Source organism: Aeromonas sp. A04, assembly GCF_047780465.1.
Classification (GTDB): Bacteria; Pseudomonadota; Gammaproteobacteria; order Enterobacterales; family Aeromonadaceae; genus Aeromonas; species Aeromonas bestiarum.
In genome coordinates this window covers 103,582-160,604 of the sequence record NZ_JBLNHP010000007.1, presented here as the reverse complement: position 1 = coordinate 160,604, position 57,023 = coordinate 103,582, and the positions used below count along the sequence as shown (strand labels likewise).

55 protein-coding genes and 1 tRNA gene (1 of these 56 running past the window's edge) are annotated in these 57,023 nt (G+C 56.0%); 36 read left to right on the top strand and 20 right to left on the bottom strand.

Annotated features, from left to right (window positions below; genetic code table 11):
- The 3 genes from rstB to trmA form a co-directional block, all read right to left on the bottom strand.
- Positions 1-63 carry the 5' end (the start) of a two-component system sensor histidine kinase RstB gene (gene rstB, locus ACM3N8_RS18550; protein WP_416016484.1) on the bottom strand. 1,263 nt of this gene lie to the left of the window's left edge, so 63 of the gene's 1,326 nt are visible here — the first part of the coding sequence; the start codon lies at positions 61-63; its stop codon lies off the left edge, out of view.
- Between the two features lie 85 nt (positions 64-148).
- Positions 149-856: a two-component system response regulator RstA gene (gene rstA / locus ACM3N8_RS18545; RefSeq protein ID WP_172955244.1), complete on the bottom strand. Its 708-nt coding sequence runs from the start codon at positions 854-856 to the stop codon at positions 149-151.
- Positions 857-1,125: 269 nt separating this feature from the next.
- The gene (gene trmA / locus ACM3N8_RS18540) at positions 1,126-2,259 is read right to left on the bottom strand and encodes a tRNA (uridine(54)-C5)-methyltransferase TrmA (protein WP_098981472.1); all 1,134 of its coding nucleotides are present in this window, start codon (positions 2,257-2,259) and stop codon (positions 1,126-1,128) included.
- A 171-nt stretch (positions 2,260-2,430) separates the two neighbouring features.
- On the opposite strand from trmA, the gene ACM3N8_RS18535 reads away from it, so the two are divergent.
- The 6 genes from ACM3N8_RS18535 (at position 2,431) to ACM3N8_RS18510 (ending at position 8,365) form a co-directional block, all read left to right on the top strand.
- Positions 2,431-3,573, top strand: a complete 1,143-nt coding sequence (locus ACM3N8_RS18535; protein ID WP_290018770.1) for a DUF5610 domain-containing protein — start codon at positions 2,431-2,433, stop codon at positions 3,571-3,573.
- 90 nt (positions 3,574-3,663) lie between these two features.
- On the top strand, positions 3,664-4,197 hold the full coding sequence (locus ACM3N8_RS18530; RefSeq protein ID WP_098981476.1) for an ATP--cob(I)alamin adenosyltransferase: 534 nt from the start codon (positions 3,664-3,666) through the stop codon (positions 4,195-4,197).
- A gap of 99 nt (positions 4,198-4,296) precedes the next feature.
- Positions 4,297-5,979, top strand: coding sequence for an HAD-IIIC family phosphatase (locus tag ACM3N8_RS18525; protein WP_290018768.1), 1,683 nt, complete (start codon positions 4,297-4,299; stop codon positions 5,977-5,979).
- Positions 5,972-6,202, top strand: a complete 231-nt coding sequence (locus tag ACM3N8_RS18520; RefSeq protein ID WP_043142890.1) for an acyl carrier protein — start codon at positions 5,972-5,974, stop codon at positions 6,200-6,202. The genes ACM3N8_RS18525 and ACM3N8_RS18520 overlap by 8 nt, the downstream gene beginning before the upstream one ends.
- Positions 6,199-6,948, top strand: coding sequence for an AAC(3) family N-acetyltransferase (locus ACM3N8_RS18515; protein ID WP_290018767.1), 750 nt, complete (start codon positions 6,199-6,201; stop codon positions 6,946-6,948). The genes ACM3N8_RS18520 and ACM3N8_RS18515 overlap by 4 nt, the downstream gene beginning before the upstream one ends.
- A 61-nt stretch (positions 6,949-7,009) precedes the next feature.
- On the top strand, positions 7,010-8,365 hold the full coding sequence (locus ACM3N8_RS18510; RefSeq protein ID WP_290018766.1) for a DUF4910 domain-containing protein: 1,356 nt from the start codon (positions 7,010-7,012) through the stop codon (positions 8,363-8,365).
- On the opposite strand, the gene ACM3N8_RS18505 is transcribed toward ACM3N8_RS18510, so the two are convergent.
- From ACM3N8_RS18505 to pseF, 6 genes are read right to left on the bottom strand one after another with little or no spacing between them, the layout of a single operon-like run.
- The gene (locus ACM3N8_RS18505; protein ID WP_098981488.1) at positions 8,347-9,093 is read right to left on the bottom strand and encodes a class I SAM-dependent methyltransferase; all 747 of its coding nucleotides are present in this window, start codon (positions 9,091-9,093) and stop codon (positions 8,347-8,349) included. The genes ACM3N8_RS18510 and ACM3N8_RS18505 overlap by 19 nt on opposite strands.
- On the bottom strand, positions 9,090-9,353 hold the full coding sequence (locus tag ACM3N8_RS18500; RefSeq protein WP_043142876.1) for a hypothetical protein: 264 nt from the start codon (positions 9,351-9,353) through the stop codon (positions 9,090-9,092). The genes ACM3N8_RS18505 and ACM3N8_RS18500 overlap by 4 nt, the downstream gene beginning before the upstream one ends.
- Positions 9,350-10,645 (bottom strand): motility associated factor glycosyltransferase family protein, encoded by a 1,296-nt coding sequence (locus ACM3N8_RS18495; RefSeq protein WP_098981490.1) that lies wholly within the window; start codon positions 10,643-10,645, stop codon positions 9,350-9,352. Before ACM3N8_RS18495 ends, ACM3N8_RS18500 begins: the two co-directional genes overlap by 4 nt.
- A complete protein-coding gene (gene pseI, locus ACM3N8_RS18490; RefSeq protein ID WP_098981492.1) occupies positions 10,638-11,684 on the bottom strand; it encodes a pseudaminic acid synthase in 1,047 nt (348 codons plus the stop codon). The genes ACM3N8_RS18495 and pseI overlap by 8 nt, the downstream gene beginning before the upstream one ends.
- Positions 11,685-11,690: 6 nt before the next feature.
- Complete coding sequence (pseG, locus tag ACM3N8_RS18485) at positions 11,691-12,947, bottom strand: UDP-2,4-diacetamido-2,4,6-trideoxy-beta-L-altropyranose hydrolase (protein ID WP_416016483.1); 1,257 nt, start codon at positions 12,945-12,947, stop codon at positions 11,691-11,693.
- The gene (pseF, locus tag ACM3N8_RS18480; protein WP_416016482.1) at positions 12,937-13,632 is read right to left on the bottom strand and encodes a pseudaminic acid cytidylyltransferase; all 696 of its coding nucleotides are present in this window, start codon (positions 13,630-13,632) and stop codon (positions 12,937-12,939) included. Before pseF ends, pseG begins: the two co-directional genes overlap by 11 nt.
- Before the next feature lie 165 nt (positions 13,633-13,797).
- Between pseF and ACM3N8_RS18475 the strand changes: the two genes are divergently transcribed.
- From ACM3N8_RS18475 to ACM3N8_RS18375, 21 genes are all read left to right on the top strand, one after another.
- Positions 13,798-14,334, top strand: coding sequence for a GNAT family N-acetyltransferase (locus tag ACM3N8_RS18475; protein WP_416016481.1), 537 nt, complete (start codon positions 13,798-13,800; stop codon positions 14,332-14,334).
- The gene (locus tag ACM3N8_RS18470; RefSeq protein ID WP_416016480.1) at positions 14,331-14,564 is read left to right on the top strand and encodes an acyl carrier protein; all 234 of its coding nucleotides are present in this window, start codon (positions 14,331-14,333) and stop codon (positions 14,562-14,564) included. Before ACM3N8_RS18475 ends, ACM3N8_RS18470 begins: the two co-directional genes overlap by 4 nt.
- Positions 14,564-15,313 carry an SDR family NAD(P)-dependent oxidoreductase gene (locus tag ACM3N8_RS18465; protein ID WP_416016479.1) on the top strand — a complete coding sequence of 250 codons (750 nt, stop codon included), beginning with the start codon at positions 14,564-14,566 and terminating at the stop codon, positions 15,311-15,313. Before ACM3N8_RS18470 ends, ACM3N8_RS18465 begins: the two co-directional genes overlap by 1 nt.
- Entirely contained in the window at positions 15,313-16,683 is a 1,371-nt protein-coding gene (locus ACM3N8_RS18460; protein ID WP_416016478.1) for an AMP-binding protein, read from the top strand. The genes ACM3N8_RS18465 and ACM3N8_RS18460 overlap by 1 nt, the downstream gene beginning before the upstream one ends.
- Positions 16,683-17,741 (top strand): acyl-protein synthetase, encoded by a 1,059-nt coding sequence (locus tag ACM3N8_RS18455; RefSeq protein ID WP_416016477.1) that lies wholly within the window; start codon positions 16,683-16,685, stop codon positions 17,739-17,741. Before ACM3N8_RS18460 ends, ACM3N8_RS18455 begins: the two co-directional genes overlap by 1 nt.
- Entirely contained in the window at positions 17,720-18,925 is a 1,206-nt protein-coding gene (locus ACM3N8_RS18450) for an acyl-CoA reductase (protein WP_416016476.1), read from the top strand. Before ACM3N8_RS18455 ends, ACM3N8_RS18450 begins: the two co-directional genes overlap by 22 nt.
- A gap of 171 nt (positions 18,926-19,096) precedes the next feature.
- Positions 19,097-20,068, top strand: a complete 972-nt coding sequence (locus tag ACM3N8_RS18445) for a glycosyltransferase family 2 protein (protein WP_241279356.1) — start codon at positions 19,097-19,099, stop codon at positions 20,066-20,068.
- On the top strand, positions 20,065-21,240 hold the full coding sequence (gene glf, locus ACM3N8_RS18440; RefSeq protein WP_416016475.1) for a UDP-galactopyranose mutase: 1,176 nt from the start codon (positions 20,065-20,067) through the stop codon (positions 21,238-21,240). The genes ACM3N8_RS18445 and glf overlap by 4 nt, the downstream gene beginning before the upstream one ends.
- A complete protein-coding gene (locus ACM3N8_RS18435) occupies positions 21,237-23,522 on the top strand; it encodes an HAD family hydrolase (RefSeq protein WP_290018748.1) in 2,286 nt (761 codons plus the stop codon). The genes glf and ACM3N8_RS18435 overlap by 4 nt, the downstream gene beginning before the upstream one ends.
- Positions 23,523-24,842, top strand: a complete 1,320-nt coding sequence (locus tag ACM3N8_RS18430; RefSeq protein ID WP_290018746.1) for a glycosyltransferase family 2 protein — start codon at positions 23,523-23,525, stop codon at positions 24,840-24,842. It abuts the gene before it with no gap.
- Positions 24,843-24,876: 34 nt separating this feature from the next.
- A complete protein-coding gene (locus ACM3N8_RS18425) occupies positions 24,877-25,608 on the top strand; it encodes a hypothetical protein (protein ID WP_290066122.1) in 732 nt (243 codons plus the stop codon).
- The gene (locus ACM3N8_RS18420; protein WP_416016474.1) at positions 25,601-26,392 is read left to right on the top strand and encodes a class I SAM-dependent methyltransferase; all 792 of its coding nucleotides are present in this window, start codon (positions 25,601-25,603) and stop codon (positions 26,390-26,392) included. Before ACM3N8_RS18425 ends, ACM3N8_RS18420 begins: the two co-directional genes overlap by 8 nt.
- Positions 26,382-27,554 (top strand): hypothetical protein, encoded by a 1,173-nt coding sequence (locus ACM3N8_RS18415; RefSeq protein WP_290018742.1) that lies wholly within the window; start codon positions 26,382-26,384, stop codon positions 27,552-27,554. The genes ACM3N8_RS18420 and ACM3N8_RS18415 overlap by 11 nt, the downstream gene beginning before the upstream one ends.
- 18 nt (positions 27,555-27,572) lie before the next feature.
- Complete coding sequence (locus ACM3N8_RS18410; protein WP_416016473.1) at positions 27,573-29,588, top strand: hypothetical protein; 2,016 nt, start codon at positions 27,573-27,575, stop codon at positions 29,586-29,588.
- A 14-nt stretch (positions 29,589-29,602) separates the two neighbouring features.
- A complete protein-coding gene (locus ACM3N8_RS18405; protein WP_290018738.1) occupies positions 29,603-30,547 on the top strand; it encodes a hypothetical protein in 945 nt (314 codons plus the stop codon).
- A gap of 11 nt (positions 30,548-30,558) precedes the next feature.
- Positions 30,559-31,074, top strand: coding sequence for an adenylyl-sulfate kinase (locus ACM3N8_RS18400; RefSeq protein WP_290018737.1), 516 nt, complete (start codon positions 30,559-30,561; stop codon positions 31,072-31,074).
- A 3-nt stretch (positions 31,075-31,077) separates the two neighbouring features.
- Positions 31,078-31,647, top strand: a complete 570-nt coding sequence (locus tag ACM3N8_RS18395) for a hypothetical protein (RefSeq protein WP_290018735.1) — start codon at positions 31,078-31,080, stop codon at positions 31,645-31,647.
- Between the two features lie 25 nt (positions 31,648-31,672).
- Positions 31,673-32,383 carry a formyltransferase family protein gene (locus ACM3N8_RS18390; protein WP_290018734.1) on the top strand — a complete coding sequence of 237 codons (711 nt, stop codon included), beginning with the start codon at positions 31,673-31,675 and terminating at the stop codon, positions 32,381-32,383.
- Complete coding sequence (locus ACM3N8_RS18385) at positions 32,376-34,775, top strand: PEP-utilizing enzyme (RefSeq protein WP_290018733.1); 2,400 nt, start codon at positions 32,376-32,378, stop codon at positions 34,773-34,775. The genes ACM3N8_RS18390 and ACM3N8_RS18385 overlap by 8 nt, the downstream gene beginning before the upstream one ends.
- 5 nt (positions 34,776-34,780) lie before the next feature.
- Positions 34,781-35,404, top strand: coding sequence for a gamma-glutamyl-gamma-aminobutyrate hydrolase family protein (locus ACM3N8_RS18380; RefSeq protein ID WP_290018732.1), 624 nt, complete (start codon positions 34,781-34,783; stop codon positions 35,402-35,404).
- A gap of 6 nt (positions 35,405-35,410) precedes the next feature.
- On the top strand, positions 35,411-36,160 hold the full coding sequence (locus ACM3N8_RS18375; protein ID WP_290018731.1) for a phosphocholine cytidylyltransferase family protein: 750 nt from the start codon (positions 35,411-35,413) through the stop codon (positions 36,158-36,160).
- A 44-nt stretch (positions 36,161-36,204) separates the two neighbouring features.
- Here the strand turns inward: ACM3N8_RS18375 and pseC are convergent, their stop codons facing one another.
- The 11 genes from pseC to ACM3N8_RS18320 form a co-directional block, all read right to left on the bottom strand.
- Positions 36,205-37,347 carry a UDP-4-amino-4,6-dideoxy-N-acetyl-beta-L-altrosamine transaminase gene (pseC, locus tag ACM3N8_RS18370; protein WP_416016472.1) on the bottom strand — a complete coding sequence of 381 codons (1,143 nt, stop codon included), beginning with the start codon at positions 37,345-37,347 and terminating at the stop codon, positions 36,205-36,207.
- On the bottom strand, positions 37,344-38,348 hold the full coding sequence (pseB, locus tag ACM3N8_RS18365; protein WP_290018726.1) for a UDP-N-acetylglucosamine 4,6-dehydratase (inverting): 1,005 nt from the start codon (positions 38,346-38,348) through the stop codon (positions 37,344-37,346). The genes pseC and pseB overlap by 4 nt, the downstream gene beginning before the upstream one ends.
- A gap of 221 nt (positions 38,349-38,569) precedes the next feature.
- Entirely contained in the window at positions 38,570-40,399 is a 1,830-nt protein-coding gene (gene malZ / locus ACM3N8_RS18360) for a maltodextrin glucosidase (protein ID WP_290018724.1), read from the bottom strand.
- A 5-nt stretch (positions 40,400-40,404) separates the two neighbouring features.
- A complete protein-coding gene (locus ACM3N8_RS18355; RefSeq protein WP_103472311.1) occupies positions 40,405-41,253 on the bottom strand; it encodes an HDOD domain-containing protein in 849 nt (282 codons plus the stop codon).
- Between the two features lie 70 nt (positions 41,254-41,323).
- The gene (locus ACM3N8_RS18350) at positions 41,324-41,743 is read right to left on the bottom strand and encodes an META domain-containing protein (protein ID WP_241326175.1); all 420 of its coding nucleotides are present in this window, start codon (positions 41,741-41,743) and stop codon (positions 41,324-41,326) included.
- Between the two features lie 293 nt (positions 41,744-42,036).
- On the bottom strand, positions 42,037-43,398 hold the full coding sequence (gene yegD, locus ACM3N8_RS18345; protein ID WP_290018721.1) for a molecular chaperone: 1,362 nt from the start codon (positions 43,396-43,398) through the stop codon (positions 42,037-42,039).
- A 178-nt stretch (positions 43,399-43,576) separates the two neighbouring features.
- Positions 43,577-44,566, bottom strand: coding sequence for a 2-hydroxyacid dehydrogenase (locus tag ACM3N8_RS18340; RefSeq protein ID WP_241279333.1), 990 nt, complete (start codon positions 44,564-44,566; stop codon positions 43,577-43,579).
- 77 nt (positions 44,567-44,643) lie between these two features.
- Positions 44,644-45,135 carry a CreA family protein gene (locus ACM3N8_RS18335; RefSeq protein WP_290018719.1) on the bottom strand — a complete coding sequence of 164 codons (492 nt, stop codon included), beginning with the start codon at positions 45,133-45,135 and terminating at the stop codon, positions 44,644-44,646.
- Positions 45,136-45,156: 21 nt separating this feature from the next.
- The gene (locus tag ACM3N8_RS18330) at positions 45,157-45,603 is read right to left on the bottom strand and encodes a DUF962 domain-containing protein (RefSeq protein WP_290018717.1); all 447 of its coding nucleotides are present in this window, start codon (positions 45,601-45,603) and stop codon (positions 45,157-45,159) included.
- Positions 45,604-45,784: 181 nt separating this feature from the next.
- Positions 45,785-46,639, bottom strand: coding sequence for a hypothetical protein (locus ACM3N8_RS18325; RefSeq protein ID WP_290018716.1), 855 nt, complete (start codon positions 46,637-46,639; stop codon positions 45,785-45,787).
- 185 nt (positions 46,640-46,824) lie between these two features.
- Complete coding sequence (locus ACM3N8_RS18320; RefSeq protein ID WP_042870327.1) at positions 46,825-47,211, bottom strand: TraR/DksA family transcriptional regulator; 387 nt, start codon at positions 47,209-47,211, stop codon at positions 46,825-46,827.
- Between the two features lie 467 nt (positions 47,212-47,678).
- Here ACM3N8_RS18320 and ACM3N8_RS18315 point away from each other — a divergent pair, with 467 nt between their 5' ends.
- The 9 genes from ACM3N8_RS18315 to ACM3N8_RS18275 all read left to right on the top strand — a co-directional run bounded on the left by ACM3N8_RS18315 (position 47,679) and on the right by ACM3N8_RS18275 (position 56,909).
- Positions 47,679-49,010 (top strand): glutamine synthetase family protein, encoded by a 1,332-nt coding sequence (locus ACM3N8_RS18315; protein ID WP_043142823.1) that lies wholly within the window; start codon positions 47,679-47,681, stop codon positions 49,008-49,010.
- A gap of 174 nt (positions 49,011-49,184) precedes the next feature.
- Positions 49,185-50,546 carry an aspartate aminotransferase family protein gene (locus tag ACM3N8_RS18310; RefSeq protein WP_241326179.1) on the top strand — a complete coding sequence of 454 codons (1,362 nt, stop codon included), beginning with the start codon at positions 49,185-49,187 and terminating at the stop codon, positions 50,544-50,546.
- Between the two features lie 54 nt (positions 50,547-50,600).
- The gene (locus ACM3N8_RS18305) at positions 50,601-51,698 is read left to right on the top strand and encodes a polyamine ABC transporter substrate-binding protein (RefSeq protein ID WP_043142817.1); all 1,098 of its coding nucleotides are present in this window, start codon (positions 50,601-50,603) and stop codon (positions 51,696-51,698) included.
- Positions 51,699-51,839: 141 nt separating this feature from the next.
- Complete coding sequence (locus ACM3N8_RS18300) at positions 51,840-52,901, top strand: polyamine ABC transporter substrate-binding protein (RefSeq protein WP_241279475.1); 1,062 nt, start codon at positions 51,840-51,842, stop codon at positions 52,899-52,901.
- 75 nt (positions 52,902-52,976) lie between these two features.
- Complete coding sequence (gene potA / locus ACM3N8_RS18295; protein ID WP_042870317.1) at positions 52,977-54,131, top strand: polyamine ABC transporter ATP-binding protein; 1,155 nt, start codon at positions 52,977-52,979, stop codon at positions 54,129-54,131.
- Positions 54,128-55,033, top strand: coding sequence for an ABC transporter permease subunit (locus ACM3N8_RS18290; protein WP_290018713.1), 906 nt, complete (start codon positions 54,128-54,130; stop codon positions 55,031-55,033). The genes potA and ACM3N8_RS18290 overlap by 4 nt, the downstream gene beginning before the upstream one ends.
- Entirely contained in the window at positions 55,030-55,872 is an 843-nt protein-coding gene (locus ACM3N8_RS18285; protein ID WP_290018712.1) for an ABC transporter permease subunit, read from the top strand. Before ACM3N8_RS18290 ends, ACM3N8_RS18285 begins: the two co-directional genes overlap by 4 nt.
- A gap of 89 nt (positions 55,873-55,961) precedes the next feature.
- Positions 55,962-56,678: an MOSC domain-containing protein gene (locus ACM3N8_RS18280; RefSeq protein WP_043554204.1), complete on the top strand. Its 717-nt coding sequence runs from the start codon at positions 55,962-55,964 to the stop codon at positions 56,676-56,678.
- A gap of 154 nt (positions 56,679-56,832) precedes the next feature.
- A tRNA-Pro gene (locus ACM3N8_RS18275) sits at positions 56,833-56,909 on the top strand.
- The last annotated feature ends 114 nt before the right edge of the window (positions 56,910-57,023 follow it).

The window sequence follows — 57,023 nt, the reverse complement described above, 5'->3', positions numbered from 1 at the left end:
CAGTATGGCCAGGGTGAAACAGCCGATCAGCAGCAGGTAGAACTGGATAAACAGGCGGCGCATGGGATCTTTCCTCTTTCCTGGATTGCGTCCGGGCGTTGCGTCTTTGCCCCCTCATCCCCCGCATGGAGAGAAGGGAGCATCAACCTCATTCCCAGGCGTGGGGCACCAGCAGATACCCCTTCTGGCGCACCGTCTTGATGCGGGTCGGGTTGTTGCTGTCATCTCCCAGCTTGCGGCGCAGGCGGGAGATGGCCACATCCATGCTGCGGTCCTGGCCATCGTAGTCGCGGCCACGCAGGCTGCGAAACAGCGCCTCCCGTCCCAGGATCTGGCCCGCATGGCAGGCCAGCTCCCACAAGAGGTCAAAATCGGCGGTGGAGAGGGGGATGCTGTCGCCATCGAGGCGCACATCCCGACCCGGCCCGTCGATCTGCAGGCGGCCGAACTGCAGGCGCTGGGGCGGCGTACTGGCCACGGCTGCTTGCGGTGCCTGTCCCTGCTGGCGGAACTGGACCCGCAACCTGGCCAGCAGCACGGGGGGCGGCGTTGTCTTGAGGATGTAGTCGTTGGCACCCAGCTCCAGGCTGAGGATCTGGTTCATGTCGCTGTCGAGTGAGGTGAGCATGACGATGGGGCCCTTGAAGCGCGGACGCAGATCCCGGCACAGGGAGAGGCCGTCCTGCCCCGGCAGCATGATGTCGAGCAGCACCAGGTCGGGCTGCTCGGCCAGGGCCCTGGCCAGCGCCAGGTCGCCTCTGGGTTCCAGCAGCACCTCCATGTCGTGGCGGGCAAGCCAGCTGCTGATGAGTTGGCCTATTTCGGGATCATCTTCAACAAAAAGAATGCGTTGCATTGTGGCATGACACCCAGGCTGTGGCGCGGATGCGCGTGCCGCCAGCATAACGGCTCCCGGCCCGGCATGCACTGGGATAAATAATCAAACAGGGCCCGCGGGCCCTGTCGTCATTCTGGTTGTGGAGACGGCTCGAATTCAGCCTGCTTGACGTCTCAAATAACCCCACCGGTTTCCATGTGATGGGCCCGGGGAGCTGGCCGGATTAGCCAGCCTTGCGCTTGAGATAGACCCCGGCTTCCATGTGATGGACCGGGGAGCTGGTCGGATTAGCCAGCCTTGCGCTTGAGATAGACGCCGGCTTCCATATGGTGGGTCCAGGGGAACTGATCGAACAGGGCGAAGCGGGCGATCTCGTGGGTTTCGCCCAGTACGGCCATGTTGGCCTGCAGTGTCTCTGGGTTGCAGGAGATGTAGAGGATGTTGTCGTACTCCTGTACCAGCCGGACTGTGGCGTCGTCGAGACCGGCGCGGGGCGGGTCGACGAAGATGGTGTTGCACTGGTAGGCGCCCAGATCGACCCCCTTGAGGCGGTTGAACTCCCGCTCGCCGCGCATCGCCATGGTGAACTCCTCGGCTGACATGCGCAGTATGATCAGGTTGTCGACGCCGTTGGCGGCGATGTTGAACTGGGCTGAGTCCACGCTCGGCTTGGCGATCTCGGTGGCCAGCACCTTGCGGAAATTCTGGGCCAGGGCGATGGAGAAGTTGCCGTTGCCGCAGTAGAGCTCCAGCAGGTCACCCTCGCTGCCTTTGGTCACGTCCAGCGCCCAGCCCAGCATCTGCTCGTTGATGGCGGCGTTGGGCTGGGTGAAGCTGTTCTCCACCTGCTTGTAGAGCAGCTCGCGGCCCTGGACCGTCAGCCGCTCGATGACGAACTCCTCCCCCAGGCAGATCTTCTGCTTGTGGGCGCGGCCAATCAGTTGCAGCTCGAACCCCTGGGCCCGCAGGTCGGCCTGCAGTGCCTCGGCGGCTTGCTGCCACTCGCTTTCGAGCTTGCGATGGTAGAGCAGGCTGACACAGATCTGGCCGGACTGGGTAGAGAGGTAGTCTATCTGGAACAGCTTGCGACGCAGCACCGGGTGCGGGCGCAGCCCCTCCAGCAGCACCGGCATCAGCTGGTTGATGAGGCGGCTGGCGGTGGGGAACTGGTCGACCCGGATGATCTCCTTGGTGGCCGGCGCATACATGCAGTGGAACAGGTCATCCCCTTCATGCCAGATGCGGAACTCGGCGCGCATCCGGTAGTGTTCGGCGGGGGAGGCGTGCACTTCCAGCGCAGGCAGGGTGAAGTCGGCGAACAGCCCGTTGAGGCGCTCGCGCTTCGCGTCGAGCTGGGCCTGGTAGTCGGCGGGAGTCCGCAGGGCCTGGGAGTCGGCGCCAGCTTGCTGGATTTGGGTCATGATATACCTCACATGCACACCGGCAGGGCCGGGTCGAAATCGGGGGAAGGCAACGGGCCACCCAAAGGGTGTGGATTTTAAAAGGCCGTTGCAGATTGTCCAGTATTTTGTGGTCAAGAAGTGTTCAGTCAGGCCGATACCTGATCTACAGGCATGGTGGGAGGACACATTATGCAAATCGACGGCGTGGGCTCAGCCCAATCCAAGGGAGTGGGTGTTTCGCCCAAGGCACCCCAACAGGCACAAGAGAAGCAGATCAGCAACGCAGAGGAAGTCTCTCTGCACAAGCCGCCCAAGTGGGCTCAGGTGCTGGTGCAGCAGGCGTTGCAGTTTGCGCTGGAGATAAACGGTCAGGGTTATCAGGCACCCAAGGCACAGGAACCCGAGGAGATAACCCCGGAGACCCTGTTCGACTTCCAGTCGGTAGCCGACAACGTGCTGCAGTTCGTCACCGGACGGCTGGGCGCCGCCCGTGCGGACGGCAAGTCCGACGACGACCTGACCGGCATGATGGAGCAGGCCCGCAAGGGGGTGGACAAGGGCTTCGGCGACGCCAGGAAGCAGCTGGGCAAGTGGGCCACCGATAACGAAGACATCAAGACCGGTATCGATCAGAGCTACAAGCTGATCCAGAAGGGGCTCGACGAGTTCGAGAAGGAGTTCTTCGGCAAGATCTCCTCCACCGACATGGGGCAGGCCGAGATGGCCAGTCGCCAGCAGGGCTCGCTGGAGATCCAGACCAAGGATGGCGACAAGGTGGTGCTGCGCTTCAATGACAGCTGGCAGACCAAGTCCCAGAAAGATGACAGCGGCAGCCAGTTCAGCCTCAAGTCGAGCCAGAGCTTCAGCTTCTCGCTGGAGGGGGATCTCAGCAGCGAGGAGATGGACTCCATCGGCAAGCTGGTCAAGGGGATCGACGATCTGGCGGGGAATTTCTTCTCCGGCAACTTCGAGGATCTGCTGAAGAAGGCGGGCGACCTGCAACTGGATGACAGCCAGCTCGCCTCCTACTCCCTCAAGCTCAAGCAGAGCGTCAAGCTGAGCCAGACCTACCAGGGAGCCCACTCGCTGCAGGATCTCCTCAAGCCGCTGGCGGACTATCTGCCCAAGCTCGATCAGGTGCAGCAACAGGCGGATGTCCTGCTGCCGGAATCGCAGCAGCAGGCGCTGACCCCTGCGGTGTTGGCGGCCCGCGGCCAGAGCGAACCGGCTCAGGTCAACAGCTTCACCAGCTTCAATCAGCGGATGCTGGAGGCGCTGCGAATGATAGGCCAGTTCCAGCCTGCGACCGAGCCTGCCAGCAAGAGCGTCTGAGTAGGCATCGCCCGGCTCAAGCCATAAGCTGCCGTTTGCCAGCTCCCCCGGGGGCTGGCAAACTGGCTCTTTTCCCAATCCGGCTACCTTATGAACCCCAAGAAGCCCAGAGACAAGCGCGAGCTCTGCTACCCCTTCATCTTCGAAACCCAGTTCCAGTGTGATTACGAGATCGCCACCGATGAGCTTTGCTGTCAGGTGGGGGCCGTACTCGCCCAGTTGCCAGTGGCAGAGGGAACCCGGGAGGTGGTGGCCGATCTGGGGGCCTTGCAGCGGCTCATCTACAACCTCAACGGTTCGGTACGGGGCAAGCTGGGTATTTTTGAAGAGGATCTGGCGTGGTTGAAAACGCGGTATGACCACTACAACGAGGCGAGCCGCGGCCGGGTCACGGGTTTTGTCTTGCCCCAGGGGCCCCAGCCCATTCCCACCCTGCATCTGTGCCGCTGCGGCAGCAAGAAGGTGGTGCGGCTGCTGGTGCGCCTCGAGGAGAGCGGGGTGCGCTTCGATCCCATCCTCTATCGCTTCGCCAACCTGCTTGCCAACTTCTTCTTCGTGCTGACCGTCTACCTCAAGCAGTTGTGGCAGGTGGAAGAGGTGCCCTACGTCAGCATCAATTACTGACCAAGTGGCTGAAAATACTTTTATTTTTCTGAAAGATAAAAGACGATCCAGCCATGCCGTTGCAATATGAATGGCGCCGATAGCGGAGCGGGGGAAGTCATGACGACGATTCATCTCAGTGGCAGTGCATTCTTGATGCCGGGCAACCTGGCCTGGCGGTCGCTGGCTGCCCATGGCGAGGTGCAGGTCGCACCACATGGGCAGTGGCTGCAAACCCTGATGACTCCAGCCGAAGAGAGCGCAGCCCAGACTCACATCATCATCTGGTTGTGGGAAGATCTGGTGCCGGCACGGACGCTGATCGGGTGGAGCGGTTTGGCAGAAGAGGCGCAGCAGCTGGCCGTGGCCGCCTTCATCGCATCACTCTGCCAGCCCCTGCAACAGCGTCTGCAGCGTCGGCCGCAGGACCATCTGCTGGTCGGGGTCTGCAGCCGTTCCCCTGCCTCCGTATTTGGCGCGGCGCCCTCCGCGCTTGCCTGTCTGGCCGGTGAATTTGAGGGTCAGCTTGCCCATTTGCGGCAGTTGCATCCCGGCTTGGATGACCTGCACCTGCCGCTCTGGTTGCAACAGCAGGGTCGCCACTACTGTTTCGACAACCGCAATCACTACCTGATGTCCTGCCCCTTCTCCATGGCCGGGTTGGCCTGTCTGGCGCAGTGGATTGCCCCCTTGCTGCAGCGGCTGCACAGGCCAGCTCACAAGGTGCTGGTGCTCGATTGCGACAATACCCTCTGGGGTGGCGTGGTCGGTGAAGATGGCGTGGGGGGCGTCCTGCTGGGGCAGGATGGGGTGGGGCGTCTCTATCAGGCTTTCCAGCAGGCCGCCTGCTACTGGCACGGGCAGGGCGTCATATTGGCGCTCTGTTCCAAGAATCTGGCCGACGATGTGTGGCGGCTGTTCGATCAGCACCAGGGCATGGTGCTTGAGCGCCGGCACATAGCCGCGGCCGAGATTGGCTGGGAGCCCAAGTCCGCCGGCCTGCGGCGCCTGGCTGCGCGGCTCAATGTGGGGCTGGACAGCCTGGTGTTCTGGGATGACAGCGAGCTGGAGCGTGCCGAGGTGCGTGCCAATTGCCCCGAGGTTACCGTCATCACGCCCCCTGCCGAGCTTTGGGGCTGGCCTGATGCATTGATGACGCTCGCCGAGCTGCAGAGCCGCCACCAGAGCCATGATGACAGCTTGCGCCAGGGCTCCTATCTGGCACAGGCAGAGGCGAATGCGGTGCGCCAGCAACTGGGCGACGAACACGCCTTCTTGCAACAGTTGGGGCTACGAGCGAGCTGGCAACCGCTCACCCAGAGCAATCAGCTGCGGGCCGAGCAGCTGAGCCAGAAGACCAACCAGTTCAATCTCTCCGCCCGGCGTTATCAGGCGGGGGAACTGGCACAGCTTGCCAGTACGCAGGGCGAGGTCTGGCTGGCATCACTGCAAGACAAGTTTGCCGATCACGGCATGACGGCCCTGTTGGTGGTGCGCCCACTCGATGACGGAAAGGCGCTGCTGGATACCCTGGCCATCAGCTGTCGGGTGCTGGGGCGAGGTTTCGAATACTGGCTGCTCGCGCAACTGGCTGCCCGACTGATGGCAAAAGGCGTTGACCAACTGGTGATAAGCCTGGTGCCCACGGATCGCAACCAGCCGGCGCGGGATTTTCTGGCGACCCTGCCGACCCGGCCGATAACCACTCCAGCGGGATTGACGCCGCTGGTGGACGAGATGTTCCTCTGCCTGGATCTCCCCTCTCTTTCTCTCCCGTTTCTGGAGTTTTATGCCAATGAATGATCTCATCGCGCTGGTACGCCAGCAATTTCCACAGGCCAGCATCAACGAGCAGGCCGCCCTCGGTCTCGGCAGTTTTCCCGAGTGGGACTCCCTGGGGCACTTCAATCTGCTGCTGCTCATCGAACAGCACTTTGCCGTGCGGTTCGAGCCGCAGGAGCTGGCCGAGCTGAAGAGCCTGGCCGATATCCGACAGGCTCTGCTGCGCAAAGGGGTTGCCGAGTGAAACAGGCCATCGAACAGGCGCTGAGCGAGCTGGGGATCCCCAAGGGGAGTGCCCTTATGGTGCACTCGGACGCCATGGTCGTGGCCCAGTTTCCCGGTATGGGCAATGCCCAGGGGATAGCCGCCTTCTGGATGCACCTGGAGCAGTGGCTGGCGGGTGATCTGCTGGTGCCAACCTTCACCTACAGTCCCATGGCGGGCGAGTGCTTCGACCCGGCCCTCACCCCGAGCAAGGTGGGGCTGATGACGGAGGTGTTCAGGCAGCGTGACGGCGTGACCCGCACGCGGGATCCCATCTTCAGCGTGGCGATCAGCGGCCCCCACGGGGCCGAGCTGGCGGCTCGGGAGTGTCACGACTGCTTCGGTCAGGAGAGCCCGTTTGGCTGGCTGGCGGAGCAGGATGGCTGGTTGCTGGGATTGGGCTGTTACCCTGTTCGAGTAACGTTCGCCCATTATCTCGAGCAGCAGTTGGGCGTAAAATATAGATATTTCAAGGAATTTGAAGGAGATATCGTCATTGGCTCATCAATTGAACGATGGTCTGGCCGATATTTTGTCCGCGACTTGGCAATAAGAAGCGACATTGATTTGACCCGTTTGGTCACTCTGTTGGAGACGCGGGGCCAGTGGCATCAGACGCTGTGTGGCCGGATGCCAGTCTGGGCTATGTCATGTAAAGACTTCATGGCTGCAGCCAGTGACCTGCTGGCCCATGATGCCTATGCATTAATAACTGCTGGCAAGTAATACTCACTTGGTTATTTCAAGGGGTGTCTGGGAAACCAGAAATCCTTCAGTCTGGAAAATTATGACAGCATCATGTTTTGAGTTACCAGAAGACTGGCACAATAGCCCGCTTGTTGGGACGTGTATCTATCGATTGATGGAGATGTTGTACCCCCTCAACCGCAGCCTGACCGGTGATGGCGTGCGCCAGACTCTGGCCCTGATTCGCCAGCACTGTCTGCCTGATCTGCAGATCCGGGAGGTGGCCAGCGGCACCGAATGTTTCGACTGGACTGTGCCCGATGAGTGGAACGTACAGCAGGCCTACATAGTGGGGCCAGACGGTCGCAAGGTGGTGGATTTCAAGGATCACAACCTGCATCTGGTGGGCTATTCGGAGCCGGTGCGCTGCACCCTCTCGCTGGCCGAACTGCAGCCCCATCTGCACTCCCTGCCCGACATGCCGGATGCCATTCCCTATGTCACCTCCTATTACAAGCGTCGCTGGGGCTTCTGCCTGCCACACAAGGTGCGCGAGGCGCTGCCGGAGGGGGATTATGAGGTGGTGATCGATGCCAGCCTGGCGCCCGGCTCGCTCACCTATGGCGACTGGGTGCTGCCGGGAGAGAGCGAGCAGGAGATACTGCTGTCCAGCTACACCTGCCACCCCTCCATGGCCAACAACGAGCTGTCAGGCCCCTGTGTCGGTGTCTTCCTGATGGCCTGGCTCGCCTCCCTGCCAAAGCGCCGTTACAGCTATCGATTGATGCTGGTGCCCGAAACCCTGGGGGCCATCGTCTATCTCTCCCGCCATCTGGCTCACCTCAAGCGGCACACCCTGGCCGGCTTCAATCTGACCTGCCTGGGAGATGAGCGCAGCTACTCCTTCCTGCCCTCACGCCAGGGCAACAGTCTGGCCGATCGCATCGGCCGTCATGTACTTGGCCACCTGGCGCCGGGTTACAAGGCTTACAGCTTCCTGGAGCGAGGCTCCAACGAGCGTCAGCTGTGCGCCCCCGGCATAGATCTGCCGGTCACTACCCTGATGCGCAGCAAATATGGCTGCTATGCCGAATACCACACCTCGCTGGATGATCTCTCGCTGGTGACCCCGGCTGGTCTGGCGGGCGGCTTCCTGGCGTTGCGCCGGGCCATCGAGTGTCTGGAGCTGGACGAGCGCTGCGAGGTCACAGTGCTGGGCGAGCCCCAGCTGGGCAAGCGGGGCCTCTATCCGGATCTGTCGACCCGCTATTCGGGTTGGCAGGTGAGGGAGATGATGAATCTGCTGGCCTACAGCGATGGCCAGCTGACCCTTTTCGAGATCGCCGAGACCATAAAGGTGCCTTTCTGGCGGGTGGCCCCACTGGCCAGCATGCTGCTGGAAGCCGGGCTGCTGCGTCGCCTCAGCCAGCGACCGGATTACTCTATCACCAGATAGGCCGGCCCCGGGTTGTGCGGGGTGCGGCGGATGGCGTAGCGATCCAGTCCCAGCACCTCCTTGAGGGCCAGGGTCTCCCCCGGAAAGGCGGGCCAGTTCAGCTCATCGAATGCCAGCACGGATCCCTTGGTCAGATGTGGCTTGATGAGCTCGAGGCAGCGGCGGGTCGGTTCGTAGAGGTCAAAGTCAAAATAGGCCAGCGCTATCATGGTCTCCGGCTGACGGGCCAGATAGGCGGGCAGCGTCTCGGTCACATCCCCCTTCACCAGCTCGTGCTTGACGATGTGACCCAGCGGACTCTCGGCCTCATGGGCGGCGAGCAGCTGCGCCAGGTGCTGTTCATAGTCGGGGGTGACGCCATAGGCGCCCGGCTGGATGGCCGCATCGGATCCATCCTGCGGAGCGTGGGAGGGAAAGCCGCTAAAGGTGTCGAATCCCACCAGCTTGCGATTGTAGTTGTAGGGCTCGTACATGCCGCGAAACGAGGAGAAGAGCGCCAGGTTCTGACCCCAGCGGGTACCGAAATCCATGATGACGCCGTGTACCGGAATGATCTTCTGGTAGAGCTCGTGCATGAACAGGATGCGGGAGAGCGACTGGCGCTTGAGGTAGAGGCCCAGATTGTTCTGCAGCTCGGCCGGGGGCAGCGGGCTGGCGCGCAATAGCTCGCTGAACGTCTGGCGACGAGACAGCTCCTCGTCTGAGGCATTGGAAATAGCCTTTATCATGAAACGTCTCCTGCTGTGGTGGGGGCGGAAGGGGTCGTCAGGGTATGTACCAGCTCATACTCGAGGTAATCGGCCAGCCCGAGCCAGTCTTGTCGCTCCTGGCTGCGGAGCAGGGCGGCTATCAACTCGGGGGGCAGGCTGCCCCGTGCGGTGAGGGCCTCCTGCAGCAAACCGGGCAGGGTCTGGCTCGCGGCAAGCGACTGCCCCAGCCTGAATTGGTGTGCCAGCGCCCTGATGCGGGTTGTCAGGCTATCACTCATGACAGGTACTCCGGGTGGTAGCTGCAGCCCGCGATCTCGGCCCCTTCCCGGCTGCTGTTCCAGAAATGCACCTCGGGATGGCGCGCTATGTATCGCTCAAGTTCGGTGCGATAGGCGGAGAAGTTAGGGTTGGTCTTGACCCGGCGCCCGTGCCCGTCGAGGGCCCAGCTGAGCGCCTGACTGGCAGTGGGGCCGAGCGCTCCATCCGCCCATCCTGAGTGGGTGAGCTCGCCGGGGAAGGCAAAATCCGTCCCCAGCAGTATGACCTGCTGGCAGCCCATCTGTACGGCAAGATCCACGGCGGGATGAATGACGCTGCCGCCCGAGTGCAGGGTTCCCTTGGGGATCTCCTGCCTCAGTGTCTGGTACATGGGACTGCGGGAATAGGCTGCCTTGCGCGGCCCCTGCCAGGCCAGCAGAGCTGCCGTCGGGACTGTGGGGTAGTAGACCAGGGTGGTCTGGGCCGATTGGTCGGCCGGCAACCGGCTGCCGTGGATGGCGTCATCTATGGTGACCACTATGTCTGGCCGGATGCCGTGGCGCAGCAAAAAAGCGAGCGCTGTGTCGACGCTGATCAGCAGATAGTCCTGACGCCGGGTCTGCAACTGGGCCTGCAAGGTGGCCAGATTGGTTTGCAGGGTCGGGCCGCTGGCGACGATCAGGGCATGTTTGCCTCGCGCCAGCCCGAACAGGCTGGCCACGTCGCCATCGCTTGCCAGCAGTGGCCGGTTCTCGGCCAGCCGGCGGGTCACCGCCGGATGCTCGGCATCGAACCTGGCGCTGGCAAACGGCAGCTCTATCTCGCTCACCAGCCTGTCCCGGATGCGGGCGGCGGCGTCTTCCACCAGCAGCAACTCGGGCGGCAGGGCGAAGAAGGGCAGACGGATCTCGCTCTCGTCCCCCGCCATCATCAGTTCGACCCTGGGGTCTGCCAGCCAGTCCTGCTGGTCCAGCAGCCGCAGCACCAGCGCAAACAGGGCGCCATTCATGATCTTCACTTCCAGCCGCTTGAGGCCGCTGCGGCCCAGCAGGGCGCGCGGCAGATCGCCGAGCCCGGTACCGTAGAGGTGCAGCACGGCCACCTCGGGCAGGCTGGCAGCCTGCAGCTCGGCCTCTTGCACCCTGTCATGACGACTGGTGAGCTGGATGCCGTCGATGCTGAGGGTCGAGCCCAGTCCTTCGGTCAGCTCGGCCTGGATGCTCTCCACGTCCTGCGCCAGCAGGCGGGGCCAGAGGGCTGGCCAGCGCAGGCTGATAAGCCTGCCGTGCTGGGCGAACAGTTCATCACTCATCTTTGTCTATCCACTCCCAGCTCAGCGGCTGATTGGCTGTCATGTCGTGGCTGACCCGCTTGCCGATGAGTCGATCGTAATCGGCGGGAGGCAGGCCGAGGGCGGGGCGCACCGACTTGATGTGGGCGGCGGTGAGCGCCTCTCCGGCCGCAATATCTTTGACCAGATAGAGGGAGCGGCGAAAGGCGCGGTTGCCCTGCTCGCTCTGGGTGAGCCGGTAGTCGGCCACCCCGAGCGCCGCATGGGCGGTGTTGACCGAGGCAATGAGCTCGGTGAGCTCGGCCGGCTCCATGGAGAAGGCGCAATCCGGTCCGCCGTCGGCGCGGGCCAGGGTGAAGTGCTTCTCGATGAGGGTCGCCCCGAGCGCTGTGGCGGCGATGGCGGTCGCCGCACCCAGGGTGTGATCGGAGAGCCCGACCTCGACACCAAAGCGCTGGCGCAGCATGGGGATGGTGCGCAGGTTGTATTCGGCCGCCGGCGCCGGATAGCCGCTGACGCAGTGCAGCAGCGCCAGCTGGCCGCTGCCGTGCTTGAGCGCCATCTCGACGGCGGCGGCGATCTCGGCCTCGTTCGCCATGCCGGTGGACATGATGAGCGGCTTGCCGGTCTGGGCGGCGTAGCGGATCAGGGGCAGGTCCACCAGCTCGAAGGAGGCAATCTTGTAGGCCGGGCAGTCGAGGGATTCCAGCAGATCCACGGCGCTGAAATCGAACGGGCTGCTGAACACCGTCAACCCCAGCTCGCGTCCCTTGGCAAACAGGGCCTGATGCCACTCCCACGGCGTGTGCGCCCACTCGTAGAGGTCGTACAGGCTGTGACCATCCCACAGGCCGCCGTGGATCTGGAACTCGGGCCTGTCGCTTTTGAGGGTGATGGTATCGGGTCTGTAGGTCTGCAGTTTGACCGCACTGGCTCCGGCCGCCTTGGCGGCGGTCATGATGGCCAGCGCGCGTTCCAGGTTGCCGTTGTGGTTGGCCGAGAGCTCGGCGATCACGTAGGGCGCCTGCGCCGGGCCTATGGATTGATGGGCGATCTGCATCTGTGGTCAGGCTCCTGTGTCAAGTTGCCAGCCTTGCGGCGCCGGCTGCCAGGGGGCAGGGGGCGCTATCTGCGGTGGCTCGGCAAGATAGAGGGGAAATTGGGAGAAAATGCTTTGCAAGCGATGTGCCAGCTCTTGCCACTCCGCTGGTTGAAGTGGCCGGGCGGCTTGCCATGTCAGCTGCTGACCGCTCAGAGTCAGGGTGAGCAGTGGCTGGTCATCGCAAAGGAGGTGCCACCGCGGGCCATCGGGCTGCAGCCGGTTACCGGCTTGAGGCAACAGCCAGGCGGCGAGGCGATCCAGCCCCAGGCCATCTACCTGTTGCTGGCCGCGCTGGCGATAGTCATCGGCCTGTCGCTCCAGCCGCTGCAGGGCCTGCAGGAGCCGCGCCGGCTCGGCCAGCTCGCTCAGTGTCAGCCGCTCGGCCAGCTGGAAGCGGGCTATCACTTGATCGTTGAACTGCTGGTTGTCGACTATGGGCACCGCCAGGGTCGGCAGGCCGAGGCAGGCTCGCTCCCAGGTCATGCCGCCGGCGGCGCCGATGGCGAAGTCGTGCTGATTCATCAACTGCGCCATCTGATCGCTCTGGCGCAGCAGCACGATCTTGAGCTCGGACAGCTCGGCCACCCTCTGCTCCAGCTCGGGCCAGAAGGGGTTGGCACCGCCTGCCACCAGGGTCCAGCGGATGGTTCGCGCCCAGGGCAAGCGGGCCAGACTGTTGAGGGTAGTGAGGCAGGCACCGGCCGGGTCGGCGCCGCCGAAGCAGATGAGCCCTCGCTGCCACTGGCTGGTTTGTTGACGTGCCAGCTGGCGATAGGCGGGCCTCAGCAGGGCATAGTCGGTGCCAAGCAATAGTCGGCAATCGGCCGGGATCAGCGGTTGGTAATCGGCGGCTGTGCGCAGTGGTCCCTGATCCAGCAGCAACTGGCAGTGGTGCGGGCGATCGGCCAGATCGTCGATCACCAGCAAGCGGCCACAGTGGATCGCCAGTTTTTGTTCGACCATGTGGTCAATTTGGTAGTGATCGAACACCAGCCAATCGGGCCGCAAGCCAGGCAGCGGGCCGGCGTCGTCCAGCGCGCTCAGGGAATGATGGTGATGGGGCTGCAGCAGCGGCAGCAGATGTGCGGGCAAGTCGTGGCAGAGAAAGTGGCACTCGGCCCCCGCCGCCCGCAGCCGATCGGCGATGGCCAGGCAGCGCATCAGGTGGCCCAGCCCTATTTCGGCGCCGGCATCGAGCCGGAAGGCGACGTTAAACGCCATCCTGGCTCAGCACCCGATAGAGCAGTTCGGCCAGGTGCCAGTCTTCCGGCGTATCTATGTCGACTACCCTGTGCCTCGGTAGAATATGGCCGATCCCTTCCCCGCCCACTGGGCTGATACCCCCCAGCCAGGCCGCGCGGTTGCCCCAGTAGAACTGGCCGGCATCCTGGTAGGCGGGCTCCAGATCCTGGGATCGTTTCGCCATCTGCTCCGGCCAGAAGGGGCTGACTCTGCCCTGTGCGTCCATGCGCACCGCCCGCTGGATGGGGAAGCCGAATTCGGCCACCGTGTAGACGAAGGGCGCCTGGCTGGCGAGCAGGCGGTCGTGGGCGGCGCTCAGATCGCTGGCCTGAATGAGAGGCACAGTGGCATAGATGCAGCAGTAGTATTCCGCCTGCATGCCGAGATCGTCGAGTCGCCGGATGGCATCGATCACCACCGGGGTGGTGCCGGTATGATCATCGGCCAGGCTGGCGGGGCGCAGGAAGGGCACTTCGGCGCCGAGTTGGCGGGCAACGTCGGCGACCTCCTCATCATCGGTGGAGACCACAATTCGGCTGAAGCAGCCTGCCGCTCTGGCCGCCTGAATGGCGTAGGCGAGCATGGGCTGGCCGCAGAAGGGGCGGATATTCTTGCGGGGAATGCGCTTGCTGCCGCCCCGGGCCGGAATGATGGCGATGGCCATGGTGCTCTCTCCCTGAGGGACGGGATCTGGCATCCCCGTCCGGATAATTGCTGACAACTCTTTGATTATTTTTGAGATTATACCGAGTTTTCATCTTATATTATTGAGCTTTGCTACGGAATCGCCCTGCTATGGTCGATAACATGGGCAAGTGATGGGAAGTGGGTGGTATTGAGCATGAGTTATGGTGTCGAGCTGCGCCCGGTTCAGCCGTGGGACTTGCCCACTCTGAGGCGCTGGCGCAATCAGGATGAGGTACGGCTGCAGATGGTCGAACAGGCGCTCATCTCCCCCCGCCAGCAACGGCAGTGGTTTGCCAGCAGCCGTGAGCGGCCGGATCAGCAGCACTGGGTGCTCTGGTGTCGGGGTCAGCGGGCAGGCTACGTCAATCTGAAGGGGGAAGCGCGCCAGCCGTTGCAAGGTCAGTCGGTGGCCGATGCGGGCCTCTATCTGGGCACCTCCAGCGTGCGCCATCCCATGCTGGCCGTTGCCGCCGCCCTGTCCCAGCTCGATCAGGGTTTCGATACCTTCGAGCTCGGCTGCATCCGTACCCTGGTGCGCGCGGGCAACTGCGCCGCCCTGCGCCTGAACGAGCAGCTGGGTTATCGCCAACATGGGCAGGAGGGCGACTTTCTCGCCCTTGAACTGCAACCCGCCGATTATTATGCCGCCCGTGAACGGCTACGGAGATTTTTCAGATGATTACAGCGTTGGAACAGGTTTTCGCCGATGCCCTCGGCATAGACGTCGGCACCGTCAGTGACGGACTGGCTTACAACAGCATTCCCCAGTGGGACTCCGTCGCCCACATGGGCCTGATCGCCCAGCTGGAGGATTGCTACGGCGTCCTGCTCGATACCGATGACATCATCGACATGAGCTCGGTCGCCAAGGCGCGGGAGATCCTCGCCAAATACGGGGTCGCCCTCTGATGCAGGGGCTGCTGCAGGGCAAGCGGGCGCTGATCACGGGTGCCGGGCGTGGCATTGGTCTCGCCATTGCCCGCCAGTTCGCCGCGCAGGGGGCCGAGCTCTGGCTGGGGGGCCGCGATGAAGCCGCCATGAGCCAGCTGGCGACCGCCCTCGGCGCCGAGTTCGGCATCCCCTGCCAGCCGCTCTGTTTCGACGTGGCCGAGCCGCAGGCGGTCAAGCAGGCCTTTCAGCAGCTGTTTGCCCAGACCCGTCAGCTGGATGTGCTGGTCAACAATGCCGGGATACTGGAAGAGGGGCTGCTCGGCATGGTCAATCAGGCCCAGCTGGAGCAGACCTTCAGCCACAACACCTTCAGCGTTGTCTATTGCAGCCAGTATGCCGCCCGCCTGATGCAACGCAGCGGTGGCGGCAGCATCATCAATCTCGCCTCCCTGATGGGGCGGGTGGGCGCCGCCGGGCTCAGCAGCTATGCCGGCAGCAAGGCGGCGGTGATCGGCATCACCCAGTCGCTGGCCAAGGAGCTGGCCGCCAGCCAGATCCGGGTCAATGCCATAGCCCCCGGCTTCATCAATACCGAGATGGCGCGTGCCATCCCGGACCAGAAGTTCGCCGAGCGTCTCGCCAGCATCGCCATGGGGCGGATCGGCACGCCGGACGAGGTGGCCAGGGTGGCGCTGTTCCTCGCCTCCGACCTGTCGAGTTACGTGACCGGTCAGGTCATAGGCGTGGATGGAGGCATGTTGGTCTGATGAAGCAACGCCATCCTCTACTCACCCATCTGCATGAGGATAACCCGGCGCCGGCCTGGCGGGATCCGCTGGATGGCTGGCTCTCCTACGGCGAGCTGGCACGGCGGGTGATGCAAGTGGCAGCGACTTACCCGAGTGAGCGCAGCCTCGTCTATCTGCCCTTCTTCACCCGTACCTCCCATCTGCTGCATTATCTGGCCGCCCTCAGGCTGGGACATGCGGTGATGCTGGCGGACCCTGCTCTCTCTTCGTGTCAGCACGATGCCAGCTGCCAGCAGTTCGCCGTGACCTGCCGGGTAAATGAAGCAGGGGAGTTGATCCGTCTCAGGGATACCAGCCCACTGCTGCACTCCGAGCTGGCGGTGTTGCTGCCGACCTCGGGCAGCACCGGCAGTGCCAAGTGGGTGCGCCTCTCGGGCCGCAATCTGGCGGCCAACGCTGCCTCCATCGCCGACTATCTGGCGCTGACGACGGCCGAGCGAGCCATCACCAGCCTGCCGCTGTTCTACTCCTATGGCCTCTCGGTGCTCAACAGCCATCTGCTGGTGGGTGCCTCTCTGGTGCAGAACGAGGGGAGCGTGCTGGAGCGCGACTTCTGGCAGCTGGTCGAGCAGCACGGCGTGAGCAGTTTTGCCGGGGTGCCCTTTACCTATCAGATGCTGGCCCGGCTGCGCTTTGACTGGGCCCGGTATCCCTCCCTGCAGACCCTGACCCAGGCGGGGGGGCGACTCGAACCCGTGCTGGCACAGCAGTTTGCCGAACAGGCGCTGCGGCTGGGGCGCCGTTTCTTCGTCATGTATGGCCAGACAGAGGCGACGGCGCGCATGGCCTGGCTGGCGGCGCACGAGGTGGTCACCCATCCGGATGCCATCGGCCGCGCCATTCCCGGCGGCCACTTCTCCCTGCGCGAGCTGGAGGGGGGCAAGCCCGGGGAGGGGGAACTGGTCTATCGCGGCGACAACGTCATGCTGGGCTATGCCACTACCGTCGAGGATCTGGTGCAGGGCGCCCTGCTGCAGGAGCTGGCCACCGGCGATCTGGCTCGCAGTGACGAGGCGGGCCGCTACTACATCTGCGGCCGTCTCAGTCGTTTTCTCAAGCTGTTCGGCAAACGGATCAGCCTGGCAGAGGTCGAGAGCCAGCTCCATCGCTGGGGCTGGTCGGGGGCCTGCGGCGGGCGTGATGACAGCCTGCTGGTGGTCGTCGAACCCCATGACGAACTGACGGCCGACGGCTTGCAGCGTGAGCTGGCGCAGTGGTTGCAGGCACCGCCACGGGCGGTGCGGGTGATACAGGTGGCACAGCTGCCGCGCACCGCCAACCACAAGATTGACTATGCCGCCCTGACCAGACTGGCGGAGGAGGCGTGATGGAAAGCTTGCTCGCCGCCCCCATCTTCGACCTGCCCCAGGACGCCAAACAGGCACTGTTGCTGGCGCGGCTCAATGCCCTGACCCGTCACCATGTCGAGCACTGCCCCCCTTATGCCAATGTGCTGCATGCCTTCGGCTGGACGGCAGAGGCTGCCGATTATGGCGCTCTGCCCTATCTGGCGGCCCGGCTGTTCAAGCTGGCCCAGTGGCAGAGCGTGCCCGAGGCTGAGGTGTTCAAGGTGCTCACCTCGTCGGGCACCACGGGGGCGCCGTCACGGATAGTGCTGGACCGGGAGACCGCGGCTTTGCAGAGCAAGGTGCTGGTGAAGATACTGCAGGAGTTTGTCGGCAAGCAGCGGCTGCCCATGCTGCTGGTGGAGCGGCCCGCCCTCATCCAGAACCGCAGCGGCTTTTCGGCGCGTGGCGCTGGCGCCCTGGGGCTCTCCTTCCTCGGCCGGGACCACACCTATGCCCTCGACGAGCAGATGCGGCCCAACTGGCCGGTGATAGAGGCGTTTTGCGACAAATACGCCGGTCAGCCTGTGCTGCTGTTCGGCTTTACCTTCATGGTCTGGCAATACCTGCTGGAGCCCCTGCGCGAGCGCGGACTGCAGCTGCCCTTTGAGCAGGGCATTTTGTTTCACAGCGGCGGCTGGAAGAAGCTGCAGCATCTGGCGGTGGACAATCCCGCCTTCAAGGCGCGTTGCCGCGATCTGCTGGGGCTGGGCCGGGTACACAACTTCTACGGCATGGTAGAGCAGGTGGGCTCCATCTTCGTCGAGTGCGAGCAGGGTCACCTGCATGCCCCCGTGTTTGCCGATCTGCAGGTGCGGGATCCGCTCACCCATCAGCCGCTCGGGGTAGGTCAGCCCGGTTTGTTGCAGGTGATCTCCGTCATTCCCGGCAGTTATCCAGGCCACAGCCTGCTGACCGAGGATCTCGGCGTGCTGCTGGGAGAGGATGACTGCCCCTGCGGCCGCCATGGCCGTTATTTTCAGGTATCAGGACGCCAGCAAGGCGCCGAGGTGAGGGGATGCAGCGACACCTTCCAGTGACGCCGCCTGCGGCGGCAGAGGGGCTTTGGTTGACGGGGCCCGACGTCAGCTTCGTGGCACCGGCTGCCAGCTGGCAGACGTTTTGCCCGCAGCCGCTGCCCTGTTTTGCCCCCCTCATCTGCGACTTCGTGGCGGCCCTGTCGACCCGACTGCAGCAGGAGGGGCGGCGTCATCCCGATCTGGCCGCGTTCGGTTTCTGGCTGCGGCCGCGCCAGCTGGCCAGAGAGCGGCAACGGCTGCAGGGGCGGGGGCCGGTGGGCATCGCTTTTCACCTGGTGCCCTCCAACGTACCGACAGTGGCCTTCTACTCCTGGCTGATGGCCCTGCTGATGGGCAACCCCTGCGTGGTGCGGCTGTCGTCGCGCCGCGATCCGGTACAGGATGCCATGCTGGCCATACTGAACGACCTCTTCAGCCAGGTCGAGTGGCAGGGGATCGCCACCCGCACCCGCTTCATTCGCTATGGCCATGACGAAGGCACCACCGGCTGGTTGTCGGCCCGCTGCCGACTGCGCATCATCTGGGGTGGTGACGAGACCATCCGCCAGGTGCGGGCCATTCCTCTCTCCCCAAGTGCGCAGGAAGTGGTATTTCCGGATCGCCGCTCCATGGCGGTGCTCGACAGCCACTGGCTGGCCGGGCTGGATGCAGTGGGCTGGCAACAGACCCTGGGTGCCCTGCAACAGGATTGCACCCGTTTCAATCAGCAGGCCTGTGCCTCGCCGACCACCCTCTGCTGGCTGGGCGAACCCGACGAAGCGTTGCGCCGCCGTCTGCTGGAGGCCCTGTTTGCGCCCTTTGCCGACGATCCCGCTCTGGTGATGGAGCGGCTCATTCACAGTCAACAAAATGCCGCCCTGGACGGTGAGATGCAGCTGAGCACATTCCCGGGTGTCACCTTATTGACTCCAGCCGCCTCCCTGCGGCTCGCACACGTCGGAGGAGGTACAGTCGCCGAGTTTGTGGCCGATACCCTGAATGAGCTGCTGTTGCAGCCGTGGGATATGCAGACCTGTGTCTGGGTCGGTGCACACAAGGCGCAGCTTGAGGATGCCTTGCCGAATGCGCCCACCTGCCGCATAGACAGGGTGGTGGTGCCGGGACAGGCGCTGGCATTCGAGTGGCACTGGGATGGGATAGACATGCTGCACGTTTGCAGCCGTGGCCTCGTCCAGCATGAATAATCGGGTGTGGCTCACATAAATCCCGCAGCTTCAATGGATTAGCTTGGTCAGGCATATCTCTTGCAGTAAAACCTGACAGAGAGGGGGGAAGGGTTGACAGGGACCGTGCGGTAGCCTTGCCCATTTTCTCCCATCCGCTTCTTTTCTACTCATCTTCTCTTGGATTTCCCTATGAAAGTCAGCGTATTGGTGCCTGTCTACAATCTGGCGCGCTTCATCGAACCCTGCCTGCTCAGCCTGCTCGAGCAGCAAACGGATTTCGAGTTCGAGGTGATCGCCATCGACGACGGCTCGAATGATGACTCCTGGGCTATCTTGCAGCGGCTGGCGCGGCAGTGGCCGACACTGCGCATTCTGCAGAATGAACAGAACATGGGGCTGGCCAAGACCCAGAAGCGGTTGCTTGCAGAGGCAAGGGGTGACTATCTCGCCTATGTGGATGGGGATGATCTGGCCTTGCCGGACAAGCTGCAGCGCCAGGCCGAGTATCTGGATGCACACCCGGGTTGCACCCTCTGCTACCACGAAGCCGAGATGTTCGATGATGAGACAGGGGCACGGATCAAGTTGTTTACCCGTGACTACTACAACAGCCGGCATCTCGAACCCGTCATGACGCGAGAGGCCTTGATCCGGTTCGGGGTATTCGTCAATGCCAGCTCCATCATGTTTCGGCGCTATGAGGGGATGGAAAATGCCATCGACGAGGGGTGCAAGATCATCCTCGATTACCCCTGGCATATTCTGAATCTCTCTCTCAACCCGGGAACCCTCGACTTTATCCCCGAGCTGCTGGGACGTTATCGCTTCCACACCCAGAGCTTTGGCGGGCAGACCCGCAAATCGGCCGAGCGTCGTGAGCAGTCGCTGCGCGACCTGCTGCGGGCTTGTGACAATGCCGGTGACTTTGGCGCTGATCCAGTGACCATTGCCCAGGGGCGTGCCCATCACTACTACTCTGCCGCGCTCTATTTCTTGCGGCAGGGAGACTACGCCCGTTTTCTCAACCTGCTTGAGCAGTCGGTGAGCGAGGTGGCCACGTTGGCACCGGGCTGGTTTTTCGACGAGCGGCACCAGCTGGCGTGGGAGGGGCGCACCAATCCGGCCGGCGTCGTGCAACAACTGTTTGGAGATGCAGCGTGAGTTATCAGGCGATTGTCATCGGAGCCGGGCTGTCCGGCGCCGTCATGGCGGAGCGAATGGCCAGCCAGCTTGGCTGGAAGGTACTGGTGCTGGAACAGCGCGACCATATAGGCGGCAACTGCTTCGATGAGTATGACGAGCATGGGGTGCTGATCCATCGCTATGGACCGCACCTGTTTCATACCGACAAACGGGAAGTGTGGGATTACCTGTCGCAGTTTACCGCCTGGCGGCCTTACGAGCATCGTGTGCTGTCACGGATCGATGGTCAGTTGGTGCCCATCCCGTTCAACCTGACCAGCATAGAGCGTTGCTTCCCGGCCGAGAAGGCAGCGGCCATGATTGAGGCTCTTCAGGCCAGGTTCGGTGAGGGGGCCAGAGTACCCATCATGGCACTGCGGCAGGAAGCTGAGCCCCTGCTGGCTGAGCTGGCCCAGTTCATTTATGAGCGTGCCTTCGTCAACTACACCAGCAAGCAGTGGGGTGTATTACCAGAGCAGGTCTCGCCCGAGGTCACTGCGCGAGTGCCGGTCGTCGTCAATCGTGATGACCGTTACTTCATCGATCCCTGGCAGGCGGTGCCCGAGCAGGGCTACACCGCCATGTTCGAGCGCATGTTGGCTAACCCCTTGATTGAGGTCAGGCTATCCACCCCCATGGGATCCCATGTTTGTCTGGATTGGCAACAGAAACAGATACTGCTGGATGGCGTGCTTTTTGCCGGACCTCTGGTCTATACCGGCATGCTGGATCAGCTGATACCGGAGGATCACTATGGTCTGCCGTATCGCTCGCTGCGCTTTGAGCACTGTCATCTGCCACAAGCCCAATTTCAGCCGGTGACCACGGTCAATTACCCGAATGAAGAGGCCTATACCCGCATCACCGAATTCAAGCATCTGACCGGGCAGCAACATCCCGGCACCAGCATCGTTTATGAATATCCCTGTGCCTATGTGCCAGAGCAGGGGCTGGAGCCTTACTACCCGCTGTTTACCAATATGGCCAAACAGAATTATCAGGCTTGCCGCGATGAGTTGGCCCAGTTCCCGCAACTGATTGCCTTGGGTCGCCTTGCCGAATATCGCTATTTTGATATGGATGATGCGGTGAATAATGCGTTGCAAAACTTCAGGTGCCTGCGTTTATCGCCTAGGGAGGGAGTTGAGTGAGTAGTTATCTATCTGAATTGAATGCAGCTCTGCAATCTCAGTCGATCACTGCCATTTCATGTGATGTATTCGATACCCTGATCTTCCGTCATGCCGGGACAGTCGAGCAACTCTGGCAACAGCTGGCAGTAAAGGCTTACCAGTTAGGTATTCTTTGCAATGACGATCCCGATGCCTTTGTGGAATACCGTAAAGAGGCTGAATCGATGGCGCGGCGTCAGATGATGCAGCGAGAAGGTCACAGAGAGGTACGGCTAGAGCACATCTATGCTTGCTGGCACAGCGCGCAGGGGGAGCTGTTGACCCAGCTGGAGCTGCAGTTGGAATACGACAACTGGCGGCTTAACTCGGTTCTGGCAGATTGGCTGGTCAGTCAGCAACAGCGTGGCCTTTTGATCGTGCTGCTCTCCGATATGTATTTGCCTGCCAGTCTGGTGCAGCGTTTCTTCAGTGCCAAGGCTCCGCAGCTGTTGCTGCACGAGATCTATATTTCCGGCGAATATCAGGCCAGCAAACAGGATGGCCGACTGTATCAGCGTCTGTTGGCCGCCCAGCAATGGCAGCCCGAATCGGTATTGCACATTGGGGATGACAAGATTGCCGACCTGCAGATGGCAAAGGCCTCCGGGCTAAGTGCCTGTCATGTCGGTTTGGGGGATGATTACCTGTCTCAATTGAAATACGAGCAACGTTTGTTTCCTCTTTGCATTCCAGGCTTGGAGCGATTGCGGCGGCAATGGCGCTGGTTGAATGATGGCTCGGCCAGTTCAGGAATATCCAGTCGTGTCTATGCGCCGCTGCTCTACGCATTTGCTCGCTGGCTTATCGTTTGCTGTCAGCAACAGGGGGTCTCCACGTTGTTCTGCCTGTTGCGTGAAGGAGATGTCATCGCACGTCTTATTCAGCAAATTTCTGGGCATACGCTGACTGTCAAGACGCTGGCAGTCTCCCGGCGTTCCAGCTTTCTGCCCAGTCGAGAGTGGTCGCTGGATCTTGTGCAGCAGCTCTGTGAGCGCCGTGGATATACGCTGGCCGAATTGCTGGAGGATCTGGGACTTGAGTGTTCACCGAGGTGGTTCCAGCATCGGCTTTGTACCTTGTCTGCGCTGGTACAAACACCACTCTGGCGTGAGATACTGGGTTGGTTGGAAAGTGTCCAGCCACAAATTATTGCCCACTTGCAGCAGCAACGGCAGTACTTGCTGCAATACCTTGTGCAGCAAGGGGTAAAAAATACGCCAGAGATAGCCATTCTTGATTGGGGCTGTGGTGGCAGCCTGTTGCAAAATCTCCATCAGCTGGTGGGGCTGGATGACGTCACCTACTTCATGTTTTATGCCAGTCCGCGTGCTAGCCGGGTGGCATTGAGTCAAAAACTGCAGGTGTTTCAGCCTGCCGCGTGCAAAGTATGGGCAACTCAACTGGCAGCTTATCCGGAAGTGAGCGAGATTTTGCTTAATGGTGTTCTTAATTCAACTCGGGCGTATCAGCGGGAGGATGGAGGGGGAATCACTCCTGTCGGCGTGCCACGGCCAGATGAATCTATTCGGCATGAGGTTGATCTGGATAACTTCACCAAAACGATCTTGGCCTGGGGGAAACTAGCCACAGAAGCCAATTGGCTTGAGCAAGGTCCATCCTTATCTGAGCGAAAGCACTTTGTTGCCATCCTGTATCGTCTGATTATTTATCCAATATGGCAAGAAGCGTGCGTTCTGGCGAACTTACATATTCCTCTGGCCGCAGGGGAAAGCATCCCCTTAGTGTCACCGCACGACATCATGTTGCTCAAAGATAGCGTCAGCTCAGGTGAACAAGCATACCAGCTTTTATTGGATGGAGTTCATCCTATCCTTCAGACCTGTTTTTGGTATCCAGGTACCGTGTCTCTTGCATTCCCGGATCAATTGCAGCTTTGCGGAGAGTTGGCCACCTACCAAGATGATGAGAAGGTGGCTCCTTTCTTGTTGCAGCTATTGCAAGAAAAGAAAATAGATGAAACGGCGATTTATGGTGCCGGAGATCTAGGATTACGAGTTTATGATCTTTTAATAAAACATGGGATTCGCGTAACCCATATTATCGACCGAAGAGCTGAGCGAGGCTCTTTATATATGAATGGTATCAAGGTTATTACACTGGCTGAGGCGTTAAATCTTAATTTAAAAACCTATAGCGTAGCGTCGAGAGCGTTCTGCAATGAAATAGTTAGGTCGATAAAGTCGACCTATGATAATTCCTCGCATGTCGTAGATATATTCACTTATAAAGGCTGTGTTTAAATGAAGAATAAAAGAAATCAACTGGTGACAATTGTTATCCCTTGTTATCAACAAGGGCATTTGCTTTCTCGTGCATTGCGCTCTGTACAGAGTCAAACATATGATGCTATTGAAGTCATTGTTGTAGATGATGGAAGCGAACCAGCGATAAACATCGAACAAGAGGAATACAGTTTTCCACTGGCCTTATTGAGGCAAAAAAATCAAGGCTTATCAGCGGCTCGTAATACTGGGTTGAAATTGGCAAAAGGAAGTTATATCAAGTTTCTTGATGCGGATGATGAGCTGTTACCAGAATGTATTGCTAATCAAGTAGCCATGATGGGATCAGAAAATACAATTGGCTGTATTGGCTTTCGTGAAATAAACGAAGACACGGGAAAAGAAGCTGATATTATTCCCGCATTTGGTGATGCTTTATCTGCATTGTTAATGGTGAATATTGGTCCTCCTCATATTTATCTATTCTGGACGAGTGAAATCCGTATATGCGGGGGTTTTTCTCAAGACAGCCGTGTAGATGGTGGTCATGAAGACTATGATCTGCTTTTGCGAAGAGTCATGCAAGGAGCTAATCTGATCACTCATCATTCAGTAGGCGTAATCTATTATCGTCGAGATGGTTCTATGTCAACGGTAAGAGACCGGATGGATAAAACCCGTTCCGCTGTATGGTCATATAATGTGAATCAATATTTAACTCATTCATTTAACTTAGTTTATTTAAATGTCATTCTTATCGCTCTTTGCAATATGCTCAGGATTACAATGCAAGAGTATAAATCCAATCTGCGTTCAGTTATTATACAACTTGAAAATATAGTTCAGAATGACAAGATAGATATAGATAGTACAAACCAAAAGTTTATTGTAGAACACCTTCGTAGTTTTCCTGAGTCCAACGTGTTGGCTGAGTTGCTTTCAGCTAAGAAAGCACTTAATACAGCCAGTATGACATTACATCCACAATCAATTATTGACCATCGTGTGACACTGATGCAGGCGTTCAGTGGATTTAGCGATAAATATATTATCGATGTAATGAAAATGGCAGCCAAACACAAGGATAAACTTGCAATATATGGTGCTGGTGAGATAGGTAATCGTCTGGTTAAAATAATTTCCGCAGCTGGATTCAAACCTGTAGCCATTTATGATAAGAGCTGGCGTACTATAAGCCCAATAGATAGTGTAGCTGTGTCTGCCCCCTCTTCGATAGACGAAAATTGTTGTACCGGAATAGTAATTGCGTCTTTTGCCTACAAGAATGAGATCAGGAAGTATATCGAAGAGCGCTCAAAGTCGATCGAGCTGCTGTAATTATTTTGATATAAATAGACCATAAGGAAATAATATGGGTATGGATCCATCTCTAGGTAAGGGGATCAGAATTATATCGGTTGATATCTTTGACACTTTGCTTCTGAGAAACGGATATAGCGAAGAGCGACGTTTTATGTTGGTAGCTAAAAAGATAAAAGAGCAATGTCCAGCAGTAAAAAGCAATGTGCGAGATATTTTTATGTCTAGATATATGTCCCATCATTGGTTATACCGCTTATATCAAAAAAAACAAATTAATAAAGAACCAACAATCCAAGAGATTCTTGGTGTTCAGTTGTCTATGTTAACTGATGACTGTATTATCCTACAGGATTTATTAGAAGCAGAATTAGCAGTTGAGAGTGAAGTCTTATCATTGAATGAAGACCTATATAGTTGGTTGAAGGTGCAAGTCCAACGCGGTATCAAAGTTGTTTTCTTTAGCGATATGTATCTGTCAACAGAAATCATCAACAAATTGTTATCGAGGAATGGTGTGGATCTTCCATTCGATCTATTTGTTAGTTGTGAGTCGGGAGTGTCTAAACACCAAGGCACAGCTTTCCCTTGGTTAAGTAAGAAATATAACGTGAGCGCTAAAGAAATATTGCACCTCGGTGATAATTATTCGACCGATTATAGCAATGCAATTGCCGCAGGTGTAAACGCATTGCATACACCACGAAGTGCTAAGTTTTATATCCTCGAAGATGCATTCAAATTTTTTGATAAGCTATGGTTAAGGAGTAATGAGTATGCCTAATAAAGAAGTTTACACTCATGGATTTTATGATGACCAGGCCATGGCTTCGCATCGCTCTGCAGAGTGTGTATTGAAACACATGCTGTCATTGTTTCCTGGTATTCAATCAGTTATAGATGTTGGATGCGGAACAGGATCTTGGCTTTCAGCCGCTAAAAATATCGGAATAGATAAAATATACGGTATGGAGGGTTCTCTGGCTGCTAAAGATATGTTGATGATTCCTGATGATAATTGGCATGCTGTTGATGTTACAAAGCCTTTTAATTGTGGACAACGGTTTGACTTGGCTATGTCATTGGAGGTCGCAGAACATCTTCCTTTTGAGAAACACGGCGTATTTATCGAGAATATAATTCAGCATAGTGATCTTGTTCTTTTCTCGGCTGCGATTCCCTATCAAGGGGGAACCGGTCATCAAACTGAAAACTGGCCATCCTATTGGGCTCAGCTGTTTAGCTCTAAGGGTTTCCGATGCTATGATTTACTTCGCCACCGAATTTGGAATCAACGAGGTATCAATTTTTGGTATAAGCAAAATTTGTTAGTGTTTATTCGTGAAGGCGCAGAAGAAAAATTCAATATGAAAATTGAATCATCCATAGAGAGCCCTATATCTATTATTCATCCAGAGCTATATCTGTGGGCGATTAACAGAGCTGGAGGTATTACCAACGCTGAATATAATAGAGATCTTGCATATTATATTCGTGTAAAAGATTTCGATCCAAATGTGCTCAGTGAAGAGGTAACATATGGAGATAAGTATAACAATGAATTCTGAAAATTTATATGCGGAGATATTTGGACCGTATTTTTTAGCGTGGTGTCAGCGACTACATAGCCTGGCAGAAATGTATGGCTCGCAGGGAAAAACAAAATTGTATTTTTCGACACGAGCCGGCTACGTCTTATATAAATTTTTCTCTGCATATGTCAAACAGAGAAATATTAACCAAGCATATCAGTGTGAATTATTTCCTGTTTCAAGATTGGCCGCTATAAAGGCAGGGTTTGGAGAAGAACCCATGTGGACTGGCCATCTCTGTAATAGCGTATTCTATGGGAAGACCTTAAACTATTTAATAACTCGACTGGGGCGCGACTCCGAGTACTTTGATGTTAGTACATACCTTCAATTAGTGCCAAAAAAATTGCAAGAGAAGATTATCACTCCAGGTGTTATTAAAGAATGGTTTGAAATAGATGCAACCTTGCCTCTAGATCAGCAAATTTCTTCCTATTTTAAACAACAAAAAATGAAACTGGACTGTATTATTAATTCTGGTGATGACATCAATGTCATTATTGTCGACTCAGGATTATACGGCTTGACAGTGGAATTGTTGGCGGGTTTGTATCCACATAAAAATGTAGTAGGGGCATTCGTATATCTTTCAAACTACAATAAGGTTAGACCTGTAACACATCTCGATAAGTGCTACGGATTGATGGGAGAAGCGCAAAAAGCAAACTATAAACATCCTCATACCTGTGTCTTACGGCATTGGCATCTTATTGAAGAATTACTGGAACCATCAGGGATTCCATCTTTGACTGAATATACTGACAAAGTAATGATTCGTGAGTATGTAAGTGATGATAGTCGGATCAATTCGATCATTGATTTCATTACAAGTGGTGAGCAAAAAAATCTAAGTAGCATTTTAAATAGGCTAAATTATTTTCTTGCAAATCCATCAATTGCGGTTGTCCGGTGTCTGTCACCGAATAGAAGAAAAAATGATGTCAATGATGAATCAATGCATGTGATTATTCCACATGACCTAGAAGTAAAGCTGCGTGAAAGAGATAAGTTGAGGCGATTTCGATATGGAATTATTAAAAGATCGCTATGGCGAGAGGGGCAGTATACGCAGAGTTATGGATTTATTGGTAGAGCAGTTAACGTTTTTAAATTATTGCGTGAAATAGTGCTTCCATAAGATGGAATATAAATATTGATGGGAAAAGAATCACCACACTTAATGATAGACTTTATCAGGAAATCCAATACATTGGTGTCCTACAATGTCAATGGTACCAACCCAGAAGATTTTAAAGTTTGCTTTGATAAAGCATGTGTTGCATTGAGAGTATTAGGGAAAAACGCAAGACTTGTTGCATTCAGATTCTATCCATCAGCATATGCACATCAGTTAGTCGATATCTTGAAGCAACTTCACCATTATAAGGATAATCGTTTTATACCTTTTGCGTTGATCACTTATGAGGAGTTCATCGCCACTCCAGAGTGGTATCAGCAAAATTTCAAGGATCTAAATGTATTTATATGTTGTGGTGATCATATAAAACACTTTGATTTTATTTATGCTGCGGTAATGTTGGAAAACTATATGATATATAAATCCAATCTACCGAAGCAAGTATATAAAATAGGGGTGACACATGGGATTGATGTTGACCTTGATATGTCTCTATACTTATTTGGTGGTGCATACGAATTTGATTATCTGCTAACTGCAAAAAGTATAAATTGTTATGATCCTGAACAGCTGATAAAACGATGTTATGCAAAATGTCTAATGCTTCATCAAGCTCCATCAGTTTCTTTGGTGCCTTTTGGAGTGCCAAAGCTAGATCAGTTTCTTGATTTATTAAAAGAAAAAAAAATAAAAGCTACTAGTATTGTCTATCATTTGTCGCACTTTTCTATGGAGGAAGATTGGGTCGTTGACTATATTCGTCCAACGATAGAGTTTATTCTCACTAACTTTCCAAACAATAAGTTAATATTTAGACCGTATCCAAAATATAAAAGTAATCAACTAATCCTTGATATCGTTGAACACTTCTCAGCATTCAAGAACTTTTTCTACAGTACAGATAGTAGCTATGTTGTCGATTACTCTGATGCTGCAGTAATGGTTACACATAGAGCTTATCAAGATCATATCTTTCTTGCATCTGGCGGGTATGGAGTTATATTTTCACCATCCGCCGGTAAGTTTTCATTGCCGACCATTGATAGATTGAAAGAAAGAGAATACATCGCCTGCACATATTCTAAACTCAAAGAATATATCAATTATGCATTGTCTTCAGCGCAGACTCTTAGTTATAAAAAACGATATGAATATGCAAGAAGTTCTGGGGTTCCACATGTTGGTAGTTCAATAAAGTTCTTGGCCAGCTTACTTTCCTCAGACGAGTTGAATAACAACAATGAATTCTCCAAATTCTCTCTTGCAACAAGTCAACATTTGTCAGCAGAAATATTATTAAGGTATAATTCGCTATTTGAACAACAACCTTTTCATAAGTTCGCATTATTATTAGTAGATAAATTTCCTGAACGGGCTGAGTTTCTTTTATTCCTGGCTGAAGCATGTCGGCGTTGTTTTAGCTATGAAGGTGAATATTGGTCTCTTGCTTTTCGTGCTCTTTATAGATTAATTCACCACCACCAATTTACACCACCTTTGCAAGCCAGTGCATGTAGATGGTGGCAACAATATGGTAGTGACTTGTTCATTGCTCACAGGACGGAGTTGAAACAACGGAACCTAGAGTGTAGTGATGAAGAGCTGAAGTGTTATAATTATTTTTCTAGTGTTGATGATTATTCTACTGTAATCCAGTCATCATATCTTGTTGAGTCTTTAGATGATGGGGCTATATTGAAGTCTGGGATTCTTTCACTATATTGTGCCGGTGAAATTGCTGAAGGTTTTTTAAACTGGAATATTTCATCCGGTGGTAATTTTAAAATTAACTATATCTTTGACTCTTCTGAAGATAAAGTAGGTAAATCATTCTATAGTATGAGGGTATTGCCAGGGAGATCTATAATCAACATCATTGATACTGATTCTAGTGACTTGCTCATCTGTTCACATAAATATTTCCTAGATATTTATGTTTATCTGAGAACTGAATTGAAATTTCGAGGGAATATATATCTTTGGCATGATCATTATATGCCTACCAATGTCAGCAAATTGTCTGATGATGTGTAATTGAGGTTATAAAGATGATAAACAACGAGCCATTCAGCTATCTCGAATTTGGTAGTATAGATCCTGCTACTGGTAAGCGTTGCATATATGATTACAAAGATCATGATAAAGCGTATGAATGGTTGATGCATGCGAGGTATTCTAATGACATCTATGCATATAAAAAAATGCTGAAAGAGCTATCCCATGCAGACCATGAACGAATGCTCAATATCTACCAGAACGAGATCCATCATCATGACGATTTCATAGTTAACAATAATAAGCTATTAGCTCTTGAAGTCGCTGGTAATTCGTTCTTTGAATTAGGTCAGACGTTGTTTGGGTGCATCGATGCTATGTCATTTATCCAGGAGTTTAACTTTAAATACTTGGGTATTACTTCTCCATGTATATTAGGCGATGTTTTGTGGCAGGGGGTTGATATTTCTGAGTTCTTCAACTTCACAGCGCTTCAACTGCATAATGATTATCATGTTAATGTTGTGAATGAGCTGAATATAATCCAACCTGACCAAGATGTATTTTTTGCTAAGGGTATTACATTGCTTTATGCGGTTCGGAGTGCTGATGAGTTATTTAATCTAACTCGGAGAAAAAAAATTTCTATATTCGATTATTCATTTAGCATGAGCGATGATATTTCAACCCAAATAGGTACTGGTAAAAATGTAAAGTACCTATCAAAACGTGAATTCCTTTCTTTTTACGAAATGGTGAAAATGGAGGGGAAAGACATATGGGTTAGAAATAATGCCGGCGTTAGAAATAATGGGAAGTCGTTTTATTTTGAAGCGATGGTGTGCTGTGCTGAGCTTTCAGAAAAATATATCAAGAGACAAGTGGATTGGATCAATGCCTTCAGGGGACAACCTGAAGAAATTTTGAAGCTTGGCCATCGGAACGATGATGAATACTGGTCTTGGACAAAACTGGATGCTGTGCTAGATAAGATATAGGAGCAATATATATGGTTATATGGCTAGTTGGATTATCTGGTTCAGGTAAATCGACAATTGGACAGGCTTTACATAAGCGAATGAAGTTGGTCAATACGGCAACAGTTTTTATTGATGGAGATGAAATTAGAGAAATATTTCATCATAATGATGCGACTCGTGATTATTCAGTGCAAGGCCGTCGAATTAGTGCAGAACGCATGCATGAGCTCTGTGGGTGGTTAGATCGGCAAGGTATCGATGTAGTATGTTGTGTGATCTCTATGTTTCCTGATATTGTTACAATGAATCGCGATAGGTATACTGAGTTTTATGAAGTATTTATTGATGTAGATGTAGATGTGCTAATATCTCGTGACAATAAAAATCTATATCTTCCAGCTTTGAAGGGAATAAAAAAAAATGTCGTTGGCATGGATATCCATTACAATGCTCCAGTTAATCCAGATATGGTGATAAAAAATAGTTTTAATTCAGATGATATTATTGCTTATGCAGATGATATTTATAAAATGGTGACTAAATAGACAATGTACAAGTATCAATACGCAAGCGGTGATCTACTAGTCAATCCCCAAACTTACCAATACTCTGAATATATTGGTACTGAGTTTATAGATGCTTGGACTACCCATCGAGCTGATATTATTTCGTCACTACCAGCACCATCTGTTCCAAGTTTGCAGCCTATGACTCGAACAGTCGATTTCGGTGATACCGTATCCTCTCTATACCTGGTGCTTTATTTTTTACGCAATAAAAATCCACTGGATAAAGAAATTGATAACTATGTATGGATGTTGGTTAGAAAATTTGAGGTAAGCAAAAGATTATACGAAGCATATGATAGTATATTTCCTAACAAAGCGGTGAAGACCTCCGATTTTAGTAACTATTCAATATATCTATTGTTTGCTGAGTGTTTGGTTCGGTCATGTCAGTTGATGGGAAATGATACTAGAAAACTAAACTGCTTGCTTAAAGTATGTGATACTTTATGTTCAGCAGTTAAAATGTTTAGTGTTCAGCAACGGGCTCAACTGTCGTGGATACTAAAAGAAGAAAAAATTTGCATTATCCGTCTTATCGACAGGAGTTAATATTTTGCCAAATAGGACATTTGTAATGCTATGTGCCAGAACAGCACGAAGTAGTGCGTATGTTCAGGCACTTGCTGCTGCGGGAATAGTACCTGCAATTGTAATTATCTATGGTAAAAAATCCTCAAAGATTAATAGTCGACGTCAACTCGACAGTCGTCTTTTTAATTGTTCGGTATGGTTACCAGATCTATCAATTGAGCTCGAGTCAACACTTTCGCGACTCGGGTGGCGTTATCTCTGCTGTGATGAAATAGAACTTAGTTCAGAATCATTGTATTCCATTCTTAATATTAAAAAGATGGACTTGTTGGTTTATTCCGGATATGGTGGACAAATAGTCCCAGCATCAATTCTCTCATTGACTAAGGTATTACATATTCACTCTGGCTTGCTTCCTGACTATCGCGGTAGTACCACTCTATATTATCAGGTACTAGACCAGCAACAATGTGCTGCGAGTGCAATATTTCTTGACGAGAATATTGATACTGGACCAATTTTACTTAGAAAAATGTATCCGTTACCTCCTAAAAATATCGATGTTGATTATCTCTATGACAGTGCGATACGAGCTGATCTGCTAGTTGATTATATGAGGGCATGGATAACTGGTGATAAGGAATGCACCTCTGAAGCCCAAGTTGAAGTAAACCAGCCATATTATGTCATTCACCCTTTACTTAAGCATATTGCGTTATCCTTGTGCGATAAAGAAGGAGATAAATATGAATAATCACCAGGGTGGATTTGTCTTTGGTACTAAAGCTGAAACTTTATCTAGTCTCAGACCGGTCGTGAGGTTGGCTAAAGTATTGCCTATTTTTTATTTCAGTGTCGATCAATGGGATACTGCAAAATCTTGGGTACTAGACTCAATTAGTCTGATGGGAAATTATGACTCATTAATTATTAGAAGTAGTGCACAAAATGAAGACGGTTTTCAACACTCGATGGCTGGTGCATTTACAAGCCTTTTAAATGTACCATCTAATGATCAGGTCGCTGTTGTGAATGCCATTCAACAGGTTATTACATCTTTTGGCTCTAACTCGAATGTCAATAATCAGGTGCTTGTTCAACCCATGTTAGCGAAGCCACAAATGAGTGGTGTGGTAATGACGCATGATCTTGAACATGGTGCGCCTTACTACGTTATTAACTACGATGATGAAAGTGGCCGTACCGATACAATTACGGGGGGGACTGGTGTTCAAAAAACGGTACTTATTTATCGCAATACTGACTCATCTATTTTCCGCTCTTCACGTATCCAGTCTATCTTAGCTGCGGTCAAAGAACTGGAGTTGATCTGTTCAAGTGTTCCTCTCGATATTGAATTCGCTGTTGATGATAAAGATGATGTTTATATATTCCAGGTAAGACGTATCACCCTGTACAACATCTGGCATCCTGTGACGGAGCGTAGAGTTGCGCGACAGTTGTATCATGTACAACGTTTCATCTCCCAACGGATGGCTCGCGATGGTGATTTATATGGTGCTACCACGTTACTTGGGGTAATGCCTGATTGGAACCCTGCTGAAATTATTGGTACGGCTCCCAGACCATTAGCAATTTCACTTTATCGGAAATTGATCACTGATTCTGCATGGAGTGAGGCTCGTAGTCTAATGGGGTATCATCATCCTGAATACAAGGCACTGATGGTTTTGTTGGGCTCTCAACCATATATTGATGTACGGAATAGTTTCAATTCCTTCCTTCCTGCAGGGCTAGATGCTTCGGTGTCTTGCTTATTAGTTGATGCATGGTTAGAAAGGTTGAACCGTCATCCTGAGTTCCATGACAAGGTTGAGTTTGAAATAGTACAGACCTGTTTCGATTTTAGTTTTGAAAAAGATTTTGAAGACAGATATTCTGGGGTGTTGTCCCAAAGTCAGTTTGACGAGTATGTAGAATCTATCAAAGTGTTAACCGAAAATGCCATTCTCGGATTTGGTGTTGGCAGTTTACCTTATACATTAGAGTTGGTAAATATTATAGCAAAGCAACAGGATGTCCGTCGTTCTGTTAATTATCAACTTACCGAATTGAGTAATATTAATAGGCTATTGACCGACTGCCGAAAAAATGGGACTGTTTGTTTTTCTATTCTTGCTCGTCATGCATTTATCGCCGAAGCTATGCTGCGATCAGCTTCCAGTTGTGGAGCAATCACGGGCGAACGTTTACAGGCATGGAGGCAATCATTTAGTACGGTTACTACTGAATTAACTTCAGATTATACGGCTGTGTGTAATGGTACTATGAGCCCAGATGATTTCTTTGCAAAGTTTGGTCATCTTCGTCCTGGTACATATGATATTACTTCTTTACGTTATGATGAACGACACGATCTATTCTCAATGGATAAGATTGCAACATGGTCATCCCATGCAGATGCGTCGTCTTCTACCTTTACTCTTTCCCATTCTGAATTGGATGCAACTCAGCAATTGATCGATTCAAGAGGCTGGGCGTTAACCTCATCTCAATTATTTGAATATGCAAAAATGGCTATTCAGGCAAGAGAGTATGCTAAGTTTATATTTACTAGAGACCTATCTGATGCACTGTCGATGTTAGTACATTGGGGGGCTGGGATGGGATTATCACGTGATGATTTATCTTATCTTGATATTTCATCTGTTCTAGATTTACTTGTTATGCATCCGTTGGATGATATGGACCGTGTATTATTGGATAAAGTAGGACGAGCAAAAGCTACATATCAGCAATCATTATCCATCAAGTTAGGACATTTGATCACTAGTGTTAATGATGTTTTCGTCGTTCCGTTACATCGAAGCATGCCAAATTATGTTACTCATAAATGTGTGGAGGGGGTCTGCATTCGTTTAAAACAGGATACTCCGACCTCTGTGCCGCTCAATGGTAAGATTGTTTGTATTGAAAATGCTGACCCAGGTTATGACTGGATTTTCACCCGTGACATCGCTGGTTTGGTCACACAGTTTGGTGGCGCTAATTCGCATATGGCTATTCGTTGTGCCGAGTTTGGAATCCCTGCTGCCATCGGTTGTGGAGAACAGTTATTCAATAAATTAAAAGATAACTATAAGATAGTCTTAAACTGTAAAGATAAAACCATCAATATGGTGTAGTTGATATGAAGAGAATTGGTGTTTCCATGCGGTCTTGTCCTGCGGAATCATATGTTGAAGCGAGGGATGGCTTGGCCAGAGATTGGTTTAGTCTTTTACACTTTCTTGGTTGGAACTGGTTGTTAGTTCCTAATCTAGGTATGAAGACTGCCGATTATGCTCAAGCTCAAGGCATTGAGGCACTTATTCTTACTGGCGGTGCAAACTTGGGGGATGATCCGATTCGTGATCAAAGTGAACTCGTGTTATTGCAGTACGCAACAAAGTATGAATTGCCGGTGCTGGGGGTTTGTCGTGGTATGCAGATAATGTGTCAGTTTCACGGCGGGAAAGTCATATCGGCGCCAAAGATTGAAATTGTGGGCTTACGTCATTCTGTTCAACTCTGTCATTTTCCTCTTTGGTTTGATTCATCGAACCCCTCTACCTTGATAGTTAATTCATTTCATCATAATGTTGTATCTATGCCTTTATCTGATGAGCTGGATCCGATTGCTCTTGATGAGGATGGATATTGTGAGGCTTTTGTACACAAACGCCTTTTGCAGGTTGGTGTCATGTGGCATCCGGAACGTGATTCGACGCTGAGCAGTTTTGACAAAAATTTAATTAAATGGTTATTTAAGTGAGAGTTTATGGATGCAATTATACTTGCTGCGGGACGTGGTTCTCGTCTTGGTAACCTTACACGTGAAGTTCCTAAACCGTTAACGCTGTTGGCGGGAAAGTCGCTAGTAGAGTGGCAGATCAATGCATTACAGGTTGCAGGCATTCAAAAGATTAATTTGGTAACTGGCTATGCTGGTGACAAGCTGATTCCCTATGGGGATGGTCATATTTATAATCCGTACTGGGCTACCAGCAATATGGTGCGGAGTTTGATGTCTGTAGATTCATTATTGAGTACACAGCCATACCTCATCAGTTATGGTGATATTGTTTATCGTTCAGACATTATTAGTGATCTGCTCGATAGTTCAGGCGATATTTCTATTACATTTGATGTGGATTGGTGGGATCTCTGGTCCATTCGCTTCATAGATCCTTTGTCTGATGCAGAGAGTTTTCAGCATGAGCATGGACGTTTACTGAGTATTGGTGAGCGTGTCTCGGATAGAGCACTGATAAATGGCCAGTACATGGGCTTGCTCAAGTTTAACCCTATGGGGTGGTTACAGGTTCGGAGCATTCTCGCGGGTTTGGATCGTGTCTCAGTAGATAAACTGGATATGACCAGTTTGCTACGGCTTTTACTTCAAAAAGGCATCAAAATCACGGTAGTTCCCATTCGTGGTGGCTGGGTCGAAGTGGATAATCCCTCTGATATCGCACTTTATGAACATATTATTCAGCAGCCTGGTTGGAGTCATGATTGGCGTGTATAACGCTTACCATGAAGTCTGAGTTTTGTTCTGGCTTCATGGGGTTATTAATTGAGTTGACTGAGCATGGTAATAATTGTAGTTCTATCTGACGTAGTAAGTGACGGAAAGAGTGGAATTGAAATGAGTGTCAATGAAAAATTGTTCGCATTATTGAGAGAATCACTGCTCCTTTGTTTCTGAGCATAAAAGGGCTGAGCCGGAATAGGGGTATAGTGTACGTTCACCCCGATCTCGTGAATGCGTAACCTCTCGAATAATTCACGACGTTGTGTGGTTGGTACCTTGATTATAAAAAGATGCCAAGCACTCAGCCGATCTTCTCTATTTGCTAAGACTTCCAGCCCGAGCCTGTGCAGTTCTGCTTGGTAATCTGCAGCAATCTCTCTGCGCTTGGCCAGAAATTCCTCCAGATTGGCCATCTGACTCAACCCTAATGCTGCCTGGATATCTGTCATTCGGTAGTTGAAACCCAGCATTTGCTGTTCGTAGTACCAGGGACCGTCCGGTTCGTTGATGAAGTCTTCCGGTTCACGGGTGATGCCGTGGCTGCGCAGCATGCTCATGGTCTTGGCGAGAGCGGGATCATTGGTCATGGCCATGCCGCCTTCACCCGTGGTGATAATCTTCACCGGGTGGAAGCTGAAGACGGTAATGTCGCTGTAGCGACCATTGCCGGTCGGTTCGCCGTGATAGCGGGCGCCGAGGGCGTGGCAGGCATCTTCTATGATGCGAAACCCGTACTCCTGGCCCAGACGGTGGATCTCTTTCATATCGCAGGGCAAGCCGGCGAAGTGTACCGGAATGACCACCTTGGGCAGGCGTCCTTGCGCCTTGGCGACAATCAGCTTGCGCTTCAGCTCCAGTGCGCACATGTTGCCGGTATCCGGTTCTATGTCGACGAAGTCGACCTGAGCACCGCAATAGAGCGCACAATTGGCCGAGGCGACGAAGCTGATGGGGGAGGTCCATACCCAGTCTCCCTGGCCAACACCCAACGCCAGGCAGGCGATGTGCAAGGCGGCCGTGCCCGAATTGACCGCTACCCCGAAGCGGGCACCGCAGTAATCTGCCACGGCTTGCTCGAAACGGGGGATGACCGGGCCCTGCGTCAGAAAGTCCGACCTCAACACCTCGACTACCGCCTCGATATCCGCCTCGCTAATCGACTGCCTGCCGTACGGGATCATTCCATTACCACCTTGTCATTCAACTCTTTCAGTTGTGCCACCGTCAGGAAGTCGCCGTTGTTGCGTGAGTTGTACTCGAATCCCTGTTCGACCATGCATCCCTTCTCGCCTGTCGCCGTGACCGAGAAGTCATTGTTGCGATTGTTGAAGTTGATGGTGGGGCCGATGATGAAGAAGTCGTCGAACTCGAAGGTATGATAGGAGTCGTCACTGGGGCACATCACCTCATGTAGCTTCTCGCCCGGACGAATACCGATAATTTCCTGGGTCAGCTGGGGTGCCATGGCGGTAGCCAGGTCGGTGATCCGCACCGAAGGCAGCTTGGGTACGAAGATCTCTCCCCCTTTCATGCGCGGGAAGTTGTTCATCACAAAATCCACCCCCTGCTGCAGGGTGATCCAGAAGCGGGTCATCTCGGCATGGGTGATGGGAAGCGTGCCGGCACCCTGGTCGATCCGTTTCTGGAAGAAGGGAACGACTGACCCACGTGAACCCACCACATTGCCGTAGCGCACGACCGCGAAGCGGGTCGGGTCCTGACCTGCGATGTTGTTGGCCGCCACAAAAAGCTTGTCAGAGGCCAGTTTGGTGGCGCCATACAGGTTGATGGGGTTGGCGGCCTTGTCGGTGGAGAGGGCGATCACCTTCTTGACCTGATTGAGCAGGGCGGCCTGGATGACGTTCTCTGCCCCATGGATGTTGGTCTTGATGCACTCCATGGGGTTGTATTCGGCGGCAGGAACCTGTTTGAGTGCGGCCGCGTGCACAACGTAATCGACGCCGCGCATCGCCATGTTCAGCCGGTTGGCATCCCGCACATCCCCGATGAAATAGCGCATGCAGGGTTCGTTGAACATCTGCTGCATCTCGAACTGTTTCAGTTCATCGCGGGAGTAGATGATAAGCCGTTTCGGCTTGTGGCGTTCCAGCACTGTCTTGACCAGCATCTTGCCAAACGAGCCAGTGCCGCCGGTAATCAATAGGGTTTTATTGTCGAACATGACGGATTCTCGCTAGTGATGCCAAGAGGCAAGCAATAAATGTGCCTTGAGCCAGTTTAGCCGAAAAGAGCTGAAAGCAGTTCTGCATGATGCCAGTTTTATTCCACTCTGCGTGAAGTAACTAGATGATTCATAGAGAAATCCAACTCAGCTCAAACAACTTTATGCGATTTTTGATGCTTTAACAAAAAGCGGAACACCTGGTTCCGCTTTTTTGACGCCTAGCTGGAGAGCAGCACCCTGGCCGAGTTGGCGGGTATGGTCAGTTGTACCTGTCCCTGCACCACTTCGTACTTGTCGCCGTTGAAGGCATCGGTGAAGCGGCTGGCGGGGCTGGCGGTCTGCCACAGGGGCAGCTTGATGGTGCGCGGTTCGGTCGGATGACGGTTGCAGGCCACCACCACCTGATCGCTTTGCAGGGTGCGGGCGAACACATAGCTGTGCGGGCCGGCGTAGAGGGTCTGGATGTCGCCACGGCGCAGGGCTGGCCGCTGCTTGCGGATCTGGATCAGCCGGCGGTAGTGATCGTGCAGCACGTGATCCCAGGCCGTGGTTTCCCAGGGGAAGCAGCGACGGCAATCCGGATCGTTGCCGCCAGAGAGCCCCACTTCATCGCCGTAGTAGATGGACGGCACGCCTATGTAGGTGAGCAGCAGGGTGGCGGCCAGGGTCATCCGCTGCTTGTCCTCCCCCAGCAGATGCAGGAAGCGGGCGGTATCGTGGCTGTCCAGCAGGTTGAACTGGGCCAGCTGGTTCTTGAACGGGATATGGGCCCGTGCCAGCTTGAGCCAGCGATCCAGCTCGTCGGCGCTGATCCTGATGGGGTGGTAGGCGATGTCCTGCCCCGCCAGGAAGGCGCGGATTGGGTGGGCGAAACCATAGTAGTTCATGGCGCCATCCTCCTGATCCCCCTGCAGCCACTGGCTCGCCTCGAAGAAGTGCTCGCCGAGCACATAGGCGTCCGGGTTCTCCTGTTTCACCGCGCCGCGAATGGCGCGCACATGGCCGCGATTGCCCTCGGCCGAGCCCCGCTCTCCCAGCATGTGGATGACGTCGAAGCGCCAGCCGTCGATCTGATAGGGGGCGCGCATCCAGTGGCGCAGTATGGCGTCGTCGGCCCGGTAGACGGCGTCCTGCACCTGTTCGCTGGCAAAGTCCAGCTTGGGCAGGCTGCGAATGCCCTTCCAGCTGACATAGTCCCCTTCGTTGTCAAAGGTGTAGAAGCTGCGCCACGGCGAGTCCGGGTTGCTCTGGGCCCCCTGTGGCGGGCAGAACCAGGGGTGTTGGGTCGAGGTGTGGTTGACCACGGCATCCAGGATGATCTTCATGCCGCGCTGGTGCAGGTTGCGGGTCAGCTCGGCGAACTGCGCGTTGCTGCCGAGGTGCGAATCCACCTTGAAGTAGTCCTGGGTATCGTACTTGTGGTTGCTCGGCGAGTCGAAGATGGGGTTGAGGTAGAGGGCCGTGACCCCGAGAGATTGCAGGTAGTGCAGCTTGGCATCGATGCCCGCCAGGTCCCCGCCGTAAAATTCACAGGCACCGTGTCCCTCTTCGTGACGGCTGACCGGCTCGCCCCACGCCTTGCTGATGACCGCCTTGCCTCTGTACTCATATTCGTGATGTTTGACGCTGAGCGAGGGATCGCCGTTGCAGAAGCGGTCGGGGAAGATCTGGTAGAACACCTGATCCTGCACCCAGGCCGGCGGCTGATGCAGGCTGTTGAAGCGAAAGTGTTGCTCCCGTGGCGGCATGGCCGGGCTGACGCCGGCACCGTGCAGCCACCACTGCTCCTCGTCGGTCAGGCACTTGAAGCAGTAGAGGTGGATATCCTGTCCCTTGGCCAGCGGCAGGGTTGCCTGCCACACCTGCAACCTGTCCCGGGTGGAGACAGGCGTCATGGCCACCAGATACTCCTCGTTGTCCGGCTCGTGGCGCAGCCACACCTCGCGGATCGGGGCGTCCAGCGCGCTGAACAGGGTGAGTTGCAGGGTGTCGGCGCTCTCTTTGAACCAGGGCGCCACCTGGGGATGAAACAGAAATGGATGGGTCATGATGCTTATTGAGTCAGAAGGTCGGCGAGGGCATTACCCTGTTCGTGGAGCGTTTCGAGCTGGCCTGCCAGTGACTTGGGATCCAGCCCCAGCTGATCGGCGAGCGGCTTGGGGAAGCGGGCTATGATGGCCTGGGCGGGCACGCCCGCATTCCAGGCGAAGGAGATGAAGACGGCGAGCCGGATCAGCACCGCCTCCTTGCTGACCGGATCGTGGGAGAGGGGATCCAGCTGCTGGGAGATGGCATCGACGAAGGCTTCCGACAGGTTCCAGCGCCGCGCCAGCTCGGCGCCGAGCTGGGCATAGTCGTAGCCCAGCATCTCCCGCTGGGCCTCGACCCTGCTGCTGCCCTTCTGGATCGCCATGTTGATGAGCTCGGCCTCTTCCGGCAGGGTGCTCTGGATGAGCAGCTCGCCTATGTTGTGGATCAGGGCGCAGGTGAAGGCGGTCTCGGGATCGAGCACCTTGGCCTCCTGGGCCAGCGTCTTGGCTATGGTGGCGACCTGGAAGGTTTCGGTCCAGAACTTGTTCTTGTCGAAGCTGGGGGGGGCCTTGAAGCTGCCTATGATGCCGGAGGCGACCACCACGGAGCGCAGCCGGTTGAAACCGAGGCGGATCACCGCCTGTTCGATGGAGGTGACCTCATTGCCGCGGCGCAGGGCGGCCGAGTTGGCCATGCGCAGCACCTTGACGCTGATCACCTGATCCATGGCGATCTTGGCCGCGATCTGGTCGATGCGGGCGTTTTCATCGTTGAAGCTCTGCATCAACTCATGCAGCAGCTGCGGGATAGTGGGGAGTTGTTTGATCTTGTCAAACAGACGATCCATCGACATGGCTGAGACAGCCTCCATTGCGAGCACTGCCTCATAGTGTGCCACAGGCGGGACACATGTTCCTGTTTGTGATGCCGGTTTGTGAGCGCTAGTGCACCCAGTCCCGCAGCTGGTATTCCAAACGGTGCCGTTTCCCTTCCAGGATCAGGGTCTGGGTGGTGCCGCTCAGGGTGGCCCCTTCGGTCAGGGTGGTGATGACGGCCTGCTCTATGGCCTCGAGCCGTGCCTGACAGGCCATCTCTGTGCTGCCCAGGCTGGTGACCCAGAATCTGTCGCCCTCGAGGTGTCCCTGGCCAAAGTAGCGATTGCAGCCAGCGATGCCGTTGACGGTGAAGTGCTCACCTATCTCGAAATCGGGCGGGTTGTCGCGAGAGGCCGTGATGGCCTGGCCATCCAGCTTGTCGAGCACCCAGTGATGGTGCTGCAGCTCTTGCTGGACGAACGAGGGTGTACTGCTGCAGGCGCTGAGCAGGATCAGGGCGAGCAACAGTAGCAAGAATCTGGGCATGGAAGGGCTCCAATAGTGGGAGCGACAAGCATACCTGCTGCGCAGCCCTCGGGGCAGGGCGAGGGGGGCCGCCCCCGACCGCTTCTGTCGCCCTGCTGGTCAGCCCTGTGTCGTTAAATGGCAACACTTGCAGGTTGCCGGGACACGTTCGATGCCAACAAGACGACAGAAACCCTTATCGCTCCGTATCAGCGGTTGAACAGCCGCTCGGCGTAACGGGCCAGCCCTGCGGCGACCGAGCCGAAGTCATCGCCGCCCTCAAGAGCAATGGCGGGCAACGTTCGGCATTATGGTCAGCGGTTGAACAGACGCTCGGCGTAACGGGCCAGCCCTGCCGCGACCGAGCCGAAGTCATCGCCACCCTCAAGCGGAATCGTGGGCAACTTCTGGCGAATGAAGGCGGCGATGAGCGGCGAGCGGGCGCTGCCGCCGGTGACGAAGATACGGTCGGGCTGCACACCCGCGGCGGCAATGGCTTGGTCCATCAGCTCGCCAATCTTCTCCAGCAGCAGGGCCGAGGCGTTGGCCAGCTGCTCGCGATTGAGCTCAGCCTCCAGTCCCTTCTCCAGCTCGCTCAGAGACTGATGATTCGATTCCTGCTCCGAGAGGGCGATCTTGCCCTGCTCGGCGCGCCACACCAGCTGGTGGCTCAGCTTGTGGGCCCGCAGATTGGCGAGGCGACCCAGCTTGCTGCCTGGCTGGCTGTCGAGCTGCAGATCCTGCAACTGACGGGCGGTATCCAGGCTGTAGAAGCGGCCCTGGGCGCTGACGTCGTTGATGGCGGCCGCATCCCAGAACAGGGGGTGGGGCAGTGGCTTGCCGGTCTTGAGGGTCTCGTGCATGCCGAGCAGCGGCATCATGCCTTCCACCGTCAGCCGGATGTCGAAGTCGTTGCCGCCGATGCGCTGGCCGCTGTGGCCAAGCAGATCGCCGCTGCGATCCAGCTGGTCGCGATGGCTCGGGCCCATGCGCAGCATGGAGCAGTCCGTGGTGCCGCCACCGATATCCACCACCAGCACGACGGCGTCTTCATCCAGCCGCGCCTCGAACTCGAAACCTGCCGCCACCGGTTCATAGAGGAACTCCACCTGCTCGAACCCGGCCAGACGGGCCGCCTCGGTCAGGATGGCGATGGCCTGGCTGTTGCTCTCCTCCCCGGCCAGCCCCTGGAAGTTGACCGGACGACCGATCACGGCGCGGCGCACCTGAGTGCCAAGCTGCTGCTCCGCCTCGCGGCGTACGTGCAGCATCATGGCGCAGACGATGTCTTCGAACAGCGCGATCTGGGGGGCCTTGAGGCCGTAGGCGCCGAGGAAGGATTTCGGCGACTTGATGTAGTAGCCGTCGTCCGGCTCTTCCAGATAGCGCTCCAGCGCCGCGGCGCCGAAGCTGAGTTCGTCGATAAGCCCCTCTTCCCGCATCTGGCGGCGCACGGATTGGGCCCGGGTGACGACGGGGCCGCGCAGCTTGAGGTATTCCGCCTGCTGGGCAGGGGCCAGTCCTTCGGCCAGCAGGCCGGCGATGGCCTCTCTGTGGGGGGCGTGCAGCGTGGAGGGGAGATAGCGGGAACCGCACAGGGTCAGCAGCCTGGGGCTGCCTTGTTCCATCACGGCGACGGCACAGTTGGAGGTACCGTAATCAAATCCGATAAACATGGGCTGCCAGACTCCTGAATAAAAAAGGGCTGGTAGCCTACCCGATGGCGTCGGGTCTCACAACCCGGCGCCATGGTTATTGCGACCGCAGGGGAGAATTGCATGACGAAGAGCAGGTCTGTGTACAAAACAGAGGGAGTGGCTCCCTCTGTCGTTCATGGCTGCGGGTGCGAGAATATTACTCCACCTCGTTGTCGCTGCGGCCCTGGCTTTCGATGGCCTTGAGGTTGCCGAGGGTGGTATCGGCGATGGCGTGCAGCGCCTCGCGGGTCAGGAAGGCCTGATGGCCGGTAAACAGCACGTTGTGGCAGGCTGACAGGCGACGGAAGACGTCATCCGTGATCACCTCGTTGGACTTGTCGGAGAAGAAGAGGTCTTCCTCTTCCTCGTAGACGTCCAGCCCCAGGGCGCCGATACGGGAGGTCTTGAGCGCCTCGATGGCGGCGTTGGAGTCGAGCAGGCCGCCCCGGCTGGTGTTGATGATCATCACACCATCCTTCATCTTGGCGAACGCCTCCTTGTTCAGCAGGTGGTAGTTCTCCTTGAACAGCGGGCAGTGCAGGCTGATGACGTCGGACTGGCGGAACAGGGTGTCGAGATCCACGTATTCGGCCCCCAGCTCGATGGCCGCCTGGTTCGGATAGGGGTCACTCACCAGCAGCCGCATGCCGAAACCCTTGAGGATGCGCAGGGTGGCGATGCCGATCTTGCCGGTGCCGATAATGCCGGCGGTGCGGCCGTGCATGTTGAAGCCGACCAGGCCTTCCAGCGAGAAGTTGGCATCGCGGGTGCGCTGATAAGCCTTATGGATGCGGCGGTTGAGGGTCATCATCAGCCCCACCGCGTGTTCGGCGACGGCTTCGGGGGAGTAGGCGGGCACCCGCACCACTTTCAGCCCCAGTTCCTTGGCGGCGACCAGATCCACGTTGTTGTAACCGGCGCAGCGCAGAGCGATCACCCTGGTGCCGTTGGCGGCCAGCTCGGTCAGTACTTCCCGATCGGCATCGTCATTGACGAACAGGCACACCACGGGGAAGCCGTGGGCCAGCCGGGCTGTCTTGGCCTCCAGCCGCACGTCGAAGAACTCCAGCTCGTAGCCGTACTGGCTGTTGGCCTGATTGAAGTGATCCTTGTCGTAGCTCTTGGTACTGAAAACGGCGACTTTCATGGTGCGCTCTCCGCAAATAATGATGTAGTTAAATTACAACAAATCAGGCGCTTCATCACGGCTTAAATGGCGGCTGCTCAGCCCCACGGCATGATGGGAACCGCGCTCACTGCGCTTTTATACGAGCCATCCACCAATTTGGTGCTGTAGGTCAGATAGACAAGTGCCTTGCGCTTTTCGTCGTAAAAACGCACCACTTTCTGCTCCTTGAACACCAGCGAGGTGCTGACGTCGAACACCTCTTCCCCCGCCTTCAACTTGGCAGGCAGTGTGATGGGGCCAATCTGGTGGCACGACAAAGAGGCGTGAGAGGGGTCTTCCGCCAGCCCCAGCCCGCCTTTGACGCCGCCGGTCTTGGGGCGTGCCAGGTAGCAGGCGACGCCCGCGATGCGGGGGTCGTCGAACGCCTCCACCAGGATCTTGTGGTTGGGGCCCACCAGCTTGAAGGCGGTGCTCACCTCACCTATGGGATCGGCCTTGTCGGCCAGCGCCGGGCCGGCGAGCAGGGCCCCCAGCAGCAGGGGCAGGGCAGGACTCAGCCTGTTACTGAGCGTGTGGCGGTATGACATTGTCTCTCCTGTTGGTCTCCCTCAGTAGGGAATGCCCAGACGACGATAGAGGCTGGCCAGCACCCAGGCGGGGCCGATCAGCAGAAATTGCAGGTCGGCGAGGAAGGAGGGGCGTTTGCCCTCGATCCTGTGACCGACGAACTGGGCTATCCAGAGCAGCCCGAAACCCACCAGGGCGGGCCACAGCAGTGGCCCCTGCCACTGGTAACAGCCCCACAGTCCCAGCGCGGTCAGCACCGCCATCCCCACAAACAGGGGGAACGACAGCCGCAGATAGAAGGCCAGCACAGGGATGGCCACCAGCGCCGCCCAGTTGAGCGAGGACGGCAGCGGGCCGATCGGCAGACACCAGAGCAGCGCCAGCGAGCAGAGGTAGATGCCGGGCACCGCCACCTTGTGGATCGCCACATTGACGGGGTGCTGGTGGCTCTGGCCGTAGTCGCTGAACCATTCATCGAGTCGTTTCATGGCACCTCCCTGGTGCTGCGGGTTGAAACCTCTGCTGGCTGGCGTGTCCCTGGCCAGCCCTGCCATCGCCTCTGCGTTTTTCTGCCCGGGCGGCTTGAGCTATGTCACTGCGCCGGGTAATCCCAATGCAGAGGTAGGGGAGCCATACTGCGGTGGATAATCCCCACGGCCCCGTAGCCCATTATTGGGGTGGATAATCCCAATATTGGGCCGGAATACTCCTGAGCAAGGGGGTCATGTCCGGATTGGGCAGCGAAATGGTGACCCGCTGGTTCAGATTGGCGCTGGCGAGGGCCTCACGGATCTTGGGGTTCTCCCGGAAGAAGGTCATGAAGCTGCCATCGGCATAGGCGCGTTCCAGTCCGGTCTGGATCGCCTTGGCCAGCTTGGGAGACTCGGGGCTGACGAAGAAGAACTCGGCGAAGGGATAGCGGATCAGCAGGTGCTGATCTATCACCAGATTGGGATATTGCGCCACCAGTTCGCTGCGTTCGGCGAAGATCTCCACCAGATTGCGCGGGAAGAAGTCGAGCTTGTCACCGTCGTTGATCAGGCGAAACAGGTTGCTGTAGCGCCCGGAATAGGTGGGAATGCCGGCATTTTCCAGGATCTTGTTGTCGGCCCAGCCGACCCCCTGGGCCGCCTTCAATCGCTTGAGATCGGCCAGCAAGTTGACCTGATTGAACTTCTCCTGGGCATCGCTGTGGATGAAGGAGAGGCGCAACCCTTCCAGACCGCGAAACAGCGGGATGGGGACGGCGATGAGGGAGGATTCGAGTGCGCTGGAGGTGCCCATCCAGAACACATTGATGGTTTGGCCCTTGCCCAGCTGTTGTTGCAGGCTGTACTGGTTGAGGTTGAGCTCCACCTGCTGGATGCGAAATGGCTGTCCGGAGCGGGTCAGCGCCAGTTCCAGCAGCTTGAGCTGGTATTCCTTGTCGAGATCGTTGATCGGTCGGCTGGGGACCTTGACCGTGAGGGTCTGTGCTTGTGCCAGCAACGGCAGACACAAGCACAGTTTGAGGAACCATTTCACTCTCTGCTCTCCTGTAGATTCCGGGCTTGCCCGGAGTCTAACAGAAGTTGTCACTCTCTTGTGCGACGCCGTGATCGGGGCTCATGTGCAGCTTTTGGTCCGCATTTATCAACATAAACGCCGGTTCCTGCGCTGCACCTTGCCGACGACTTATCGCGACCGGCCAGTGACGGCTCTTCGCAGGATCAGGCGACGCGACGATACACGTGGGTATCGTTGAACTCCTTGGTACTCTGGCATTCGACGCAGAAGCGGGACTCAGGTCGAGCCTGCAGTCGCTTGAGGGAGATCTCGTCACCGCAGGATTCGCAGTAACCGAACTCTCCTTCGCCGATACGCTTCAACGCCCCTCTCAGCTTGCGCAGATGCAGCTTGTCATGCTCGATGCGGTTCAGCTCCAGACGACGGGCTTCCTCGATACTGGCACGGTCAATTTCATCTGCCATCTCGTTGGTATCGGTGGCGATGGCCTGGCTGGCCTGGGAGTTGAGGCGATCCTCGAGTTCGAGGATTTGGCGCTCGATCTGCCCCTTGTAAAAGGCCAGTTGGTCTTTAGTCATGAAATCACACATACGGTTTACTACCAGTCAGTTACTAACCCAATTATCCCTGTTTATGGGGGCTGTCTGCCTGCAGACCAAGCCCTGTGTCCTGCATTTGCACCAAATCCAAGCAGGAGAGTGCAAATCAGGGCGGGCCTTGTACCAAAAAAATGCAGGCATGCAAAGCAAATAGGGCAAGGATTGTGCGCCCTTGCAAAAAAATGACCCGATTCGGACAGGGTCTGACTGAGAACATGGGGGATCAGGCCCCCTCGTTGGCACCGGGATTGCAGTGAGCTTTGAGGGGGTCTGGGTGTTTAGTATTTGGTGCCGCCATGGTCATTATATGCACCGTTATTTATAGTTTTTTAAACACCACCGCTTGACATTGGCCATAACGGCGGGCTTTTATGGTGGTGTTGATTACAATTTGATAACAAGGGTGTTCCATATATTAGACACCCTTGCCAATGGCAATCGTAAAGTCGGGGTTTAACATGGACAGTATCAAGGGCTGGATGGAGAGCAATCGCATCACGGAAGTGGAGTGCCTGTTTCCGGATTTCACCGGTAATGCCCGAGGCAAGATCATTCCAGCCAACAAATTTTTGCGCGAAGGGGGCATGCGGCTGCCCGAGGTCATCTTCACCCAGACGGTGACCGGCGAGTACCCGGATGACGACAGCATGATAGACCCGCTGGAGCGGGACATGCAGCTCTACCCGGACCCCAACACCATTCGTTTCGTGCCCTGGGCGCTGGAGCCGACCGCTCAGGTGATCCACGACTGTTTCGATATCAATGGCAAGCTGATCGACATAGCGCCGCGCTCCGTGCTGCGTCGGGTCCTGTCATTTTATGAGAAACAGGGCTGGAAGCCGGTGGTGGCGCCCGAGCTGGAGTTCTATCTGGTCAAGCGCAACGAAGACCCCGACTATCCGCTGGTGCCGCCCGTTGGCCGCAATGGCCGACCCGAGACGGCCCGCCAGTCGTTCAGTATCGATGCGGTCAACGAATTCGACCCCATCTTCGAAGACATGTACGACTACTGCGAGGCGCAGGAGCTGGAAGTGGACACTCTGATCCACGAATCCGGTGCCGCCCAGATGGAGATCAACTTCCTGCACGGCGATGCCATCGATCTGGCGGATCAGGTGTTCCTGTTCAAGCGCACCATGCGTGAGGCGGCCCACAAGCACGGCATCTACGCCACCTTCATGGCCAAGCCGATGAGCGACGAGCCGGGCTCCGCCATGCACATCCACCAGAGCCTGGAAGATGTGGACGGTCGCAACCTGTTCGGCACGGAAAATGGCGGCAATACCGAGCAGTTCATGCACTTCATCGCGGGGCTGCAGAAGTACACCCCGGCGGTGACCGCCCTGCTGGCACCGAACGTCAACTCCTACCGTCGCCTCACCTTCGGCGAGAGCGCGCCGCGCAACGTGCAGTGGGGGGTGGAAAACCGCACCTGCGGCCTGCGCGTGCCCTTCTCCGAGGCCGGTGCGCGCCGCGTCGAAAACCGCTTCGCCGGGGCCGATGCCAATCCGTATCTGGCCCTGGCCGCCACCCTGGCCTGCGGCTACCTCGGCATGATGGAGAAGCTGGAGCCGCTGCAGGAGATGAAGTCGAGCGCCTATGACCTGCCCTACAGCCTGCCCCGCTCGCTGGAGGAGGCACTGAGCCACCTGGAGCAGTGCGAGCCCATCAAGGAGATGCTGGGGGAGCGCTTCATTCGTGCCTTCGTCGCGGTCAAGCGCAAGGAGTACGAGACCTACTTCGGGGTGATCAGCCGCTGGGAGCGGGAGTTCCTGCTGCTGAACGTGTGATCCGGCTGCGTGCTTGCCACGCGCCGCCCAGATACGGGGAGGCCGATGACGGCCTCTCCTGCTCATATGGAATCAACACACTGCCCGTGAGTGGCAGTGACAGTGAGCGCGCCAGCCGCCCTCACCGACGGACGAAAGATTCTCGCTTAAATCGAAGGAACCGAGGAGCAAGCAATGAAGCAGACCACACGTGAGTGGCAACAGCTGGATGCCAGCCACCACCTGCACCCCTTTACCGATTTTCAGGCGCTCAACAAGAAGGGCAGCCGCATCATCACCAAGGCCGAAGGTATCTATCTGGAAGACTCCGAAGGCAAGCGCATTCTGGACGGAATGGCGGGCCTCTGGTGCGTCAACATGGGCTACGGCCGGCAGGAGCTGGTGGATGCCGCCACCAAACAGATGCAGCAACTGCCCTACTACAACCTCTTCTTCCAGACCAGCCACCCGCCTGCGGCCGAGCTGGCGACCCTGCTGGCCGAGATCACCCCCTCCCATCTCAATCACGTCTTCTTCACCGGCTCAGGCTCGGAGTGCAACGATACAGTGCTGCGCATGGTGCGCCACTACTGGGCCAGCAAGGGGCAGCCGGACAAGCAGGTGATCATCAGTCGCCACAACGCCTACCACGGCTCGACGGTAGCGGGTGCCAGCCTCGGCGGCATGAAGGGCATGCATGCCCAGGGTGGCCTGCCCATTCCCGGCATAGTGCACATCGATCAGCCCTACCACTTCGGTGAGGGGCAGGGGATGAGCGCCCACGAGTTCGGTCTGGAGCGTGCCCGCCAGCTGGAGCAGAAGATACTGGAGCTGGGGGTGGACAAGGTCGCCGCCTTCATCGGCGAGCCTATCCAGGGGGCCGGCGGCGTCATCATTCCGCCCGACAGCTACTGGCCCGAGATCCAGCGCATCTGCGATCACTACGGCATCCTGCTCATCGCCGACGAGGTGATCTGCGGTTTCGGTCGTACCGGTCACTGGTTCGCCAGTGAAGGGTTTGGCATCAAGCCGGATCTCATGTGTCTGGCCAAGGGGATCACCTCCGGCTATCTGCCGATGGGGGCCGTGATGGTGGGCGACAGGGTCGCCAAGGTGCTGGTGGAGGAGGGGGGCGAATTCAACCATGGCTTCACCTACTCCGGTCATCCTGTGGCCTGCGCCGTGGCCATCGCCAACATTACGCTTATGCAAAACGAGAGCATAGTTAAGCGAATTCATGATAACATCGGCCCCTATTTGCAGCGCCGCTGGCGTGAGCTGGCCGACCATCCGCTGGTGGGAGAAACCCGTGGCAAAGGCCTGGTGGCCGCGCTGGAAATAGTGCAGGACAAACAGACCAACAGCCGCTTCCCGGCTGGGCTGCAGGCCGGTATGACCTGCCGGGAGTTCTGCTTTAACAATGGCTTGGTGATGAGGGCTGTCGGCGATACCATGATCATATCGCCCCCCTTGGTGATCACCGAGGAACAGGTGGATGAATTGGTCAATCTGGCCAGGCTCAGTCTGGATCTGACGGCTGCAAAGCTGAAAGGGTAGGCGAGTGCCGGGCAGGTTGGCTTGCGCATACAATTTGCTTAGGAGACAAGGACTATGTCTTTCAAAACGGGAATGATTGCCGCTTCCGTGGCGCTGGTCATGATGAGTGCCGGGGCGATGGCCGAGGACAAGGTGTTGCACGTCTACAACTGGAGCGACTATATCGCGCCGGATACCCTGGAAAACTTCCAGAAAGAGACGGGCATCAAGGTGGTATACGACGTGTTCGACAGCAACGAGGTGCTGGAAGCCAAGTTGCTGGCGGGCAGCTCGGGCTACGACATAGTCGTGCCGTCCAACCCCTTCCTGGCCAAGCAGATCAAGGCGGGTGTCTTCCAGAAGCTGGACAAGTCCAAGCTCTCCAATTGGCAAAACATGGATGTCGACCTGTTGAAGGCGCTCGAGCCGAGCGATCCGGGCAACCAGTACTCGATTCCTTACCTGTGGGGCACCATTGGCTACGCCTACAACGCCGAGAAGGTGAAAGCCGTGCTGGGCAAGGACGCGCCTGTGGACTCCTGGGATCTGGTGTTCAAACCGGAGAACATGGCCAAGCTGAAGGAGTGTGGCGTCTCCTTCCTCGACTCACCGACCGAAATGCTGCCGGCTGCCCTGCAATATCTGGGCTTCAAACCGGATAGCCAGAAGCCGGACGAGTTGAAGAAGGCAGAGGCACTGTTCCTCTCCATCCGTCCCTATACCGCCTACTTCCACTCCTCCAAGTACATCTCGGATCTGGCCAACGGCAACCTGTGCGTCGCGGTCGGTTACTCAGGTGACTTGCAGCAGTCCAAGGCGCGGGCGGCGGAGGCCAAGAATGGTGTGGCGCTGACCTACACAATTCCGAAAGAGGGGGCTGGCAGCTTCTTTGACATGCTGGCCATCCCGGCCGATGCCAAAAACGTCGAGGCAGCTCACACCTTCATCAACTACCTGATGAAGCCGGAAGTGATCGCCAGCATCACCAACGTGGTGCAGTTCCCGAACGGCAACAAGGCGGCGACCCCGCTGGTGGATGAGCCTATCCGTACCGACCCGGGTATCTACCCGAACGCGGAGACACTCAAGAAGATCTACACCTTCCCGGATCTGCCGGCCAAGGTGCAGCGTCTGATGACCCGCAGCTGGACCAAGATCAAATCAGGTAAATAAGTGACGAGTGCCCCTCCCGGTCCGCAGTTCGGCCGGGAGGGTGGTGACAACCCGACAGGTTGAACGGCGCGTATGGATGCGCAGCTGGCATACCAAAAAACATGAGGACTGAGATACGTGCACACAACCAAGATAGTGACTATGGCCCTGGCGCTGGGGCTGGCAAACGTGGCCCAGGCAGCCCCTGTGGTTCATTTTTACAACTGGTCCGATTATATCGGCGAGACCACCCTCAGCGACTTCCAGCAGGCAACCGGGATCCAGACCGTCTACGACGTGTTTGATTCCAACGAGACCCTGGAAGGCAAGCTGCTGACCGGACGCACCGGTTACGATCTGGTGGTGCCTTCCAACAATTTCCTGGCCAAACAGATCAAGGCGGGGGCCTTCCAGAAGCTGGATCCTGCCCTGCTGCCCAATCTGGCCAATCTGGATCCCGTGCTGCTCAAGCAGCTCGACAAGGTGGATCCGGGTCATCAGTACGCCGTGCCCTACCTGTGGGGTACCAACGGCATCGGTTACAACGTGGACAAAGTCAAGGCCGTGCTGGGAGTCGACAAGATTGACTCCTGGGCCATGATCTTCGAGCCGGAAAACATGCAGAAGCTGGCCCGTTGCGGTGTCGCCTTCCTCGATTCGGCCGACGAGATGATACCGGCGGCGCTCAACTACCTCGGGCTTGACCCCAACAGCCAGGATCCGGCCGATCTCAAGCGTGCCGAGAGCCAGCTGCTCAAGGTGCGGCCGTATGTGGCCTACTTCCACTCCTCCAAGTACATAGGCGATCTGGCCAACGGCGACATCTGCGTCGCGGCCGGCTTCTCCGGTGACATATTGCAGGCGGCGGCCCGTGCCGACGAGGCGGGCAAGGGGATCAAGATTGCCTACAGCATCCCGAAGGAGGGGGGCAACCTCTGGTTCGACATGATGGCGATCCCGACGGATGCCACCAATGTGAAAGAGGCGCACGCCCTGATCAACTACGTACTCCAGCCCGAAGTGATCGCCAAGGTCAGCAACCATGTGGGCTATGCGAATCCCAATGCCAAGGCGGGCGAGTACATGGACGAGAGCGTGCGCAATGACGAGTCCGTCTATCCACCCCAGGCGGTGCTGGAACGGCTGTATGTGCAGCAGGCACATCCCCGTGCGGTGCAGCGTCTGATCACCCGGAGTTGGACCAAGATCAAGTCCGGAACCTAACCTTGGCGCCCATCCTGGGGCGCCAGACTGTTTTATGGATCGGCCCAGGCCGGTATCACGTTTGGGAGTTTGGTAATGGCGATAGCCTCCAGTGCCTACAAGAAAGCCCTCGAGGGCAACCAGCAGCGCAAAGAAGTGCTGGTGAAGATTGACAGGGTAAGCAAGCAGTTCGATGAAACGCTGGCGGTCGACAACGTGTCACTCAACATCCACAAGGGTGAAATCTTCGCCCTGCTGGGGGGATCCGGTTCCGGCAAGTCGACCCTGCTGCGGATGCTGGCGGGATTCGAGCGCCCCACCGAGGGGCGCCTGTTCCTCGATGGCGTCGACATCACCGACATGCCGCCCTATGAACGGCCTATCAACATGATGTTCCAGTCCTACGCCCTGTTCCCCCACATGACGGTGGCGCAGAACATTGCCTTCGGCCTCAAGCAGGATGGCCTGCCCAAGGCCGAGATCGATGCGCAGGTCGAGGAGATGCTCAAGCTGGTGCAGATGACCCAGTATGCGCGCCGCAAGCCGCACCAACTGTCCGGTGGCCAGCGCCAGCGGGTGGCACTGGCCCGCTCGCTGGCCAAGCGCCCCAAGCTGTTGCTGCTGGACGAACCCATGGGGGCGCTGGACAAGAAGCTGCGTTCCAGGATGCAGCTCGAGCTGGTGGAGATCATAGAGCGGGTCGGCGTAACCTGCGTCATGGTGACCCACGATCAGGAAGAGGCCATGACCATGGCAGAACGGATCGCCATCATGCATCTGGGTTGCATCGAGCAGATCGGCAGCCCTATGGACATCTACGAGACTCCGGCCAGCCGGCTGGTGTGCGAGTTCATCGGCAACGTCAACCTGTTTGACGGCCTGCTGGTGGAGGATGAACAGGACCACGCCACCATCGCCTGTGCCGATCTGGAGCAGCCCATCTACGTGGGCCACGGCATCAGCTCCCGCGCCGAAAACAAGAAGGTCACCTACGCCCTGCGGCCGGAAAAACTCTTGATGAGCACCCAGAAACCGACCGAGATCGAGCACCCCGATTTCAACTGGACCAAGGGTGAGGTCTATGACATCGCCTATCTGGGCGGTCACTCGGTTTATCACATCCAGCTGCCTTCGGGCAAAATCGTGCAGGCCTTCATCGCCAATGCCGAACGCCACGGCAAGCGGCCGACCTGGGATGACCAGGTGTTCCTCTATTGGGAAGATGACAGCGGCGTGGTATTGCAATCATGAAGGCATTGAGACGACTGAAGCGACTGGGCGGGCGCCAGCTGGTGATCGGCGTGCCCTTCTTCTGGCTGTTCCTCTTCTTCCTGCTGCCCTTCATCATAGTGGTGAAGATCAGCTTCGCCGAAGCGGACGTGGCCATCCCGCCCTACACGGACGTGGTGAGCTGGGCCGACAATCAGCTCACCATCTTGCTCAACATGGGCAACTACCTGCTGCTGCAGGAGGATGAGCTCTACATAGCGGCCTATCTGGGCTCCCTCAAGATGGCCTTCGTCAGCACCCTGCTCTGTCTGCTGATAGGCTATCCCATGGCCTATTCCATTGCGCGGGCCAACAAGGAGACCCAGACAGTTCTGCTGCTGCTCATCATGATGCCGACCTGGACCGCGATTCTGATCCGGGTCTACGCCTGGATGGGGATCCTCAGCAACAACGGCCTGCTCAACAGCCTGCTGATGAGCATCGGTCTCATCAACGAGCCGCTGACCATCCTCAACACCAACCTGGCGGTCTATATCGGCATCGTTTATTCCTACCTGCCGTTCATGGTGCTGCCGCTCTACGCCAACCTGGTCAAACACGATCAGAGCCTGCTGGAGGCGGCCTCCGACCTCGGTGCCCGCAACCTGACCCGCTTCTGGCGGATCACGGTACCGCTCTCCAAGAACGGCATCATAGCCGGCTGCATGCTGGTGTTCATCCCGGTGGTGGGCGAGTTCGTGATCCCGGAACTGCTCGGCGGCCCCGAGACCCTGATGATCGGCAAGGTGCTGTGGCAGGAGTTCTTCAACAACCGTGACTGGCCGGTGGCGTCTGCCCTGGCGGTGGTGATGCTGGCGGTGCTGATAGTCCCGATTATCCTGTTCAACCGCAACCAGGCCAAGGAATTGGAGGGCAAGGTATGAAGCGTTTCGGTTTTGCCAAGCTGATGCTGTGGCTGGGGCTGCTGTTTATCTACCTGCCCATGCTGATCATGGTGATCTACTCCTTCAACGCCTCCAAGCTGGTGACTGTGTGGGGGGGCTGGTCGCTGAAGTGGTACTTCGGCCTGCTCGACAACAAGCAGCTGATTGGCTCTGTGTTGCGCTCGCTGGAGATCGCCTTCTATACCGCCATCGCGGCGGTGGCGCTGGGGACAATGGCGGCCTTCGTGCTGACCCGGATCCCGCACTTCCGCGGTCGCACCCTGTTCGGTGGTCTGGTGACTGCACCCCTGGTCATGCCGGAGGTGATCACCGGTCTGTCGCTGTTGCTGCTGTTTGTGGCCATGGCCCAGCTGATTGGCTGGCCGGCCGAGCGGGGCATGCTGACCATCTGGATCGCCCACACCACCTTCTGTACCGCCTATGTGGCGATCGTGGTGTCGGCGCGCCTGCGGGAACTGGATCTCTCCATCGAGGAGGCGGCCATGGATCTGGGGGCCAAACCCTGGAAGGTGTTCTTCCTGATCACCATCCCCATGATAGCCCCCTCGCTGGCGGCGGGCGGCATGATGTCTTTCGCCCTGTCGCTGGATGATCTGGTGCTGGCGAGCTTCGTCTCGGGTCCGGGTGCCACTACCTTGCCGATGGAAGTCTTCTCGGCGGTGCGGCTCGGGGTGAAACCCGAGATCAACGCGGTAGCCAGCCTGATCCTGCTGTCGGTGTCACTGTTCACCTTTGGCAGCTGGTATCTGATGGCCAAGGCGGAGAAGCGCCGCCGTGCCGAGATCGCCATGACCACCCAGATGCAGGCCGTCGCCTGACCCCGGGGAGGTTGATGCCGCAACACGGCTTGCACCAAAGCGTCAACAGCCCCTAAGATCCGCATTCTCTCATCCGTCAGGAGAATGGAATGCGGATCTCCCTCTTTATCGGCCAGAGCGCCGAGATGAATGCCGAACTGGCTCCCGCTCTCGTCAGTGCCATCGACAAGCATGTGGCAGGCAATCCCCTGTGGTGCAGTTTTTCTGGCCTGGAGGGAGATGAACAGAGCGACCAGCGCCATCACGGCGGCCCGGATCGTGCACTGCACTACTATCCCGCCGATCACTACCCCTGGTGGCACAACTGGCAAGCGGCGCTGGGCCTGGCCGCACCGCGCACGCCCTGGCAACCCGCCGCCTTTGGCGAGAACCTGTCCGGTCTCGGGCTGACCGAGGTTGAGGCCTGCATCGGCGATGTCTATCGACTCGGTGAGGCGCTGATCCAGATAAGCCAGCCGAGATCCCCCTGTTTCAAGCTCAACCAGCGTTTCGGCTATGGCCAGATGTCACAGGTGATGCAGCTCAATGGTCGTTGTGGCTGGCTGTTGCGGGTGCTGGAGGAGGGGACTGTCGCACCGCAGGAGACGATGGAACTGGTCGACAGGCCCTATCCCGCCCTGACGGTGAAACGCACCGCCGATATCCTGTTCAATCAGCTACGGGACGAAGCGGATCTGCTGTTGCTGCTGGAGAATCCGGCGCTCTCTCCCAATTGGCGCCAGCATGCGGCCAACTGGCTGGAACATGGGGTGGTGGCCGACTGGCGTCGCCGCTTGCTGGGGCCGGCCGAATTTCAGCTTCCCTAGGATGGGTTGGAAAAATGTCACGTCCCTGCACCCTTTCTGTGAACCCGGTGCCAAAGCGCTGAATAGTTGAACGAACGGCCATTTTTTTCCCTTAAAACACAAAAAAGGCTTGTGTCATGTCGGGGCATTAGGTAAATTCTCGCCCCGCAGACATCGGTGTGTAGCGCAGCTTGGTAGCGCACTTCGTTCGGGACGAAGGGGTCGGAGGTTCGAATCCTCTCACACCGACCATATTAGAAAAGGCCGCTCAATGAGCGGCCTTTTCGCATCTGGATTTTGCCGATCCCGGTACGGAATATCCTGCTGGTTGCTGGTTGCTGGTTGCTGGTTGCTGGTTGCTGGTTG

Bases quoted from the DNA above. Each gene is read 5' to 3' on its own strand.
- rstA (WP_172955244.1), bottom strand. From the start codon at position 856: ATGCAACGCATTCTTTTTGTTGAAGATGATCCCGAAATAGGCCAACTC.
- trmA (WP_098981472.1), bottom strand. From the start codon at position 2,259: ATGACCCAAATCCAGCAAGCTGGCGCCGACTCCCAGGCCCTGCGGACT.
- ACM3N8_RS18535 (WP_290018770.1), top strand. From the start codon at position 2,431: ATGCAAATCGACGGCGTGGGCTCAGCCCAATCCAAGGGAGTGGGTGTT.
- ACM3N8_RS18530 (WP_098981476.1), top strand. From the start codon at position 3,664: ATGAACCCCAAGAAGCCCAGAGACAAGCGCGAGCTCTGCTACCCCTTC.
- ACM3N8_RS18525 (WP_290018768.1), top strand. From the start codon at position 4,297: ATGACGACGATTCATCTCAGTGGCAGTGCATTCTTGATGCCGGGCAAC.
- ACM3N8_RS18520 (WP_043142890.1), top strand. From the start codon at position 5,972: ATGAATGATCTCATCGCGCTGGTACGCCAGCAATTTCCACAGGCCAGC.
- ACM3N8_RS18510 (WP_290018766.1), top strand. From the start codon at position 7,010: ATGACAGCATCATGTTTTGAGTTACCAGAAGACTGGCACAATAGCCCG.
- ACM3N8_RS18505 (WP_098981488.1), bottom strand. From the start codon at position 9,093: ATGATAAAGGCTATTTCCAATGCCTCAGACGAGGAGCTGTCTCGTCGC.
- ACM3N8_RS18500 (WP_043142876.1), bottom strand. From the start codon at position 9,353: ATGAGTGATAGCCTGACAACCCGCATCAGGGCGCTGGCACACCAATTC.
- ACM3N8_RS18495 (WP_098981490.1), bottom strand. From the start codon at position 10,645: ATGAGTGATGAACTGTTCGCCCAGCACGGCAGGCTTATCAGCCTGCGC.
- pseI (WP_098981492.1), bottom strand. From the start codon at position 11,684: ATGCAGATCGCCCATCAATCCATAGGCCCGGCGCAGGCGCCCTACGTG.
- pseG (WP_416016483.1), bottom strand. From the start codon at position 12,947: ATGGCGTTTAACGTCGCCTTCCGGCTCGATGCCGGCGCCGAAATAGGG.
- pseF (WP_416016482.1), bottom strand. From the start codon at position 13,632: ATGGCCATCGCCATCATTCCGGCCCGGGGCGGCAGCAAGCGCATTCCC.
- ACM3N8_RS18470 (WP_416016480.1), top strand. From the start codon at position 14,331: ATGATTACAGCGTTGGAACAGGTTTTCGCCGATGCCCTCGGCATAGAC.
- ACM3N8_RS18465 (WP_416016479.1), top strand. From the start codon at position 14,564: ATGCAGGGGCTGCTGCAGGGCAAGCGGGCGCTGATCACGGGTGCCGGG.
- ACM3N8_RS18460 (WP_416016478.1), top strand. From the start codon at position 15,313: ATGAAGCAACGCCATCCTCTACTCACCCATCTGCATGAGGATAACCCG.
- ACM3N8_RS18455 (WP_416016477.1), top strand. From the start codon at position 16,683: ATGGAAAGCTTGCTCGCCGCCCCCATCTTCGACCTGCCCCAGGACGCC.
- ACM3N8_RS18450 (WP_416016476.1), top strand. From the start codon at position 17,720: ATGCAGCGACACCTTCCAGTGACGCCGCCTGCGGCGGCAGAGGGGCTT.
- ACM3N8_RS18445 (WP_241279356.1), top strand. From the start codon at position 19,097: ATGAAAGTCAGCGTATTGGTGCCTGTCTACAATCTGGCGCGCTTCATC.
- ACM3N8_RS18430 (WP_290018746.1), top strand. From the start codon at position 23,523: ATGAAGAATAAAAGAAATCAACTGGTGACAATTGTTATCCCTTGTTAT.
- ACM3N8_RS18425 (WP_290066122.1), top strand. From the start codon at position 24,877: ATGGGTATGGATCCATCTCTAGGTAAGGGGATCAGAATTATATCGGTT.
- ACM3N8_RS18420 (WP_416016474.1), top strand. From the start codon at position 25,601: ATGCCTAATAAAGAAGTTTACACTCATGGATTTTATGATGACCAGGCC.
- ACM3N8_RS18415 (WP_290018742.1), top strand. From the start codon at position 26,382: ATGAATTCTGAAAATTTATATGCGGAGATATTTGGACCGTATTTTTTA.
- ACM3N8_RS18410 (WP_416016473.1), top strand. From the start codon at position 27,573: ATGGGAAAAGAATCACCACACTTAATGATAGACTTTATCAGGAAATCC.
- ACM3N8_RS18405 (WP_290018738.1), top strand. From the start codon at position 29,603: ATGATAAACAACGAGCCATTCAGCTATCTCGAATTTGGTAGTATAGAT.
- ACM3N8_RS18400 (WP_290018737.1), top strand. From the start codon at position 30,559: ATGGTTATATGGCTAGTTGGATTATCTGGTTCAGGTAAATCGACAATT.
- ACM3N8_RS18395 (WP_290018735.1), top strand. From the start codon at position 31,078: ATGTACAAGTATCAATACGCAAGCGGTGATCTACTAGTCAATCCCCAA.
- ACM3N8_RS18390 (WP_290018734.1), top strand. From the start codon at position 31,673: ATGCTATGTGCCAGAACAGCACGAAGTAGTGCGTATGTTCAGGCACTT.
- ACM3N8_RS18385 (WP_290018733.1), top strand. From the start codon at position 32,376: ATGAATAATCACCAGGGTGGATTTGTCTTTGGTACTAAAGCTGAAACT.
- ACM3N8_RS18380 (WP_290018732.1), top strand. From the start codon at position 34,781: ATGAAGAGAATTGGTGTTTCCATGCGGTCTTGTCCTGCGGAATCATAT.
- ACM3N8_RS18375 (WP_290018731.1), top strand. From the start codon at position 35,411: ATGGATGCAATTATACTTGCTGCGGGACGTGGTTCTCGTCTTGGTAAC.
- pseC (WP_416016472.1), bottom strand. From the start codon at position 37,347: ATGATCCCGTACGGCAGGCAGTCGATTAGCGAGGCGGATATCGAGGCG.
- pseB (WP_290018726.1), bottom strand. From the start codon at position 38,348: ATGTTCGACAATAAAACCCTATTGATTACCGGCGGCACTGGCTCGTTT.
- malZ (WP_290018724.1), bottom strand. From the start codon at position 40,399: ATGACCCATCCATTTCTGTTTCATCCCCAGGTGGCGCCCTGGTTCAAA.
- ACM3N8_RS18355 (WP_103472311.1), bottom strand. From the start codon at position 41,253: ATGGAGGCTGTCTCAGCCATGTCGATGGATCGTCTGTTTGACAAGATC.
- ACM3N8_RS18350 (WP_241326175.1), bottom strand. From the start codon at position 41,743: ATGCCCAGATTCTTGCTACTGTTGCTCGCCCTGATCCTGCTCAGCGCC.
- yegD (WP_290018721.1), bottom strand. From the start codon at position 43,398: ATGTTTATCGGATTTGATTACGGTACCTCCAACTGTGCCGTCGCCGTG.
- ACM3N8_RS18340 (WP_241279333.1), bottom strand. From the start codon at position 44,566: ATGAAAGTCGCCGTTTTCAGTACCAAGAGCTACGACAAGGATCACTTC.
- ACM3N8_RS18335 (WP_290018719.1), bottom strand. From the start codon at position 45,135: ATGTCATACCGCCACACGCTCAGTAACAGGCTGAGTCCTGCCCTGCCC.
- ACM3N8_RS18330 (WP_290018717.1), bottom strand. From the start codon at position 45,603: ATGAAACGACTCGATGAATGGTTCAGCGACTACGGCCAGAGCCACCAG.
- ACM3N8_RS18320 (WP_042870327.1), bottom strand. From the start codon at position 47,211: ATGTGTGATTTCATGACTAAAGACCAACTGGCCTTTTACAAGGGGCAG.
- ACM3N8_RS18315 (WP_043142823.1), top strand. From the start codon at position 47,679: ATGGACAGTATCAAGGGCTGGATGGAGAGCAATCGCATCACGGAAGTG.
- ACM3N8_RS18310 (WP_241326179.1), top strand. From the start codon at position 49,185: ATGAAGCAGACCACACGTGAGTGGCAACAGCTGGATGCCAGCCACCAC.
- ACM3N8_RS18305 (WP_043142817.1), top strand. From the start codon at position 50,601: ATGTCTTTCAAAACGGGAATGATTGCCGCTTCCGTGGCGCTGGTCATG.
- ACM3N8_RS18300 (WP_241279475.1), top strand. From the start codon at position 51,840: ATGGCCCTGGCGCTGGGGCTGGCAAACGTGGCCCAGGCAGCCCCTGTG.
- potA (WP_042870317.1), top strand. From the start codon at position 52,977: ATGGCGATAGCCTCCAGTGCCTACAAGAAAGCCCTCGAGGGCAACCAG.
- ACM3N8_RS18290 (WP_290018713.1), top strand. From the start codon at position 54,128: ATGAAGGCATTGAGACGACTGAAGCGACTGGGCGGGCGCCAGCTGGTG.
- ACM3N8_RS18285 (WP_290018712.1), top strand. From the start codon at position 55,030: ATGAAGCGTTTCGGTTTTGCCAAGCTGATGCTGTGGCTGGGGCTGCTG.
- ACM3N8_RS18280 (WP_043554204.1), top strand. From the start codon at position 55,962: ATGCGGATCTCCCTCTTTATCGGCCAGAGCGCCGAGATGAATGCCGAA.